This window comes from Novosphingobium sp. Chol11, assembly GCF_945870625.1.
Classification (GTDB): domain Bacteria; phylum Pseudomonadota; class Alphaproteobacteria; order Sphingomonadales; family Sphingomonadaceae; genus Novosphingobium.
Genome location: NZ_CAMBTS010000009.1, coordinates 1 through 55,715, shown reverse-complemented (window position 1 = coordinate 55,715; position 55,715 = coordinate 1). Strand labels below are relative to the sequence as shown.

The following is a 55,715-nucleotide window of genomic DNA, read 5'->3' as shown; positions in this document are numbered from 1 at the left end:
GTGAGCAATGAACCGGCGATGAGCCGAGTCATAAATGCGGTAGAGCGCGCGATTACAGGGATTTGCGGGCATGCGGCGTTCTCCCCGCGGCGCGTCTGATCGCTCTTGCCGCCCCCGCCATCGCCCGCTATAGCCCGCGTTCGCTGCTGGTATCCGGAGACGTGGGTGAGTGGCTGAAACCAACGGTTTGCTAAACCGTCGTACTGGTAAATCCGGTACCGAGGGTTCGAATCCCTCCGTCTCCGCCAGATCACGCACTTTTGCGATCTTCCCCGAACCGCCACGAACGACAAGAAGCCAGGATTAGGCTGGCTTTTCTGCGGATTTGTAGTTCACGGCGGTTCGCCGGAAATCGCCTCAAGCCAGCTCTGAAGCTATGGCTAAAACTATGGCTAGCCCAAGCTGACCCAAGCTGCTAATCATCGAAAACCATGCCCTCGCGCGCGCGTAACAAACTTTCGGCTAGGCAAGTGACCACGCTCACGGAGCCCAACGTCTATTCTGACGGCGGCGGTCTCTACCTTCGCGTTCGCGCTTCCGGGCGCTCTTGGTTTTACATCGGCACCCTCGATGGCAAGCGAATCGAACTTGGCCTCGGCTCAGCGCTCGATGTCACGCTGGCCAAGGCACGAGAGCGGGCCGGACAAATCCGCACAATGCTGATCGATGGCGTTGATCCCCGCGCTGAGCGGGCCAAGACCAAGATCAAAACCCAACCCGCCGTCACATTTGGCACCTTCGCCATGGATTTGCTCGATGACATTGAAGGCGGCTTTAAGAACCCAAAGCATCGGCAGCAGTGGCGAAACACGCTGCAGTGCTATGCGAAGCCCCTATTCGATGTGCCGATCAATGAGGTCACGACCGAGCAGATTCTCGCGATCCTGCAGCCCATCTGGCTGAGCAAGGCTGAGACTGCGTCTCGCTTGCGTGGCCGCATTGAGCGGGTTCTTGATGCAGCGAAGGCAAAGGGCCTGCGATCCGGCGAAAACCCGGCGCAAGGCCGCGGTCACCTCGATCTGCTGCTGCCAAAGCGGAGTAAGGCGGCAGTCAAGCATCATCCAGCGCTTCCTTTCACCCAGATTGCCAAGTTCATGGCGAGCTTGAAACAGCGCCCCGCAGTCGCGGCACGGGCGCTCGAGTTTACTATCCTGACGGCAGCGCGCTCCGGCGAAGTGCGGGGCATGACCTGGGCCGAGATCAACCTGGATAAGAAGCTCTGGACCGTACCCGCAGTCCGCATGAAAGCGGAAGCCCAGCACGAGGTTCCCCTCAGCGACGCAGCCATCTTGGTCTTGGTGGCTATGAAGCGAGACGGGCTCAAGCCGACAGACTTTGTGTTTCCCGCACCGCGCGGCGGGTCATTGTCCGACATGGCGCTGTCTCAGCTCCTCAAACGGATGGGCCACGCCGACATCACCGTCCACGGGTTCCGGTCGACCTTCCGGGATTGGGCAGGTGAAACAACCCAGTTTGGTCGCGAAGAAGTTGAAATGGCTCTCGCACACACGGTGGCATCATCGGTGGAGCGAGCCTACCGGCGGGGCCGAGCCTTAGAAAAGCGGCGGGAGTTGATGGCGGCTTGGGCCGCGTTTTGCGGCAGGTGACCTTATAACACTCATCCATCCAGAGGACACATTTCGCGCCATAGCACCCGCTATCTGCTCAACCAATAAATAGACGTTTATCTGAAATTGTATGCAGGCATCAGAAAAAAATTTCATCGAGACCGTTGTCATTGTCCTCCTCGTCATCATCATCGTCGTCATATTGACTGCTGCGCGGTTCAATCGCTCGACCAACTTCAGAATACTCATTTATTTCAAAATTGTCAAATACTGGCGGAAGTCGACTGGTGTCAAAAACTGATATCCCTTGGGCAATCAGTTCGGCAATCAGATCATTGGTCACGTTTACTTCGGCGTGACGCGGCCATCGCCTAACCTTCCATTCAAGCAGTAGAGGCCAAAATGGTCCATTTCCGTTTTCTCCATTTACTAGCGCCCAAGCAGAATCATAGATTTCGGGATCGACTAGTCCAGCCTCAGCGGCAGACAGGACGGCAACTGCTGACAAAGCCCCGCAGTTCAGGATCACGGCTGCGGCCGCGTCCAACGGCAAGTTGATGCCTAGCCGCAGCGCAGCATAGGTCGCCCAGCAGACTTCACTGTCGTTACCCAGCCTTCCATGTCGCGCAATTAACGCCCGAAGTACCGGAGTCCATTGCGCCACGTCCAGGTCACCCCGGGCAAGATGCCGCCACACCAACATGCGGGCGACGTAGTCGACAGTATGGCTGTAGTGTGTGACCGAGCGCATCAGGAAGGGCTCGATCGTTTTCCAATGTTCTGATGGAACCACAGAGCGATCCAAATACCGCAATGTATATTTAAGCACCCCATCGTCCGATGTTGTCGCGATCATGGAGAACACGTGTTCAAGCGCCGAACGTAGCCGTTCGGGCATCCGTCTGGTTGGTGATGCCAGAGCAAACTCGATCTTAGATGCTATGTCGGTCGGCCAGCTGTCGGAAAACTCAAAATCGTCGGAGTGAATGCGGGTCTTTGATTCGTTGATGTCGAGTTCGAACGCCCGGATTGATTCGCGGTACCGCCACAAGGCTGCCTCGACCTCGGCGTGAGTGTTTGCACCGATCCAGACATCATCGACATGCCGGATCACAGTTGTTTCTTCCGCACCTCCGCGAGAGACAAATTCTGCATCAATCGCCGCGCCAATCAATTCGGCGACATAGCGAGACGCATCCGGGCCGACGGGAATACCGATTGTCTGCCCGTCCTGCCCATGACGCAGGATCTGATCGAGCCGATTAGCATAGACGGCACTCGAATTCGCTCTCTGATCCGCCTTGGCTGCGGGCTTGCCGTGAAGGGCCCAGGGTACTGAGTGGGTGTAGATGGAATGGTAAAACCTAGAGATGTCTGTGCGCGCCACGAACCGGTATCTTGCTAGCCGGACCAGACGCTGCTCTTCGAGTTCACTATGCGAGGCGATCTCGATGGCCCTGTCTCCATCGGGATTATGTCGGGGCGCTGACAGGCTAAAAGAGCTTCTCGAGATAAATTGGTTCAGCAGAACCGCACGACTAGAAATGAACTCTGCTAAATCGTGAGCGGTGCCGGGATGCACAAAGGAAAAGACCCGACGGGTCAGCCCGCGCTTCGATGCGTTGTAGGTAGCCGCCCGGGTCGGCTTGCCGCGGCTAAAGAGCTCATTGCGACCGGCGAGATAAGTGCCGAGATCATGCGTTCTGAACGTTGGAGGTAGATTCTCCGGCAGGTAACCCTTGGTCAAAAGGTCGAGCTTCAAAGTCATCCTGCGAAGTTAGCGCGAAGGTCGGATTATCCGAAGCGATTTTCGTATCACTGATTGTACGGAAAAGACCGTTTGATTGGCGACCATGCGCAGTCTGGATAACTGTCGCGAATCACCATGCAAAAGGAGACGAGAAATACGTAAAGTACTGCTTTTCAAACCCTACTACCCCGCCAGCAAAATCGGCGCATTTTGACATTTTTTGCCAGTTCCGATAAACTAGTGGCGCACCAAACGTAGGCGTTGGTGGCAGGGCCAACGGCTCTCGCCGCAGCCAACTCCGGGTTCGGCGCAATCTCGAAATCGAGGTCCATGATGGGGACGGTGAGGGTAATCCTGACCGGGTGATCGTTCGTGCCATCGATCGGGGAAAGTTGAGCCCCGCGATGCTCGCAACCCGCTGCAAGACCGACGCTGTGCCGGAGGAGGTCCCCTTAGCGGGCCTCTCTCTGCACAAGGAGCGCGAAGAATGGATTTTGAAAATCGAGCCAAGGTCGCCCAGCGGTTGGACCCTGAATGGGCTGCACGGGTCATCCGAAACCTGCGTCAAATAGAGCTGGATTGGTATCACGCCTATGACACGCTCAGCACACGGATGATGACCGAGGCCTTCTTGGCGATTGAGAAGGTCGTGAAGGCCCCGTGGCAGATCGTCGAGAACGAGTGGTCCACGCAGGTGGTGTGCCCCGAGTGGAAAATGACGCGCGGTGTCGGCACCGGCGATATGTGGCTGCAAATTTCAGAGATCTCGGCGGACGAAGATGGCTACGAGCACACATGGCTTGCAGCCGTGACCCAGACTGCGCCCTCGATGCTCTGCGTCGAACTGACGTTTCGAAGGGGGCTTCAAGAACACGCCCAGGCAATAATCCGCGACGATAAGGCCGTCACCGCCCTCCGGAAGCTTGGGTTCGCTCGCGACGAAGACCGAAAAGCGTTGTTCATCCCGATCCATATTGAGGCCGAGGCTCTGGCCCAAGCTTTTGAAATGAATGATCTGACACCCACTGTCGCGCCATTTAGCAAGGCCATGGCGCTGGCCCTCGCTGCGAAGGTCGAGCTCGGCAAATTGCTGGAACAAATCAGGGCCGCCACCAAGAGTAAGTAAGAGCGAGGAGCGTCGCGCGGCTGTGTGCAGCCAAGACTCAATCCGGCCGCGCGGCGCTCCACAATCCACAATCACCAAAGCAAGGAATGTTGGCATGACCCGCCACGAAGAGGCCTCGCGCGCCCAGAGGACGCGCAAGATACAAGAACTGAACGACCGGCTCCGCAAGACCGGCCTTGGCGGAAAGTACATGCTGACCCGCGCGGTCGCCATGCTTGACCCCTCAGTCCTTGCCGAACTGCTCCGGCTGGTTCGGGAGTTTGACGATTTCAAGGCAGGCAACGATCCGTGGGGAGAGCACGACTTTGGCGAGGTGGTGCTGAACGGCGAGCGCTTCTTTTGGAAAATCGACGCCTATGACCTGAGCATGGAGTGGGGGTCGCCCGACCCATCGGACGAAGCCGTGACCCGCCGTATTATAACCCTCATGACCGGGATGGATTTGTAACCATCGCCCCGCGCAGGCTATCGCAAAGTGTTTACGATCACTCAATGTGAAGCGAACCCGGCCAAGAGAGACCCAACGCTTATTAAGCCTTGGTTACTCAAGATTCTCTTTTGGGAACGTACCAAGGTTCACGGAAATCTGGGTCATCAGCCTTGCGGCAGACCTCATCGATTGCTCCGCATTGGTACAAGAAACCAATCAAGTATTCCAAAGGAACCTTATGTCTGTTTGCATACTTGAGCTGTTTTGCAAATCTAGTCACGTTGGATTTCGCTATTGAGAAATCGCCCACGTACACGGCGCAAGAAAGACCCGATAAAATCCAATAGTAACTGTTACTCTTAAATTCCTTTTGGGCTGTTCGCAGGAGCCTCTGTTTTTCGAGAGACTTCAGCTTCTCTTGAGCCTCACGAAATTTTTCAATGGCTGTTTCAACATGTATGGATTTAACTTTCCGCTTATGGTCACGAACAAACTCGTAAACCATACGCTTCAACACCGAAGAGGGCTCATCGTATGGTGCCACCTTCTCCGCTGGTGATGGGTTGATGCTGACCTGAATCGCTGCGCGGACCCTATCCACAAACGCTTCCCAATCGTCTCCGAACGGATTGGGTCTTCGGTCAACAATATACCCCGGCGGCTTCTTGGCTGAAATGGGGCGCCTCGGCTTGGTGCGAGGGCGGCGGGCCTTGCGGGTTGTCTGCTGGATCAACTCCATATCACCCCCTTCGATGGTAGGTCTCACCTGTCAGAGAATGCTGCACAACGCGGTGCGCTGACGCAACTTAATTTCTTGAACAATGCATTTGTACCGCTCAGCAGCCGCCAAAATGGACTTTTGGGGGTCATTCCTGAATCCTTAAGTTGCACAGCCATGCAATCTGCAGGTCACCCTTTGGGGCCTAGCTAAGATTGCAGCCATCACGACCAAGCAATCAGGTTTGGATGTGATGGAGTACGTAAAATGCTTACTTTTGAACCTCTTTTCGTGGACACGCACACAGCGTGTCAGATGCTGGGTATAAAGCGGACCCTGCTCTTTCGGTATCTGGGCGAAGGGGCTCTCCGCCGCTGCAAGATCGGCCGCAAGACGGTCGTGCCTATGGCGGATATCAAGAGCTTTGCCGCCGCGAGGATCGCGTGATGTCGGGGCGCGGTATCAGCAAGCTCGGCCTGCCGCCGAGGCAGTATCGGGTCGACATCCATTTTCCCGATTTTGAGACGCTCGAAAGCTGCCACAGGGAGGATCACCTTCGCGCCAAGATGCTCCATAAAATGGCGGAATACTGGCACCGGGTGGCGCCTCAGGGGGGGGCGTTGTCGCAACAACTCCCCAACGATCGAGGTGTCCAAAGGCGGGGCACTGACAATCGAGACATCGAGGAGGTCCGAAAATTGGCTAGCGGTCTGTTGCGCGCCGCATCTGGAGGAGATGTTCCGGAGACGCTTTCGTCCAGCACCTATATGCGTGGTTTACGCATCAATGTCGCAGGTGCGATTTGGGAAATGATCGAAAAATGCGGCGCAGACAACGTGGCTTCTTTTACAATAGTGCCCGCCACGTGGGAAAATGATATTGAGAATTTAAAGTCAATATCTCCAGCGGACATGATAGAGAGATTACGATCAGCACTCTCTACTGCAGGTTCATCTGGAGCAAAGGGCTGGATAATTGGCTTTTTGCATGGAGAATATGAACCTATTCAGGGTGTCTGCAGGCCTCATATTCATGGCTTCGCCTGTGGCGATATGATACGGGTCATTGATCGACTTCGCATGTTTCCGAACTATCATACGTCATTGTGGTTGGATGGCGACACTCTGAATCCGGTATATCGGCGGATCAAGATCACGAGGAAGCCCTTAACCGATCTCCCCCGCGCAGTATCCTACCCGTTGCAGTCTTTTTGGCCACAGAGGGCGCTACTCATCTCGCCAGATGGCAGGCGCATTCGGGCACGCCGCAAAGGCCGGATCGAAGAGCCGTGGCATAGTGACCTCATCCGATGGCTGAATTGGTGGTATCCTGAGGCCCTCGCACTGATGATCGGGTTGAGGGTGACCAAGGACGGTCTGAAGCAGACCAAGCCGGTCAGCTAAACGAACTCATCGATCGAGGGGCTGAAAAGCGGTGTTGTGGGGCCTGTCTATGACCTCACAAGGGCAATCTGAGTGGTTGTAGTGCGTAACACTGCACCACCGCTTTCCCCCTTATTTCCCCGTCCATTCCGGGCCTATCCCCTCGCCATAGGGGCCTGCCGGAAAATTACGTAAATCACGCAAATTCGAGGTGTACCATGTCACGCATCATCAAAATTTCCGAGCCAGAACAGGAACCGCCCACGGTTATTGGCTTCATCGACCCAAAGGGCCACAAATGGGTTCTAACGGAACATAAAGGGGCATCAGCGCTCCTCCCGTATTCGGACTTTGCCATAAACCGGGGGCAAATCTGGGCTGCAATGGCGGACCAGGGACTGATCCTTGTCGCCAAGGCCGCCAAGAACAGCATCATCCAGCAGATAGATGAATTGAATGATTTCGCCGAACGCCTGATCTTTGATCGTCCGGGCTGGTACGCAGGGCAGTTCGTCAACGCTTCCGGCAAAGTCTTTGCTCCACCGAAAGCCCAGAAAGGCCTCGTCGGCTTCAGGCCCAACCCAGCCAAGTGCTCTAAGAAAGGCACGCATTTCCGCTGGCTGCAGCAGGTGGCCAGTCCGCTTGCGGGTCATCCCATCCCCAGCTTTGCCATCATGGCCTGCTTCGCCTCGCCGATGCTGGACTTGATCGGCCGTGCCGACAATTTCGGGTTTGAGCTCTCCGGCGCAGGGGGCAAGGGCAAGAGCACCACACAGCGCTTGATGGCGTCGGTTGTAGGCCCAGCCATGGAAAAGGATCGGGGCTACATCACTTCATTCTATATGACCCCTGCAGCGCTGGAAAAGTCGATGCGCGGGCATTCGGACATGCCTTTCATCATCGACGAGGCCAACCTATTCGGTTCCGGAACGGGCGGCCGCACCGACCAGCGGGCAATGCGCGACTTCAGCTTCCAGATGGGCAGCGGAATGACCAAGGGCCGTTATGATAACCCAAATCAGGAGGGCTATCGGTTCATCTTTGTGACCTCAGCCAACGAGCCTTTCCATGAGTTGCTTGGCCATGCGCATCGTGACACCGCCAACGCCGCATCAGACCGCCTGATGTCTATCACGATCCCCGAAGGAGATGCCGGGGTCTTTGGCGCTCTGCCAAGTGGATATGGGAGCTTCCGCGAGTTTACCTTGGCCCTAGAAACCGGCATGGCCGAGCAATACGGTACCGCAATGCCAAAGTTCCTTCGGGCCCTAGTTCGCGCTCGCCATAGAGGCGAGAGCAAGCTTTTGACTAATATTTGGCGCAAGATCGGCGATTTCAAGCACCATGTGGGCGTCAACGAGAACAATGGTTCGGATGTTCGCGTCGCGGAGGCCTTCGGGCTCGTTTATGCAGCTGGCTTTTATGCGCGACTGAAACGGGTCTTACCCCAAGACTTTGATTGTCTCGGCGCAGCTGTCCACTGCTATAGCAATTACCGCAGCACTGTGCCGGTCCGGCAGTCGTTGCCGGAACGCCTCCGGGCCATCGCCGGGCGCCCCGAGACCATGACCATCGATCGTCAGAGCTTGCCAACCATTAGCGATGAAGAGATGGAACAGGCCGGGGCTTTCATTCGGGCGGTCAAGGGCGAAACCCTACTTCTGATGACTGCGAGCTTCGGAATCCGGATGTTCCCGGACTGGCAAAGCGTGAGCATGACCACCGACTTTCGCAACCTGAACAAGGCCGACAAGAACGGCCGGGGACGCGGATTCCATTGTCGTATTCGGGCAAACTCAAAGGTCGATTGGTTCTATGCCTTCAGGCTAGCCCAAAACGAGGGACAGCCCTGATATCTGAATGCCATTCCATGTGGGTGCACTGCGTATTGCACCCACGTACTGGCCCGATGTCGGACTTTCTGATCGCAGCCGGCTTTCTAGCGGAAGTTTAAGATTAGAGTGACCTAGCTCTTAGCAGCCCCCACGCAACCGCCACAAAGCAAGGTTCTGAAATTTAGGCATATAAGTCTGCGCCAAACATCCTGGCCTGTGCCAAGGTGTCAGTCATTTTGTCGAATTCTTCATCTAAGCCCTCTCGCATACGGTGTGAAAGTCCTGAAGTCGGTTGACAGCCCGCTGTAAGCCGGTCCCTTATTCACGACGCGGCTAGGGGATACCAATGCCAACCTGCTCATGGATTCGAGAAAAAGACAGTGACGCATTTTATGCGGCGCTTGAAAGTGTCCCATCCCCGGGTGGCGAGCGTGCGCCTTCGTGGCAATGTCCGTTTTGCGCCGCCATTTTTCCTAAGGCCGAAAGTTTTCGACTTCATCTGGAAGGGACACATACCGGGCGCCGCCCCTTCGTAACGTTCGGCGGCGCCGAGCCAAAATCGACGGACGTTATCCGCCAGCGTATTGATAGCAAGTCTGTCGCCATTTTCGACACTACCCGTGCGTACCTCAGTCGCGATCATTCAACATTCAGCGAGATTGCCTTATCAAAGGTAGCTGGCGAATTGGCCCGCAACAGCGACGGCCGCCTCTGGATTAGGCTCAAGAATCAGTTCGATGCCAATGCTGACCCGATCCATACTGAATATGACCTCAGTTTTCGCGTCTACGATGATGACGCCAAGCTAAAGCGTGTCGACTTAGCTTTCGTGAAAACGCTTGGCAAAGATGGCGTCACCATGGACGACGTTGATGCCTTCATCCGTCAGACCGAAGATATTGCAGTGCCGGAATATAGTGCGGCCATGGCTGATTATGTCATCGGCGTGCTCGTCAAAGATGGAGATCCCGCCACGGGCATTAGAGCCGCCACGCGTGACTATGGTTCGCGCTACGAGGGGGCACTAACAGTCTTGCGCGAGTTTGCTCGACCTTTGCCTCGCCTTCTCTGCTCCCTTATCAGGTTTTCCCGAAACGACTTCGCACTGGGTCATATGGCCGCGACAGGGTTTGGCCTCCTTGACAGTGCCAATGCCCAACTTTCTCCGCTAGCCCATAAAGGCGGCAGATGGACTGCCACGAAACCTACCCCAGCCAGCGACGAGAAAAAGATGACCGTCTGCCCCGTCGATAATGGAAGCGCAGCCGTGCTCTGGCGAGCTGGGCAGCTTGCCGCAACCGCTCGTTGGAGCCGCGATTTGGAAGCACAATTGCACGCGGAAGCCGACGTACCGAATCTTGATCCCGAGGACCGGCAAAAGTTCTTTGCTCTGTGGGCCGCTACCGCCCACAGATTGGGAAAGAAAGAAAGCGCGATTTATCCCCTTCGCAATCTGGCAGGGAGCTATTGCTTCGGGCAATGGGCTGACATGCTTCTGGAGGAGATCGATCGCTGATGAATGAGCAAGAACAGCAACCAGCCAAGGCTGTCGACTCCAAAGGCAAGGATATGAAGCAGGCCAAAAAGCCGCTGCCCGCCAACCTTGCCAACTTTCTGACGAGCGAATACCCGGCTGGTCCCTATGTTGCCGCGCTAATCGATGACAATACGCGAGCGCTCGACGAGGACGAGCGGACGGATGGGGTAAAGCTGGTCAAAGCCCGACCTGAACTCCTGCCCCGCGTCGTCGAGCTTGCACGGGCGTCGATAAGCAGAACTGTATCCAACCGGGTAAAGTTGGCCATCTCCGACCTGTCCTCCAATGTCATTCGGTCGCAGGATCAAGACCTCGAGAACTGGTCACGACTTGCAGGCAGCACGGGGGAAGCCGAGCTCGGAAAATTGGCTCAACGTCTCCGCAAAGCACGCGAGGCTGGAAACAAGGACCTCTTACAACAAGCCGAGCACCTGCTCCAGCTAGGGTTAGCAGTCGTCATTGGGCGGGCAGATTTCAGTCTCATCGGCTCATTGACCGCAATCTATTCGAATCTTGTTACCTCTCGTGGCATCGGCAAATCGCTGAATGCAGGCGATCTGGCGAAACGTGCCCTGAACCGCGCGTCGATCAAGAATTTGGAAGCCTATAGCGCCATCAATGCTATTGCGTCGGAAACCTTGTCGGTCGTCCAGCGGCAGTTTGCCACTGCGAACGAGCAGCTCATCACCCTGCAAGATCGCGTGCGCGATCAACGCGACCAACTAGAACGGCAGAGTCGCGCAATCGAAGTCCTAAAGGCGGAACAGGACACGTTGGCGGATTCATTGACGGAGGCTCGGGCGCAAATTTCCGGTGTGGCTGGCGGTCGCGATGCCGACTTGAACGCGCTGCGCGCGAGATATCGCAAACTCCTGTCGGGCAATCTCTCGGAGTTTGTTACGCAAGCACATGAAGCACTGACATCGGGGCAGCCCGCACCCGAGATCGCTGAGGTGCTTCTGGACGACGCAAAGAAGGCGATTAGCAAGGAGCTGGAATGGCTGAGACAATTCTTGGTCTAGATTTCGGGACGACCAACAGCTTGGCTGCATATGTCGATGCATTGGGTGACGTCCGAAGTCTGACCAATGTTGAGGACGATCGTCCTCATCCCTCGACCGTCTGGTATCGGGCCGGGGAAGTGATTGTCGGCCGTGAAGCGCGCAATCACCTTGATGTCGAATCTGAGGCCATCACCGGAAGTTTTGTCATTTCTCCCAAGCGGTGGCTGCGCCGGGATTCCCCGATCGACGTCAATGGCTCGTTGCGTGATCCGCGCGACATCGCTGCCGAAGTGCTAAGATTTCTGCGAGAAGACGCGAATAGCCCACAACGTGGCGAGCAGGCACTTGAGCTTTCACGAGCCGTCATGACCATTCCAGTCGATCTCGATGGTGACGGGCGGAGACGGCTGCGGGAAGCCGCGCGCAAGGCTGGAATCAGTGTCGAGCAGTTCGTTCATGAACCCTTGGCTGCTCTGTATGGCTGGCTGCGAGCCCAAGCCGAGTATGCGAAAAAGCTCTCAGAACTCGAAGGGCGGCGTGTCCTTGTTTTCGACTGGGGCGGCGGCACATTAGATTTGACTCTCTGCCTCATTCGAGGTCGGAAGATGATCCAGCTTGCCAATGCAGGCGACAATGATGTCGGCGGCGATTATTTCGACGACATGATCCGCAACCGCGTGCGCGAAATTCATGCAGCCCAGCATGGCATTGAGAACATCACGCAATATGAAACGCCGGAATCTCGGACTCGCCTGTTGGCAAGTTGTGAGCGCGCCAAAATTCGGCTCTCCGAAGAAGATAGCGTTCGCATTGCGATTCCCAACTACTTGAGGCGCGATGAGGGGCGGAATCTCCTCATCACAGTTTCGCGCGATAACATGGAGAATTGGACCCGAGATCTCATAGATCGGGGCTTGTCGCGCATCGACAAGCTCCTAGACGAGCACCATTTGTCCTCTCGTGAAATCGAACTCTGCTTGCCGACGGGGGGCATGGTCAATGTCCCTGCGGTCCGCAATGGCCTTATCCAGCGGTTCGGAGGACGTGTGCCACGCTTAGAGAATGGCGACCGCATCATTGCCGAGGGTGCCGCTTGGGTCGCGCGTGACCGCTTGCGCCTCAGCCTGGCAAAGCCAATTGAGTTACTTCAGCCCGATGGTACATTTCTCGAAATCGTCGCAGAAGACCATGCACTTCCACTTGAAAACCAGGCACTTCCCATTTTGGCGTCGCAATTCTACTGCGTTGACCCGCGCGACGGCGTAGCAAATTTCCAGTTCGTGCGCCCGATGATCGTTGGATATGGCGCTCGATCGGCCCCCCGGGAAACATATACTGTCTTATCATTAAAGGTTGACCCAAACGCTTCACCATTCGTCGAGCGGCTCAAGATTTCCATCAATATCGACCATGATTACATCGTTCATGTGGACGGTCATTCATCGGGACGCAACGATCATGCGAACCGTCAAATCCATAACTTGGAGTTTGCTCTGACCTTGCCGGTGGCCGACCAAGGCGATCCCAAAAAGAAATCCAGATCGCGTAAGAACGGATCAGCCACCGACGCGGAACCAGTCATTCGGCCAAGACGCGCCAGTAGTGGGGTTCAGCTTCGATCCAATGTCGCGCAAACCTCAAGTGAGTGGCGGAGCGTGCCCGGCGATATTATTGAACAGTGGCGGTCTCACTGGTTTGATACGCGGTCTGTTGATTTCACCGAACGGCAAAAAGACGAGCGAGATTACTATAGAATCTGCTCACTTTGCAAAAAAAGTTCTTGTCAAATAAGTCTCAATGGCTGCAGCCAATGCAAAACATTGCCAAAGTTCACGAAAAATAAACAATCACCCGATCCAAGCCCTAAAATAGTCCCGGCAGCCACCAATAATATATCAGAATAAGGGGTCTCATGTTTTTGACATTTATTTCTTCAATGCACTAAAAACGGTCGTTTTCGATACAGCGGAATCTACTGTATCGAAACTTAGCTTGATCTTATTTTCGATACAGCGCACAATTTGGTACACGTTTTCGATACAGGTGCGCCATGTCACGAGTGTTTGCATATTGCCGGGTCAGCACAGCTGACCAAACCTCCGACAACCAAATCCTAGAAATCCAAGCGGCGGGCTTCCAGCTCGAACCACGACGGGTCATTGCCGAGACGGTGTCGGGCTCGACGCCCGCGATGGAGCGGCAAGGGTTCAGCAAGCTGATCGATCGGCTCGACTGGGATGACGTCCTGATCGTTACCAAGCTCGACCGACTTGGACGAAATGCCATGGACGTTCGCGCGACCGTTGAACGGCTCGCCGAGATGAATGTTCGCGTTCATTGCTTGGCGCTAGGCGGAGTGGACCTCACCAGCCCTGCGGGTCGGATGACCATGGCGGTAATTTCAGCCGTGGCCGAGTTCGAAAGGGACCTCCTGGTCGAGCGAACGCAGGCCGGCTTGGTTCGAGCAAAGGCGCAAGGCAAGAAGTTGGGGCGGCCTCCTAGCCTCACCGCGAGCCAACTAGAAACTGTCCGCCTACGGCGTAGTGAGGGTGCGTCAGTTAGAACGCTGGCGCGGGAGTTTGGGGTTAGCGCCTCAGCAATTCAACGTGCTGAGCACGGGACATAAGGCTCTAGCCGCAAACCAGCCAGGACGACATTCCTCGCACTCTAGATCGAGAATGCGCCGGGCTTCACATTTTCATGTTGGCCTTACGCTTTCGATCAACCGTGCTATCCGTTGGTTATGCAGCTAACGGACTACCACGCTCAGCTCTTCGCGTACCAAGTCACGCGTCAATCGCCGTCCGGTTCCGACGAGAACCTCTCGATGTCGCTGTTTGACGCATCGGTCGACCTCAACCCTCACCAAATCGAAGCTGCCACGTTTGCGCTCCAATCCCCGCTTTCTCAGGGCGTCATATTGGCCGACGAGGTGGGTCTCGGAAAAACCATCGAGGCTGGGATTGTCCTCTGCCAAAAGTGGGCTGAGCGGAAGCGCCGACTTATCATCATCTGCCCGGCAGCCATTCGCCAACAGTGGGCGAATGAGTTGCACGACAAGTTCAACCTTCCTGCCTTCGTTCTCGATGCCAAGACATATCGGGAATTGCGCCGCGACGGGCACGCATGGCCGCTTGAGCAAAAGGCAGTTCTTATCACCTCGTACCACTATGCTGCGCGTCTGCAGGATGAAGTCCGCGCGATCGATTGGGACCTTGTGGTCATCGACGAGGCCCATAAACTTCGCAATGCGTACCGGCCCAGCAATCGCTTGGGGCAGTCCATCAAATGGGCGACGGAAGGTCGGAAAAAACTCCTCCTGACCGCCACGCCGCTCCAGAACACGCTTCTCGAACTTTACGGCCTATCCACGTTGATCGACGAAGACCTCTTCGGCGATCAATACGCTTTCCGCGCAAAGTATATGAACGCGGGCGGAAGCATCGCGGAGCTACGCGGGCGGCTTACCGAGTTTTGCAAGCGGACGCTGCGCAGGCAGGTGATGGAGTATGTCCGCTACACCGCCCGGCACGCCCTGACTCAGCCATTCTATCCAACGAATGCTGAACAAGAACTCTACGATCTGGTGACCAAATTCCTCGAGGAGGAAGGCACGTATTCGGTCCCTGATCGCCAGCGGCACCTCACGGTCCTCGTGATGCGCAAGCTGCTGGCGTCATCATCGGTCGCAATCGCGGGCACCCTGTCAACAATGAGATCGCGGCTCGAGAGCCTTCGAAAGAACGAAGGCGAGGTCGGGAACGACCTCCTCGAAGCGCTTCTCGAAGACGAGGAATTCGAACCCGAGCTGCTGGAAGAGTGGGAGGCGGAAAGCACCGGCTCAGATGACGCACCCGCGATCCAGCCGGTCAAACTTCGCAAGGAAACGGAGGAAATCGCAGCGCTGATTGAGCGGGCTAAGGCGATCCAGACCGATAGCAAGACCTTTGCTCTCCAAACGGCACTGGATATCGGCTTCGCCAAGCAAGCTGAAATGGGCGCAAAGCGGAAGGCGCTCATCTTCACAGAGTCCCGCCGCACGCAGGACTATCTCAAGCGGTTCCTCGAAGAGAATGGCCATCGCGGCAAGATCGTCAGTTTCAGCGGAACCAATGCTGGCGATGACAATCAGGCCATCTACGAGCGCTGGATCTCGGAGAATGGGGATAGTGGCCGGTCCACCGGCTCGCGCGCCATCGACATGCGCAGCGCCTTGATCGATCACTTCCGCGACCATGCGGATATCATGATCGCGACCGAGGCAGCGGCCGAGGGCGTCAACCTTCAGTTCTGCTCCATGGTCATCAACTATGACCTGCCCTGGAACCCGCAGCGGATCGAGCAGCGGATCGGGCGGTGCCATCGCTACGGACAAACCCACGACGTGATCGTCATCAACTTTCTTAACGAGCGCAACGCGGTCGACATGCGAGTGCATGAGCTTCTGCGAGACAAGTTCAAGCTTTTCGACGGTGTCTTCGGCGCATCTGACGAGGTTCTCGGCGCTATCGAGTCGGGTGTCGATTTCGAACGCCGCATTCTGGCCATCTACGAGAAGTGCAGGACCGAGGATGAGATCAAATCCGCCTTTGATGCGCTTCAGGCGGAGCTTGAGGACCAGATCGCCTCGCGAATGGACGAGACCCGCGCGACGCTGCTGGAGCATTTCGACGAGGATGTTCACGCCCGGCTGAAGCTGCGCCTCGATGAAACCAAGGCTCAGCTCGATCGGATCAGCAGCAAATTCTGGGATGTAACCCGCCACATGCTGGACACGGCTGCGGCGTTCGATCCGGCAAGCCTGACCTTCGACCTCCACCAGCCCCCCGCCCCCGAGATTCTTCGCGGACGATACCACCTTATCTCAAAGCTGCGCGAAGACGGGCTTGAGGCAAACGCGCATGGCAGCTTCCTCTATCGGCTGTCCCATCCGCTTGGCGAGCACGTGCTGGATGCGGCCAAGGCCCTTCCGGTGCCGACCGCCGAGCTGCACTTCGATGTCACGCGCCATCTCGTGCGCAATGCCGTCATGGAGGAGATGCGCGGCCAGAATGGATGGCTGACGCTGCGCCGCCTGACGATCTCCGCGTTCGAGGACGAGGAACACCTGCTGCTGTCAGGTATGGATGATGACGGGCGCTCTCTTGATACCGAGGTCTGCGAGAGAATGTTCTCGATCGGCGCTACAGTGGTGCGCCCGATCAACGTGCCAGATGGAATCGCGGCCCGGCTTCTAGCTGGTGCCGAGCGACTGGACAAAGCGACCCTCAACAAGGCCGCCGAGACCAGCGGCAAGCACTTCGCGCAGGCCCGTGAGAAGCTTGAGCAATGGGCCGAGGACAAGATCTTCGCAGCCGAGCGGGCGCTGAAGGACACCAAGGAGCAGATCAAGGCGATGCGCCGACAAGCCCGCAACGCTGGCACGGTCGAGGAAGAGCACGAGGCCCAAAAGAAGCTTCAGGAGATGGAACGCAAACAGCGCAAGCAGCGTCAGGAAATCTTTGATGTCGAAGACGAAATCGCCGAGCGCCGGGACTCCATGATCGAGGCGTTGCAGAAGCGCATGAGGCAGCGGACAACCAGCGAGACGCTGTTCACGATCCGCTGGTCCGTCGTGTAAGGCTGGCGTCCCAAGGGAGGCCGATTCTTACATGAGCAAGTTCGACGAACTCGTCACCAAGTTGCGCGAGATATTCCAGATCGACCGGCCAGAGCTGGATTTCGGCGTCTACCGCATCCTCAATGCCCGCGCGGACGAGATCAACGAGTACCTGACGAAGCGGCTGCGCGAGCGGGTAGAGGCCGCGCTGGCTAGCGGTTCTGCCGCCAATGCCCATGCGCAGCAGCGAGAACTGGACGAGGCCATCAAGGCTGCCACGGCCCTCGGCGCAGACCCGGAAACACTACCCAAGGTGAAAGACCTGCGTGCTGCCATCGCGGCAGAATCATCGGGCGCTTCGGATCACGAGAACGCGGTATTCTCCCACCTCCTCACCTTCTTCTCGCGGTATTACGACAAGGGCGATTTCATCAGCCAGCGCCGGTACAAGGGCGATACCTATGCCATTCCCTACGCCGGGGAAGAGGTGGTGCTGCACTGGGCCAACAAGGACCAATACTACACCAAGTCTGGCGAAGCCTTCAGCAACTATGGCTTCAAGCTGGAAGACGGACGGGCGGTTCGCTTTCAGCTGATCGCTGCGGATACTGCCAAGGACAACCGCAAGGATAACGACAAGGACCGCCGCTTCGCGCTGGCCGAGGCGCGCACGGTGACCCGCACCGATGACGAAGGCGAGCTCTTCGATGAAGAGATTCTTCCAGTCGCCGAGGAGGATGGCGAGCTGGTCATCCGCTTCGAGTATCGGGCGTTCCCGGCCAAGACCACGCAGGAAAGCCTCGTCAATGCAGCGGTTCAGGCCGTGCTGGCGGATGAGGCGGTCAAGACGCGCTGGCTGGACCTGACCACCCGGGCGCCGACCGACAAGAACCCGCAGCGCACCGTGCTGGAAAAGCACCTGACAACCTACACCCAGAAGAACACGGCCGACTACTTCATCCACAAGAACCTCGGCACCTTCCTGCGCCGCGAGCTCGATTTCTACATCAAGAACGAGGTGATGAACCTCGACGATGTTCAGGATGCCACGAGCTTCGCCGCCATCGAGGCCAACCTGCGGATGATCCAGTGCCTGCGCCAGATTGCCCAAGACCTGATAACCTTCCTCGCCAGCATCGAGGATTTCCAGAAGAAGCTGTGGCTCAAGAAAAAGTTCGTGGTTGCGGCGCATTATTGCATCACGCTCGATCGCGTGCCCGAGGCGCTCTATGATCGGATCGCAGCCAACCCCGCACAGTGGGCGCAGTGGCACGATCTGGGTATGCGCGACAAACCGGCGCCGGGCACAGTCGCGGACCTAAAAGCACAGCCGTACCTGATGGTGGACACGGAACTGTTCGACGCAGCATTCCGCGCTGATCTGCTCAAAGTCATAGCTGACCTAGATGCCAGCATCGACGGCTTGCTAGTCCATGGTGACAACTTTCAGGCACTGACGCTGCTGTCAGAGCGATATCGAGAAAGGGTCAAATGCGTTTACGTCGACCCGCCTTACAACACTTCGGAGGCAACTTTCTTCTACAAAAATCAGTACAAGCATTCGTCATGGTTGACGATGATTGAAGGAAGGATTTCAAAATCAAAATCCTTTATGACACGCGACGCGATATTCCAGATAACGATCGACGATATGGAGCTTTATAGGCTCAAAGCGACTCTTGACTCCTTGTTTTCAGAGGAGAAATACATCGGAACGATTGCGATTCAAAGCAATCCTCGGGGAAGAGGAATCAATAGTTTCTTCGCTACTAGCCACGACTACGCAGTCGCCTATGCAAACGATCCTGAGATTGCTGAAATCTGCGACGAGCTACTAAGCGAAGAGCAGGGCGAAGGATACAAATATCAAGATGATATATCAGAATACCGGCTGTTACCCTTCCGCCGAAGCGGTGGGCTGTCAACTCCGGACGAAAGACCAAATTCGGAGTATCCTCTCTTTGTCGATACAGCTAAAAATCATGTTGTCGCTATTGGTGGCAAGAGGACAGCGGACTATCCTGTAGAGTATGCCGCCGATATTGGTTACAAGATAGTCAACGGCGAAATCATCGAAGTTCCATTTGATTCGCTTGTATCTGATTCCACGCTATCTTGCGTAATGCCGATAGATTCCGGTGGAGATCGGAGAGTCTGGCGCTGGTCGGACCGTCAAAAAATACTTGAACATGCAATTCTCGGTGATTTTATCGCGAAGCGTCAAGGGGGTGGAGAGTATTCCATTCAGCTGAAGGATCGGATCAAAGAAGGGCGCAAGCCAAAGACGGTGTGGGTTGATCCAAGCCTTGATGCTTCGAGCCACGGAACGAATCTGCTCAAGGAAATCCTCGGTGGCAGAAAAGCATTTGGATATCCGAAGGCACTCTACGCAACCAAAGCATCAATCTCTGCAGTGGTGAGAAAAAGCAAAACCGCTACAGTTCTTGATTACTTTGGCGGAAGTGGAACCACCGCCCACGCGGTGATGTCCCTCAATCGGGACGATCAAGGAACGCGGCGCTATATCTTGGCCGAGCAAGGCGATTATTTTGATACCGTTCTTAAGCCTCGAACCCAGAAAATCGTGTACTCAGCAGATTGGAGGGACGGCAAGCCGACGGGCAAAGAGACCGGCATCAGCCACGCCTTCAAAGTTGTGAAGATCGAAAGCTACGAGGACACACTCAACAACCTGACGCTCCAGCGCAACACTAGGCAACAGGAGCTTCTCGAACGCATGGAGACGGGCGCGCGCAACGAATATCTGATGAGCTACATGCTCGATGTGGAAGCGCGCGGATCACTGCTCTCGGTTGAAGATTTTGCCAAGCCATTCGACTATGAGCTGGATATCGCTGTCGATAGCGCCGGTGCCACTCAGCGCACCAAGGTCGATCTGCTCGAGACGTTCAACTATCTGATCGGTCTCACGGTCAAGACCATCGATATCCAGCTCACTCGCGGTTTCGCCACGGTCGAAGGCAAGCTGCCCGATGGCAAGCGCACCCTGATCCTGTGGCGCGATTGCGAGAAGCTAGACTACGACGGGCTGACCAAGCTGTGCGACCGTCTCGCCATCAACCCCGGCGACAACGAATATGACGTTGTCTACGTCAACGGCGATCACAACCTGCCCACGAAGCTGCAACTGACAGAGCAGGAGGGCGGAGAGGACAAGCCCGAGATCAACATCCGGCAGATCGAGCCGGAGTTCCTTTCCCGCATGTTCGATGTGGCGGATGCCTGATGGCACGTTCACCTGCCAAGAAACGCAGCTTCCATCAGGAGCTGGTGCTCAATCGCTGGATGCTCTCCCACTTCCGGGGGAAGAGCCTTGCCGTTCTCAAGGAACGCCTGGGTGCGGACCGGCATGAGGGGCTGGACGATGACGGTCAGACGCGGTTCTTCCACGAGCTGGTGCGCGACCTGTTCGAATATGACCGGATCACCAATACCCAGCTACGGCGCTATGATCTGAACATAGTCGGCCACTGGAAGGCCATCACCGAAAAGCGCAACCTTGCCGAAGGCGCTGTGCTGACGATGAAGTACTTCCAGTACCTCAGCCTGCTGTTCAGCGAGATCTACCTCGACTGGTATTTCAACCATCGGCAGGATCTGCTCAACGGCCTGAACACAGAGTTAGAAGCCTATCGCGCCGAGGAAGGGGCTGAACCGTTCCGCCCCTATACGGCGGATGATCTCAACAAGATCGCCTACTGGAGCGCAACCGGCAGCGGCAAGACGCTGCTGCTGCACGTCAACATCCGTCAGTATCTGCACTACTACCGTGGCGGCAACGCGGGCACAGCCTCAGGAGCCTACCCGGACAAGATCATCATCCTCACCCCCAACGAGGGTCTCTCTCGCCAGCATCTCGAAGAGCTGACGCTTTCCGGTTTCTCGTTCCACCGCCTGTTCGACAAGAACCGCGCGCCTGACTTCCCCGGCACGATCGAGGTGATCGATGTCAACAAGCTGGGCGACGAACACGGCGACAAGACAGTGGCGGTGGATTCGTTCGAGGGCGATAACCTAGTACTTGTGGATGAAGGCCATCGCGGCACCAGCAGCGGAGCCGGCGCTTGGTTGGCGCGCCGCGAGAAACTGGTCAGCAAGGGCTTTGCCTTCGAGTACAGCGCCACCTTCTCCCAAGCAGTCGGCAACGGCGCGACCGTCGATAAGGCGGAAGAGGAGTTGCTGAAAAAGAAGGCCAAGCGCGTATTCCCGGATCGCCAGTGGCGCACTCTGACGGCGGGCGAGAGGAGCCAGCTTAGCCTGAGCCTTGCCGAGCAGAAGCGCGCCCGCAGCGACGCCGTGAAGGAAACCTACGCCAAGGCCATCCTGTTCGATTACAGCTACAAGTTCTTCTACGCCGATGGCTACGGCAAGGAACACCTGATCCTCAACCTCGCGGATGACCGTGATGAGGAGACCCGCGCGCGCTATTTCACGGCCTGCCTTCTGGCGTTCTACCAGCAGCTGTTCCTGTGGGAAACGAAGCGGCAGGTGATGGCCGATTTCAACATCGAACGGCCTCTGTGGGTGTTTGTCGGTCATACGGTTGCGGGTGAAGAGAGCGACCTCATGGCGGTCCTCAGCTTCTTGGCTGGGTTCCTGAACAACAACGATCGGGCCAAAGGCTGGATCGCTGAACTGATCGCGGATCGCGCCCAACTTCTCGACACGAAGGGCCGCAGCATTTTTGCCGGGCGCTTCACGCCGCTTCTCGGACAGGATGCCGATGCCGTCTATGCTGACATCCTGCGACGGGTCTTCAACGCGGAGTCGCGCCAGCGGCTGAAGCTCATCAACCTCAAGAGCAGCAAGGGTGAGCTGGCGCTGCGTGTTGGTACGTCTGAGCCGTTCGGGCTGATCAACATCGGCGACGACAGCGGCTTCTACAGGACCGCCGACGATCTCGAAACCAAGGGCTTCGACACCGAGAGCTATGACTTCGCAGGAAGCCTCTTTCACCAGATCAACCTGCCTGACAGCCACATGTCTATGCTGGTCGGCTCTCGCAAGTTCACCGAGGGTTGGTCGAGCTGGCGCGTGTCCACGATGGGCCTGCTCAACATGGGCCGGGGCGAAGGCTCCCAGATTATCCAGCTGTTCGGCCGCGGGGTGCGCCTGAAGGGGCGGGACATGTCGCTCAAGCGGTCTTTGCCGACTGAGCGCCCTAAGGGCAGCTATCTAGAAAAGCTGGAGACGCTGAACATCTTCGGCGTTCGTGCGGACTACATGGCGACGTTCCGTGAGTATCTGATCGAGGAAGGCATCACGCCGAGCGATGAGATCATCACCTTGGATTTCAAGACGCGCAGCAACCTGCCCGTCGGGCGGAGCCTAAAAACCCTCAAGCTGCGAGACGGCTACAAGGACAACCAAGCCAAAGGCTTCAAGCGGACGTACTATCCTTGGCTTTACAAGGTGCCGAGCGACTTCGAAGGCAAGATCAAACCGCCCCACGTGTCGCTCGATTTGTATCCGCGCGTTGAAGCGATGGCATCCGATGGGAAGGGCAAGGCAGACGACGCCAATGTCCGCCATGCGGGAAAAATCGACCGCGCCATTATGGCGATGTTCGACTGGGATCGCCTGTTCCTGTCGGTCCAGCAGTACAAGCTGCAGAAGAGCTGGAGCAATTTGCGCCTGGACAAGGCACGGCTGCGCCAGTTCTGCGAGACCAGCGACGACTGGTACACGCTGTTTATGCCCGCGAGCGAACTGGCGCTGGCAGGATTTTCGACGATCCTGAAGCTACAGGACGTGCTGCTCCAGCTCCTGTGCGACTACACGGACCGGTTCTATCAGGGCCTGAAGGCAGCCTATGAGGGCAAGCATTTCGATCTGGACGAAGTGACGGAAGAGCATGGCTCCATGCTGAAGGTCTATCAGTTCGAGATCGAGAACAGCGACGCAGGCGAGAGCTACTTGACCCGTCTAAATGCGCTGCAGGCTCTCGTGACCGCCGGGAACATCGGTGAGGCGAGCAAGTGGCACTCCGCCAACATGGTCGCGATCAGCTTCGATCGTCACCTATTCTACCCCCTGCTCTGTCCGGTGAAGGACGGCAGTCTGCCCTTGAAAATGCGCCCGCTTGGGCTTGGTGCGGAGAGCGAGGTGAGGTTCGTGCAGGACCTCATGGCGTTCTACCAATCGGACGTGGGCCGCGAGGCAATCGGAAAGCGCAGTCTATACCTGCTTCGCAACGCCGACACCAAGGCCAAGGGGCTAGGCTTTGCTCTAGCGGGCAACTTTTACCCCGACTTCCTGCTTTGGCTGGTCGATGAGGAAACGGGCCACCAGAGCCTTAGTTTCCTTGATCCTAAAGGCATTCGAAACCTCGACCTCGACGATCCGAAGTTCGGGCTTTTTCAGGAGGTGAAGAAGCTTGAGGCTGAAATCGGCGACGGCACGTTGAGCCTGAATGCGTTCATCCTCTCTGAGACCGATTTTGGCGACCTGATCAATTCGCAGCGGGTGAACCGCCCCGACCTTGAAGCTCGGAACGTCTTGTTCATGGAGCGGTCTGGGGCGGCTTATCTGACTGAAATGTTTGCGAGGCTATCGTGACAGCAGGGATGCATCTGCGGAGCGATACGAGGCGGCTCTGAGTTCACTCAGGTTCGCATCAATTCGCAGACAGCCGCTCGCTGAACTATGGCTACAACTATGGCAATTCGCCCGTTTCTCAATTTTTCCTTTTATATTCAACTGCGATTGCATCCCTCCGTCTCCGCCAGACATGTTGGATACGCTGGGGATCCCGGCATCGTTGGCTTTGTGCCGCCAAGTGGATCGCCGGTCATCGGCTGAGGCCATATAGGCGGGCCAACGCCTGGATTATCCGCTTTTTGGCATGATTGTGCGCAATGCCTTGGTGCCCACCTTGGCTTCGCCGCTTGACGCGATCCTTGAAGACTGTTCAGATTTGCTTTCGCTGGAGTCTTGATTCGCCGCCCACTTGCAGAGACGGAGCTCGCCCATGTCCGTGGTTTTGACTGTAAACCGCCGCAAACGGACGGTGGAAGCCGATGCCGACAAACCACTGCTGTGGGTGCTGCGCGAGGATCTCGACATGCCTGGCACCAAATTTGGCTGCGGCGCGGGCCTGTGCGGGGCGTGTACGGTCCTGCTCGATGGTCAGGCGGTGCGCTCGTGCCAGACCCCGATTGCCGAGGCCGCCGGTAAGCAGATCACCACGATCGAAGGCGTGACGGCGCTCCCCATCGGCAAGAAAGTGGTCGATGCGTGGATCAAGATCGACGTTCCGCAGTGCGGCTATTGCCAGGCGGGGCAGATCATGTCGGCGACAGCGTTGCTGACCGCCACCCCCAAACCCAGCGCCGATGACATTCTTGGCGGGATGAACGGCAATATCTGCCGCTGCGCGACTTATGTGCGGATCGAACAGGCCATCCGCGAAGCCGCCGGTCTGGAGACGAAAGCATGAGCGCGCCGTTGACGGCGCAGCCGGCCATGAGCCGCCGCTCGTTCATCGCCGCATCGCTGGCAAGCGGGGCTGCGATTACGTTCGAGGCGCAGATCGCGCTGGCCGCCGGGCCGGGCATCCCTGAGGCCGCCGTGCTCAATGCGTTCATCAGGATCGCGGCGGACAATACCGTGATCATTGGCGCGAAGAACCCCGAGATCGGACAAGGCATCAAGACCATGCTGCCGATGCTGCTGGCAGACGAGCTCGACGTGGCGTGGGAGCAGGTGCAGATCGAGCAGACCGATGCGAATGACAAGATCTATGGCCCGCAAGTCGCCGGCGGCAGCAACGCCACGCCGGTGAACTGGCTCCCGGCGCGGCAGGCAGGAGCAGCCGCACGCGCCATGCTGGTGGGCGCGGCGGCGGCGCAGTGGGGGGTTGATGCCGCCAGCCTGAAAACCTCGGCCGGGCGGGTGATCGATAGCGCGGGCGGGCGCAGCGCGACATATGCCTCGCTCGCCAAGGCCGCCGCTGCGCAGCCCGCGCCCGAACTGGCGAAGGTCGCGCTGAAAAAACCCGATCAGTTCCATATCATTGGCACGCCGAGAAAAGGGGTGGATACGCCCAAGATCGTACGCGGCGAGCCCTTGTTTGGCATCGACACCCGGCTACCCGGCTTGCTTCACGCAGCCATCGTCAAATGCCCCTTGATCGGCGGAACGCTGGCCAGCCATGATGATGCCGCAGTCAAGGCGTCGCCCGGTGTAATGGCGGTCGTGCCGATCAGCAGCGGCCAGTGCGCGGCGGGCAAGCAGGACGCTGTGGCCATTGTCGGCACTTCGTGGTGGGCCGTGCAGAAGCTGCGCGAAAAGCTTGTGGTCCAGTGGGACACCGCCGCGCAGCAAGGCTTCTCGACCGAGCTTTATGCCAAGAAAGCCGCTGAGGCGCTGGGCAAGGCGGCAGAAGCCACGCTGTTCAAGGCGGGTGACGCCGATGCGGCGCTGTCGCGCGCGGCCAAAGTGATTACCGCCGACTACAGCTATCCCTTCCTCGCCCATGCCACGCTGGAACCGCAGAATTGCACCGCGCTGTGGCACGCGGGCGGCACTTTAGAGTTCTGGGCCCCATCGCAAAACCCGGCTGCCGGGCGCAAGGATGTGGCCGCCATGATGGGGATCGCGCCCGATGCCATCACCATCCATATGACGCGCATCGGCGGCGGATTCGGACGGCGGCTGATGAACGATTACATGGTGATGGCCGCGCAAGCGGCAAAAGCGCTGCCCGGCCGCCCGGTCAAGCTGCTGTTCGACCGGACGGACGATCTGCGCAATGACTATTACCGGCCCGCCGGATGGCACCGCTTCACCGCGGGGCTTGACGCCGCCGGTGCGCTGGTGGCGTTCAAGGATCACTTTGTGACCTTTGGCGCGGGTGGCAAGCCCTTGCGCGCGGCGGACATGCCCGCCTCTGAATTTCCCGCCTCGGTCGTGCCCGACACCCATCTCACGCAGTCGTTCCTCACCACCAACCTCACTACCGGGTGGCTGCGCGCGCCAACTTCGAACGCCATGGCGTTTGTCTATCAAGGCTTCATGGATGAAGTGGCAGAGGCCGCCGGGACCGACTTGCCCGCGCTGATGCTGCGCACGCTGGGCGCGCCGCGCGATCTGCCCACCGAGCGGCCGACCGTGGTGTTCAGCACGGCCCGCGCCCGCGCGGTGATCGAACGCGTCGTGGCGTTGGCCGGGTGGACAGGACAGCCTTCTGCAGTGCCTGGCAAGGGGCGCGGCTTCGGCTTTTATTTCAGCCACCGGGGCTACTTTGCCGAAGTGGTCGATGTCACGGTGGCCGACGGGGTGGTCAAAGTCGACAAAGTCTGGATCGCGGGCGATATCGGTTCGCAGATCATCAATCCTTTGAATGCCGAGCATCAGGCGCAGGGCGCGGCGATTGACGGGCTGGCGCAGGCGCTGGTCTGGCAGCCGGTGGTACAGAAAGCGGGCGCTGTGCAGACGGTGACGTTCAGCGATTTCCCCTTGCTGCGCATGGATGCCAAGCCGGCAGAGATCGCGATCAGCTGGGTGAAGAGCGACTATCCGCCGACAGGGCTTGGCGAGCCTACCCTGCCGCCGGTCATTCCGGCGGTGGCGAACGCCATTCGCGCGGCCACCGGTAAACGGCTCAGGGCTTTGCCGCTGCAATTGTCCTGATCAGCGATTCTGGATGCCGACCCATTGTTTCTGGCAATTGGGAATACGTAAAATGAAGCTAGACAGAAACTGAACGTTTGTACAGAATTCAGGCTTGCCAAGGGGCACATCGGGGAAATTTTTCGGGGGCTTTACGCAGATGGACGATCCAGTCGCGGCAACAGTACCATTCTCGCCGATTGGCCAATGCGATGCCTCGCCCGCGGCCGCAAGTCCACCGCCTGCTGGCAAGGCGCTGCGCCACCTTACCCGGGCACTGCTGTTTGGCGCGGTCAGCTTGTTTTCGGCAACGACCGTTATCGGCCAAGCCAATTTTTCGGCAGAAGAAGCCGTTGAAAAAGAAGAAGGTATCCCCGTTACTGACGGGCTGACCCGCGAGAAATGCGGCACGTGCCACACGGCAGACGCCAAAGGCAACCTTTCGCGCATCTCATGGGTGCGCACGACCCCCGAAGGCTGGGATTCGGCGATCAAGCGGATGGTTCGCCTGAACGGTGCCGTGCTCTCTCCCAATGAGGCCCGCCATATCGTGCGTTATCTCGCCGATACCCATGGGCTTGCACCGGAAGAGGCCAAGCCGATCCAGTATCTGGTCGAAAAGCGACTAATCGACGAAACCAATATCCCAAGCGAATCGGTGCGCACGAGTTGCGCCGCCTGCCACGCATTCGCCCAGCCGCTTTCGTGGCGCAGGTCTTCGGCGGAGTGGAAGAACCTGCAGGACTTCCACGTCGCGCTCTATTCGCAGGCCGATGCCCAGTATCGCCGCCCCGCCACCGATCGCCCGGGCGCGGTATTCGGCACGACGGAGCCCATCGTGAACAAGCCCGGCACTATTCCGGTCATGGCCGGGCAGGTGGCGCTGGAATACTTGCGCAAGAACGCTCCGCTCAAAACGCCGGAATGGACCGCCTGGGAAGCGCGCAAGCAGGCCCCGCGCCTCGCCGGCAAATGGCTCGCCAGCGCATGGCTGCCGGGCAAGGGCCTGTTTTACGGCACCTTCACCGTCGCCCCGGGCGCGGCGGAGGGCGAGTTCAAGACCGAGACGGCCTTGCGGAGCCTTGCCGATGGCGATGTGCTGAATGCGCCGGGCGGCGGCCTTGTCTATGGCGGTTATGCCTGGCGCGGCCGCGCGGTGCCTGCCGGTGCGCCCGCCGGGCCGGGTGCATTCAACCAGCCGCTGCGCAGCACGATGCTGTTCAACCCGGATCGCAAGAGCGCCTCAGGCCGTTGGTTTTGGGGGGACTATCAGGAATTCGGCTACGACGTGACGCTGACCCGCGCCGATGGCAGCCCGGTGATCGGCGCGATCTGGCCCGCCGCGATCAAGGGCGGCGCCAAGGCGCAGACCATGCACATTTATGGCGATGCCTTCCCCGCCGGGCTGACGGCCAAGGATATCGATCTGGGCGCGGGCGTTACCGTGACCAAGCTGGTTTCGGCTTCGCCCGGAGAAGTCGTTGTCACCGTCGATGCAGCGGCCGATGTGAAACCTTCGGTGCATGATGTCTCAGTCGCGTCGGCGGTTCTGGTCGGCGCTCTGCCGGTCTACCAGAAGATCGAGTATCTGAAGGTCACGCCGGAAACGAGCGTTTCGCGGCTTGGTTCGGGCAAACGCACGCCGGGCTATGCCCAGTTCGAAGCATGGGGTTTCGATGCTGGCGCAGACGGCAAGGCCCATACCGCCGACGACGTGAAAGTGGGCGTGGTTCCAGCCGATTTCACCGTCGACGAGTTTCAGGCCACCTATTATGACGACGATAAGGACTTTGTCGGCAAGCTGAGCCCGGCGGGCTTCTTCACCCCCGCAAGCGACGGGCCGAACCCGGAGCGCAGCGGGAACCGTAACAATTACGGCGATATCTGGGTGGTTGCGACCGCCAAGACCGAAAAGGATGCAACCGGCCAGCCCTTGACCGCACGTTCCTATCTTGTCGTGACCATTCCTGCCTACAAGCGGTGGGACAACCCCGGGGTGTCGCAATGAACATCATGACGTCCACTGGGCTCACGCACCGCTATCGCAGCGGCGAAATCCATGAGTTTCGGGCGCAGGGCGCGGAGTTTATCTATCTGGTAACGGCGGGCGCGATCTTTGCCGCCGATGCCATGACGCGCAAAGTCCTCGATCTGCTCTGCCAGCATGGCGAACTGGACCATGATGATCTGGTGCGCGCGCTGGTGGACGATGGCGTTTCGGCGACGGATGCAGAAGAACTAGTGCGCGAACTGCGCTTGGCGCGCGCCATCGAGCCAACGCAGGTGGTCCGCGCGCTCATGCCAGCGGCCCCGCCTGCGGATTATCCGCTCCAGGCGCTGGTGCTCAACGTCACCAACCAGTGCAATCTGGCCTGCACCTATTGCTACGAGTTCGGCGCCGACAAGATCGCCACCCCGGCTGGCAAGCCCAAATACATGTCGCTGGAAACCGCCAAGTCGTCGGTCGATTTCCTGCTTAGCAGCGCCAAAATGCGCGAGGCAGTGCACATCACCTTCTTCGGCGGCGAAACGCTGATGAACTTTCGCCTGCTGCGGGATGTGGTGCTTTACGCCGATGAGGCCGCCGCCGCCGTAGGCAAGCGGATCACTTACAGCCTCACGACCAACGCCACGTTGCTGACCGACGAGATCATCGCGTTCCTGTCAGACCACGCAATCGGCGTCACCGTGTCGATGGACGGCCCGCCCGAACTGCAAGATGCACGCCGCGTCTACAAGAACGGTAAGGGCAGCTATGCCGTGATGGAGCCGCGGCTGCGCAAGCTCATCGCCGGGCACAGGACCCGCGCCGTGACCGCGCGCGTGACGCTGAGCGCCGGGGTGACCGACGTGCAACGGATCTATCGCCACCTCAAGCATGACATTGGCTTCCACGAAGTCGGCTTTGCGCCCGTCACCACTTCGGGCGAAGAGCGCGACTATGCATTGGACGGCGATGCCATGACCGGGGTGCTCGCCGATTTCGAGGCGCTGGCCGATGAATGGCTGGAATACGCGCTGCAAGGCAAAGTCCATGGGTTTACCAATGTGTCCGAAACGATCTCCGAATTGATCGCGGGCACCAACAAGTCGCACCCGTGCGGTGCCGGTCTGGGGCTGCTGGGCGTTAGCCCGTCGGGCGATCTTTCGCCCTGCCACCGCTTCACCGATGCCGACACGCATACGCTTGGCCATATCGACACGGGTCTCGACCAGACCAAGCGCGAGGCCTTTCTGACCAAGGGCCATGTCGCCTCGAAGTATGAATGCAGCACTTGTTGGGCGCGGCCGATGTGCGCCGGGGGCTGCCACCACGAAGCCTTCGTTCGCTATGGCGACACTGGCCATGCCAACTTGCATTACTGCGACTGGATTCGCCAGTGGACCGACCGCTGCTTGCAGATCTACGGCGTGCTGGCGCAGCGCAATCCGGAATTTCTCACCCGTTTCGCCGAACGAAAGGGCTTGTCATGAAGCACTTGAAACCGATTAACGCCAAAGCATTCAAGATCGAAGCCGATGTGGCATCGATGGACGAGGATGTCGTCGCACTGCAGCAGGCACCCCGGCCGCACGTGCCGCTGGGCTGCTCGCTTTCGTTCTCGCCCGGCTGGGAAGTGGACGCCACCGGCGGCACCGCTGGTCTGTGCCAGCCCGCCGAACGCGACATCTACGATTGCTATGTCACCTGCTTCTGGCCTGTACAGATGGCCGACCATGTCAACTATTCGCCGGATTGGGCAAGCAACTGCGCGGCCGCGACCAAGGACTGGCGCAGCCTCGACATCGTGTTCCCGTAATTCCCTGCCCCCGCCCGGATTGCTGACTGAGAAGGGACTTTTGCATGATCTCGCTTGCCCGGAAGACCGCGCTAGGATCCGCAGCGCTTGCCCTTGCCGTCGGCATGCCCGTCATGGCTGGCACCTTGATGCTGGGCACGTATCCCGACAAGCTGTTCACGGTTGATGAGGCCACGGGCAAGATCGGCGAGAAGATCCAATTGCCGGGCGGCCTCCCCGTGTCCTTGCGGGTCACACCCGATCAGGCGAAGATCTTCGCCACCACGATCACCAACAGCAGCGTGATCGTGATGGATGCGAAGTCGCACGCCATCCTCACGCAGTTTGATCTTAACACGCCCACCGAACGCTACCGCTTCAATGGCGGCGCTCCCGACCCGACCGGGCGCTATTTCTACACCACCATGATGCGCATGGACAAGCTGATCGACCGCTGGAAGGTCAGCAAGCAGATGTACGCGGTGATCGACATCAAGCTGCAAAAGGTCGTCCGCACCGCTGACCTGGAGCCCGAAGATGATGCTATGAGCGGCGGCTTTCGCGCGCCGATGATGGTCTCGCCCGATGGAAAATCGCTCTATATCTTCAAGGAAAAAGTGCTGGTGGTCGATACCGCCAAGCTCAAGGTTGCCGATCGCATCGATGTGCAGAAGCCTGATGCCACGGGATATGAGAACGTGGCGTTCGGCGGCGGTGTCGAAGGGTTTCAGATGACCAATGGCAACCAGCTTGTCTCGCTGTTCACCGCCGCCGATCCTTATGTGCACAACAAGGTGTTCGGGCTCGGCAAGTTCGATCTCAACACGCGCAAGTTCAAGTTTACGCCGATGGGGCCAATCACCACTGGCATGTCGGGGCTGGAAATTACGCCCGACGGCAAGACCGGCTATACCGTGGTAACCAACGGGACCACCGGCAACAAACGCTGCGAGTTCTGGAAATTCGACATGACCAGTCTCAAGCTGAAGGATAAGGTCGAGTTCGGCTGCCGCTCGCGCTTCCAGCTCGGCATGTCGGGCGATGGCACGAAGCTCTACATCTACGGCGCAAGCTACGATATCGAAGTCTATGACGCGCAAACCATGAAGCTGGAAAAGACCTGGGACCTCGGTGCCGACGCAACCATGGCCGGAATGCTGGTCCTGAAGTGAGACGAGGCCCATGACCGCCGCGCGGCGGTCATCCGTGCATCTCGCCGGACACGGGGTTGGAATTGCGGCGGCGCAGGCCGTGCTGACCGAAAACGGCATTGGTTTCTCGGCAGCACCGGGCCCTGAACGCGGCGCGGCGCCCATGGTCATGTTGGGCGAGCAGGCGCTGCATTTGCTGGATGGTTTGTTCGGCGCGGGCTGCGTGGCCGGATCGCACCGGATCACCCGGCGCAGTGTGTTGTGGAACGAGCCCGAGCCTGTGGCCATCCCGCATCAGGCCGTGGCGATGCCTGGCCACGAGCTTTTGTCCGCCCTGCCGCTTGCGGAGGGCGTTCTCCCAATCGAAACGCCGCAATTCACGCTGCACGCGCGCCCGCCTGAGCTTGGTATCCGCCAGTTCGGCCAGCGCGAGGCCGCAGTAGCACCGGTCGTGCTGGCGGCCAGTGCTGATCCCTCGGCGGTTCTGGTCGAGGCTGTCGCGGCGGGCTGGCTGTTCATGATCCCGCTGGGCGGGCCAGACGGCTGGCTCCTCGCGGTGGGCGATGCGCTGGATGCGCTGCTCGACCAAAGCCGCCTCATTGCGCCGGCAATCGGCGCGGTAGGGGCGGTCGCGGCGCGCTTCGAAACAGCCCCGCGCGTGCTGGAGCATCTGGTGGGAGACGATTGGCTGGGCGTAGGAAGCGGGGCCCTCGCGCTCGATCCCCTCTGCGGCGACGGCACCGCCACGGCGGCGCGTGGCGGCATTCTGGCCGGCGCAGTGGCAAGTGCGATTGCGGAAGGTGAGGCTCCGGCACCCTTTTTGCGCCACTATCGCGCGATGTGCATTGCCGCGCTGCGCCGCCATCTCGCTGCATGCCTGCCGTTCTATCAGCGCGGCGGTTCGGGCCCATGGTGGCAGGAGCAGGCCGAGGCAACGGCGGCGGGCTATGCCTGGTGCACCGGCATGCTGGCCTCGGAGCCGGAACCGGCCTTTGTGCTGACCGGAAGCCGATTGGCCAAACGCACCGTGGCGGCATGAACAACCCGCAGACGCCCAATGGCGCGCACCTGTCACCCCCGGTCGCTCAGTGGCGCACCTATCGCCGCCTGACGCCATACCTCATGCCCTATCGCGGGCGGCTCATACTTGTGCTCACGCTCAGCCTCATGGCGACTGCGGTCACGCTGGCGCAGCCCTACCTTTCCAAGCTGATGATCGATGAGGCGCTGCTCGGGCACAATCTGGCGGCCTTGTGGTGGATAGCGGCGGCGACGATCGGCGTGACGCTGGGCGGCTATGCGCTCAATATCGCCTCCAGCTATCGCTATGTGAAAATCTCGGCGGCGATGCTTTTCGATATCCGCGTGGACTTGCTGCGCCATTTGCAGACGCTGTCCCCGCGCTTTTATGCGCGCTTCCGGCTGGGCGATCTGATGAGCCGGATCAACAGCGATGTCAGCGATGTGCAGCGCGCCGCCGCCGACACTTTGCTGGCGGCGCTGGGCAATGTGCTGTTCCTGATCGGCAGCGTGGTCCTGATGGTCTGGCTCGATTGGCGGCTGTTTCTTCTCGGCACTGTGCTCGTGCCCATTGCGGTGCTTGTGTTTGTGCGGCTGCAGCGCAAGCTGGTCGATATCACCCGCGACATGCGCGAGCGTGGCGCGGATCTGGGCAGCCTGCTGGTCGATACGGTGATGGGGATGCGGGTGGTCACCGCGCTGAGCGCCGAGCGGCATGAACTGGCCCGGTTTGCCGATGCCAATGGCCGGTTTGTCGAGGCCATGTTGCGCATGCAGGTGGCCTCCTTCCTGACCGGCGCCCTGCCCGGTGCGCTGCTGGCGATCTCGACCGCCGCAGTCACGCTTTATGGCGGCTGGCGGGTGTTTTCGGGCGAACTCACGATCGGCACGCTCGTGGCCTTCATGGCCTATCACGCGCGGCTTTTCGGGCCGGTGCAGGCCTTGCTGGGGCTATCCTCGGGACTTGCATCAACCCGTGTTTCGCTGGGGCGGATTTTCGAGCTGTTCGACACGGTGCCTGATGTGATCCAGCGCGCCGAGCCCTTGCCGCTGGGTCCGGTGCGCCGCGCGATCCGCTTTGAAGGCGTGCATTTCCGCCATGACCGCGACGCGGTGCTGGACGGTGTCGATCTCACGATCCCGGCAGGCACGCATTGCGCGGTTCTTGGCGAAAGCGGGGCGGGCAAATCGACCCTGGCGGACTTGCTGGTAAGGCTGCAGGACCCGCAGAGCGGCCGCATCACCATCGACGGGGCGGATATCCGCGATGTCGCGCTTGCCGATCTGCGCCGAGAGGTTTTGCTGGTCGATCAGGCCCCGTTCCTGTTCAACACCTCGATCGCCGCCAATATCGCCTTCGCGCTGGATAGCGCAACCACCGCCGAGGTTCAGGCCGCAGCTGAAGCTGCAGGACTTGGTCCCTTGCTGGAGCGCCTGCCGCAAGGATTGCAGACGCCGGTGGGCGAACGCGGGCTCTCGCTCTCTGCGGGCGAGCGCCAACGCATCGCGATTGCCCGCGCGTTGCTGCGCCGGCCTTCGGTGCTGGTGCTGGATGAACCGACCGCGGCGCTCGATGCGGCGACGGAGCGGCGGGTCGCCGAAGGCTTGCGCGAGGCGCTGCCTGAGGCGACGCTGATCATCATCACGCACCGCCCTGCGCTAACCGAAGGCGCTGATCTGGTGGTGACGCTGACAGACGGAAAGGCAAACCTGCGTGTCTGAACGGTTGCGCATTGCGGTGATCGACAGCGGGGTGCACCCCGGCCATCCGCATATCATAGCCAGTCACCTCCTGCCGGGCGTGTCAGTGCTCGCCGATGGCACGATGGAGCAAGACGAAACCGCAACGCTCGACCGAGTGGGCCATGGCACAGCGGTGACCGCCGCGATCCAGGAACTGGCGCCCGATGCGCTGATCCTGCCGATCCGGGTGTTCCGCGAGGGTCTGCGCGCCTCGCCCCGCGCGCTGATCGCAGCGATGGATTGGGCCAGCGCACAAGGCGCCGATTTCTGCAACCTCAGCCTTGGCACCACCAACCCGGCTCACGCCGATCACTTTGCCGCAGCATTGGCGCGCAGCACTGCGCGCGTCGTCGCGCCGCGAACCGCCGCAGATGGTGCACCATGCTGGCCGGGCATGCTGGCCGATGTCATTGCAGTAGGGCTCGACTGGGATGTTGCACGCGGCTCGGTCCGGCTGAGCGCGGACGGGCTCTATTATGCCTCAGGCTATCCCCGCCCGATTGATGGGGTGCCACAGCAGCGCAATCTCCACGGCATCAGCTTTGCCACCGCGCAAGTGACCGGGCTTGCTGCCGCTGGGCTGATCGAGGTCAACCGAGATTCCGGCGCTGATCCTTAAAGCGGCGCAACAATTGCAATGATTGCACCTAGGCGGCGCCGGGCGGGGCTGTCTGCGCGCGCTCATGCAGGCCACAAAAGTGTGAGTTGCCGCGCCGGTCCCATTAGGCCAGCCTTGGCATTCGCAGCAAAGGCGCGCGCATATCCATGTCCGATCCTTACACTTATGTCGTGATCGTCAGCGCGCTGGCGCTGCTGGCTTATTACTTCACGCTGCTCATGGCGGGGCTGGCGCGGGTGCGGTTCAAGATCGAGCCTCCCTCGCATAGCGGGCCGCCCGAGTATGAGCGCTATGTGCGCGCGCATCAGAATACGCTGGAACATCTGGTGCTGTTTCTGCCCGGCCTGTGGCTCTTTGCCTATGTCGTCAGCCCGCTGTGGGCAGCCGGGATCGGCGCGATCTGGCCGTTCATGCGGGTTCTTTATGCGCGGGGCTATCACCTGGCGGCGGAAAAGCGGCTGATCCCGCTCTATATCTCGATGCCGCCAATCTATATTTTTGTGCTCGGCTCGCTGATTGGCGGCATCGGGCGACTTGTGAACGGAGGGTGAGGCGATGCAGGCCGATTATGATCTGGTGATCCGCGGCGGCACGATTGCCGACGGCAGCGGGGGCGAACTGATCGAGGGCGATATCGCCATCGCGGGCGGGCGGATCGCCGCCATCGGCGCGTTCAGCGGGCGCGGCGCAGAGGAAATCGACGCGCAGGGCCGCGTCGTCACCCCCGGCTTCGTCGACGTCCACACACATTATGACGGCCAGTGCATCTGGGCCGAGGAACTCTCGCCCTCGTCCGCGCATGGCGTGACCACGGCGGTGATGGGCAATTGCGGGGTAGGCTTCGCGCCTTGCCGCAAGGCCGATCACCAGATGCTGATCAATGTCATGGAAGGGGTGGAGGACATTCCCGGCGTGGTGATGACCGAGGGGCTGTCGTGGGACTGGGAGACATTCCCGGAATATCTCGACAAGGTCGCCGCAGGAAAGCGCGACATCGATGTGGCCGCCTACCTCCCGCATTCACCGCTTCGGGTCTATGCCATGGGTGCGCGCGGCGCGGCACGCGAACTGGCCACGGCCGATGATCTTGCGCTCATGCGCCGCCTGACTGCCGAGGCGATGCGCGCCGGAGCGATCGGCTTTGCCACTTCGCGCCTGTCGATCCACAAGACCGCCGATGGTGCGGCGATCCCGACGTTCGACACCGATATTGCCGAGCTGGAGGCGATCACGCGCGGCATGGCCGATGCGGGCGCGGGGACGTTTCAAGTCGTGCTCGATGCGTTTGTCGGGTGGGACAAGGAATACCCCGTGATCGAGCGGGTGATCGCCGCCAGCGGCCGCCCGGCGACGTTCACGCTGGCTTCGGGCAACGACGCGCCGCCGCGCTGGCGGCGGGTGCTGGAAAAGCTGGAGGCGACCAATGCGGCGGGCGGCATCGCCCATGCGCAAGTGATGCCGCGCCCGATCGGATTGATCGCAGGGCTGGAACTGACGGTGCACCCCTTCGTGCTGTGCCCGAGCTGGGCCAAGATCGCGCACCTTTCGATTGACGAGCAAGTCGCCGCGATGCGCGATCCCGACTTGCGCGCCGCGCTCCTGACCGAGGATTTCGCCCCCGGCCATCCGTTCAACGAACTCGCGCGCAACTGGCGCTGGCTGTTCCCGCTCGACAATCCGCCCGACTATGCCCCGCCGGCGCATATGAGCATGGCCGGGCAAGCCGCCGCGCGCGGCTGCACGCCGCAGGAGATCGCCTACGAGCGGCTGCTTGAGACGAATGGCCGGGGCCTCTTCCTCGCCGCGCTGGGCAATTACGAGAATGCGTCGCTGGAGAGCGCGCACGAGATGCTGCGCCATCCTTATTGCGTTCCCGGCCTCGGCGATGGCGGCGCGCATTACGGGGCGATTTGCGATGCCAGCTACTCGACTTACCTGCTGACCCAGTTCGTGAGGGGCGCGGGGCCGCTGCGGCTGGAACTGGCCGAAGCCGTCCACATGCTGAGCCAGAAGGCGGCGCGCGCGGTTGGCCTCAATGATCGCGGGCTGCTCGTGCCCGGTGCTCGGGCCGATCTCAATGTGATCGACCTCGATGGCCTCATGCTCCATTTGCCCGAAGTGGTGCGCGATCTGCCTGCCGGCGGGCGCCGCCTGCACCAGCGCGCCACTGGCTACGAGGCGACCATCGTCGCGGGCGAGATCATCGGCCGGTTTGACCAGTCAACCGGCGCGCGGCCAGGCAAGCTGGTGCGCGGGGCAGGGTATGGACCGAACTAGAACGTCGAGGTGCCGATGCCGCCGTCGACGACCAGCGACTGGCCGGTCATGTAGCTGGCCTGCGCGCTGCAGAACATCGCCACCAACGCGCCCAGGTCCTCGGCGTCGCCGAAGCGCCCGGCGGGCAGGCGCACTGCTTTGACGAAAGCGGCGACTTCCTCGTCATAGGTGCGCCCGTTGGCCTCGGCGCGGGGGCCCAGCACGTCCTCGATACCGGGCGTATGATGCATCCCCGGCAGCACCGAGTTGATCGTCACATTGTGCGGCGCGAGTTCCTTGGAGATCGCATGGCAATAATTGGCCAGCGCGGCGCGGGGCGGACCGGAGAGCACGCGCATCGCGGCGGGATACTTGGCCGCCCCGGTGCTGATATTGAGGATCCGGCCCCAGCGCCGCGCCACCATCGGCCCGGTCACGGCCTTGATGTAGTCGATCGGACTGAGCAGCGCGGTGGCCACGGCGCGTTCGAACGCCTCGCGCGAAACCTCACGGAAATCGCCAGTAAACGGCGGCGGGGCGCACGTGGCGACGAAGATGTCGGGATCGGGACAGACGGCGAGGATAGCCGCGCGGCCTTCGTCGCTGGCATGATCGGCGATGATGGCATGGACCTTGGCGCCGGTTTCGGCGGCAATGGCGGCGCAAGTCGCCTCCAGCCGTTCGGCCCCGCGCGCGGAGATGAACACGTCCACACCCTCGCGCGCCAACGCCAGAGCGGCCCCGCGCCCCATGCCCGCACTACCGCCATTAACCAGCGCCTTGCGCCCCGCAATTCCCAGATCCATTGCTACATCCTCACCGGTACTTGTCTGCCGTGTGATGAGGCAGATGCCCCTCGGCGGAATTTCTCTATCAATCCTTGCGCGCCTTGAGCCAAACCTTGCCCGCTTTCTGAATGCTGAGCAGCGCGGCGAACGGCGAAATGCCGATACTGGCCTTGCCGGTGCGCGCGATCGCGTCGATTTGGGCGTAGTACCAATAGGTGATGGCAAAGCCCTCCACCGCGCGCATCATCTTGAGCCCGCCGAGGAACGAGAGCCACGGCGGCAGGAGCTTGAGCTTGCTCTCCCAGCGGTCGAGTTCGTCTGCACCCGCGAGCAGCTTGGCCGGGCCTGCGGTATCGACACAGAGCGGGCGGCCGAGGCCGATCATGTCTGCCCCGCCCGTTTCCAGCGCCATGTTCATCGCGCGGCGGCTGCGAAAACCGCCGGTGACGAGGAGCGGCATGGAGAGCGAGGCGCGCATGGTTTTGGCGAAATCGACGAAATAGGCCTCGCGCGCCATGGTAGAAGCCTTTGAGGTCGAGGCCGTCTGCGGCGGCGCTTCGGGGGCTTCCATGCCCTGAATGTCCATCATCGCGGGCTGTTCATAAGAGCCGCCGGAGATTTCGAGCAGATCGACCCCCGCTGCCTGCAGCCAGCCCGCCACGATCACGCTGTCTTCGAAGGCGAAGCCGCCTTTCTGGAAATCGGCCGAATTGAGCTTCACGCCGATGGGGAATTCCGGCCCCACCCCCGCGCGCACCCGCGCGACAACGGCCATGAGCATGCGCGCCCGGTTTTCAAGGCTGCCGCCCCATTGGTCGCTGCGCAAGTTGGCACGCGGGCTGAGGAACTGCGAAAGCAGATAGCCGTGCGCGGCGTGGATCTGCACGCCGGTATAGCCGGTGTCCCTCGCCACTTCGGCGGCAAACCCGAAACGTTCGATGAGGTCCAGAATCTCCGCCTCGGTGAGCGCCACTGGCATGCCGAACTGCTTGCCGGGCAAGCCGACCGCGATGGCCGACGGCGCTTTGGGATGCGGGTTGACCGTGACCTGTGTCTGGCGGCCGGCGTGGCTGATCTGCATCCAGATGTGGCCGCCCGCATTGCTCGATCCGGCGCGCCTGCCGGCGCTCGCCATCGCGCGCAGGCCTGCCAGCGCAGCCTCATCCTGCGGGCCCTGAATGATGACATTGCCGGGGCGCTCCAGATGGTCACGGTCGATCTGGACATTGCCGGTGATCAGCAGGCCTGCGCCGCCATCGGACCAGAGCCCGTAAAGCCGCTCAAGATCCGGCGTAGCGCGGCCTTGCGGATCGGCCAGCCCCTCGGTCATCGCCGCCTTGGCGAGGCGATTGGGCAGGACAGCGCCGCAAGGGAGAACGAGTCTGTCGGCGATCGTGGGCGCAGTCATCGGCGGGCTTTCCGGAATCGGTCTTGATTTAAGACCCTATTAAGCCCGCTGCGCGGCGCGCTGGCAAGCGCGCACCAATTCCCGCTTGCTGCCATCGCCGCTCTCTGCAAATTCTCAGGCGCAGAAACGGGCGGTGAGGTATTGATGAAGCGGCATATTGCGGCCGATGTTCTGGTGATCGGCGGCGGCACCGCTGGTTTCGGCGCGGCGCTCGGCGCGGCTAGTGCGGGCGCGCGCGTGCGGCTGATCGAGGGGACCAGCAAGATCGGCGGCGTCATGGCGTTCTGCCCCGGCATGCCGTGGGGCGGCGGCTATCCCACCGGGCGCAGCATCGGCGGCGTGTTCGGCGCGCTCACCGACCAGCTTTGCGCCGCGCAGCCGCCGCTGGCCGAAGTGCGGCACTCGACGCTCGAAAATTTCGGGTTCGAAGTGGTCTACGATCATGAGGCAGCGGTCTTCGCGATGTTCCAGATGCTCGAGGAAGCGGGCGTCGAGGTGCATCTGAACACTTTTGCCGGTGCGCCGCAGATCGAAGACGGGCACATCCGCCGCGTGGCCGGCACCGACCGGACCGGGCCGCTGACGTTCGAGACGGGCATGGTCATCGACTGTTCAGGCGACGGCGATCTCTCGGCCAAGGCCGGGGTGCCGTTCACAGTGGGCGACGGGCGCGGCAATATGATGGGCGTCACGCTCTCGTTCTCGATGCTGAACGCGCCGTGGAATGAGGTGTTCGCCCGGGGCGATCCCTATTTCACCAAGGAAGCCGAAGCGGGGATTGCCGAGGGGCGGCTGCATCCTGATCTCGCCAAGCTTTATCTGATGCGCGGGTTTCACCGCGATACGGTGTTCTGCAACTCGGTGCATATCCGCGGTGTGGACGGTACCGATCCGCAGGGCGTGGCGCGGGCGACGCAGGAAGGGCGGCGGCGCTGCCACCAGCTCGCGCGCTTTCTGATCGAGCGCGTGCCGGGCTTTGCCCACGCGCGCATGAATGCGCTTGGGCCCACCGTGGGCGTGCGCGAAACGCGCAAGCTGGAGGCCGTCCACCGCATCCAGGCGGGGGATCTGGCGGCGGGCGCCAAACCGGCGGACGGGATCGTGGCTTGTGACAATCCGATCGATGACGTGATGCGTGGCGATGCCGCGATGACCCACGATGCGATCGTGGCCAAGGGGGACTACTATACGCTGCCGTTCCGCGCCATGGTGCCGCGCGCGATCGCCAATCTGCTGTTCGCCGGGCGGCTGGTCTGCGCCGATCCGGCAGCTTTCGCCTCGGTGCGCGGCATGCCGCAATGCATGGCGATGGGCGAGGCGGCGGGCATCGCGGCGGCCATGGCTTTGGCACAGGGCAAGCCAGTGCAGGCACTCGATCCGGCAGCGGTAGTCGCGGCGTTGGCCGAAAGGGGTGTGCGCGGCATTGGCGGGGATGCACTCGAGAACCATGCGGTCACGCTGGCGGTTTAAAGCCTGATCACTCCGGCATCAACAGCGCGCACAGATCGGCATGGGGCATAGGGCGCGGCGCAACCGTGTCGCCCAGTTCGAGCGCGGCGCGCTGCGCGGAGTGCCAATGGGGCCAGAGCGGGAGCCCGGCACCATTGGGATTGCCCGAGCGGGCGAAATTGACCCAATAGCGCTGCATCGCCTCGCTCACCCTGCGATCCGCCGCGTCCCCCGGCAGCCAGGCATCCGCCGTATCGAAGACATAAGGAATCTCGGCCCCGTGATACGCGCCGAGCCCGTGCCCGCCGGGCCGCACCCGCGCAAAGCGATAGACATACGCGCGCTGCCCCGCCGCCGCAGCTTGCGCGGCAAGCCGGGCCGAGGGGCAGTGGAACGCCTTTCCGGCCCCGACCAGTTCGAGGCGACGTGCCGGATCCTCGGCCTTGCTCTGCGTCAAGGCCCTGATCCGCGCGGCCTGCGGCGGTGCAAAGTCCGCCAGTTCGGCGGCCAGTTCGGTTGTTTGCGCGGCCTCGCCTTGCGGCAAGTACATAAGGTTCTCGTCGGCATTGCTCCCGATCAGCGCGGGCACCGGCAGGTGCAGCGGCATTCGGGCAACCGGTGCATAAAAATGCCCAGCGAGCTTTTTTTCCTGCAGCGCGACAAGGCTTTGCCACGGCATGGCGCGCAGGCTGCTGGCGGTTTCGTCTTCGGCGAACAGGCCAAGCGAAAAGCGCGCGGCTTCGGCGGGGCTCAGCACCGCCGCCGGGGCGAGGTAGCCGCTCTGGAGGATAAGCTGCGCGAACCGCCCTTGCGCTTCGGGCATCGCAGCAAGTGCTGCAATATCGGTGCCACCAGCCGATTCGCCAAACAGCGTGATGCGCGCGGGATCGCCGCCAAACTGCGCAATGTTGGCCTTGACCCAGCGCAGCGCCGCCACTTGATCGAGCAGCCCTTGCTGCCCGCTGGCGTCCTTGCCCAGCGCGGGGTGCGCGAAAAAGCCGAGCAGGCCGAGCCGGTAATTGAGCGAGACGACCGCCACGCCCTGCTGCGCGAGCTGGGTGCCGTGATAGTTCGGCTCGTGCCCATAGCCATTCTCGTTCGAGCCGCCGTGAATCCAGACCATGACCGGACGGCGCTTACTCGGCGCTAACGGACGAGGAGCGGCGGTCCAGACGTTGAGATAGAGGCAATCCTCGCCCACCCGTTCGGGGCCAGCGATCAGCTTTGGCGCAGCGCCCATCGCCTTGGCGACATTGCGATACCACCGCGTGTTGCCATCGCTTTGCGGGCAGGCCGGGCCAAAGCGCGTCGCATGGATGCGGCCGCGGCGTGGCGGCATAGGCTGCGGCGCTTGCCAGCGCAGCGCCCCCACCGGCGCGCGGGCATAGGCTATGCCGCGAAACGAGGCGACGCCCTTGCCCTCGGCAGTGCCGACCAGAACCTGCGGGCCCACTCGGACAACCGGCGCGGCAAGAGCAGGGCCATGCGCCGCTAGTAGCGCCGCCGCCAGCAGCCAAGCGAATGCGCGCCGTGCATGTGACAATGCGGCGATCACTGCCGGTCCTTGCGCGGTCATCTCTTTGCCCATGGCTGCAAACCTTACCTGCGGGTTGTTCACAATCAAGTCGGTTAGATGCGGTTGCGCAATACTGCAGCGAGTGCGATCTCACTGGGCAACGCCACCCTGCTAGAGACTGCAATCGCCCGTGCAGACTGCCATCATCTCTGCCGCTGCCAGCGGCATCGGCCTTGCGATTGCGCGGGGGCTGAACGCCGATGGCTGGCGGGTTTATGTCTGCGATTCGGACGAGGCCGCGCTCGCCGCGCTGGCGCAGGCGGGCCCAGGGCTCACAGCCTTTCCTTGCGATGTGAGCGATGCCGGGGCGGTCGATGGCTTCTACCGCGCGGTGGAGAAGGATCTGGCCCGCGCGGGGCCTGGAGGGATCGACCTGCTGGTCAACAACGCGGGCGTTTCCGGCCCCACGGCGCGTTTTGAGGAGCAACCTGTCGCGGACTGGCAGCGGACCATCGACGTCAACATCAACGGCATGTTCCTGATGACGCGGGCGGCTATTCCCTTGCTCCGCGCCAAAGCCCCCGGTTCCTCAATCATCACGATGAGTTCCAATGCCGGGCTGCTTGGCTGTCCGCTGCGGGGGCCTTATGTGGCCAGCAAATGGGCGCTGATCGGCCTGACCAAAACTCTGGCAATGGAGCTGGGCCCCGAGGGCATCCGCGCCAATGCGCTTTGCCCCGCGAGTGTCGAGGGGCCGCGCATCGACCGGGTGATCGCGGCGGATGCGCAGGCGCGCGGGCTTTCGGTGGCCGAGGTAGAATCCGAATACAAGCGCCAGTCTTCGCTCAGGGCCTTTGCCACCAACGACGATATCGTGGGCATGGTGCGCTTCCTCGCCTCACCCGCCGGGCAGCGCATTTCAGGCCAGGCGATTGCCATCGACGGCCATACCGAGAGCCTGTCGCTCGATATGGACAGCCAAGGCGCGGCAGGAGTTTTTCGCAAAGCGCCATGATCAGGCACATTTCGCGGTTTTCTTGCCGCACATTCGCACTAAGCAGGGCGTCTGGCCGGGAGGATATGCCATGAATTTCGAAACCTTTATCACCTGCGCCGTGACGGGATCGGGCGCTACTGCAGACAAACATCCTGCCTTGCCGATCACGCCCGTGCAGATCGCCGATGCCGCCATCGAGGCCGCGCGGGCCGGCGCGGCGATTGCCCATATCCATGTGCGCGATCCCGAAACCGGCAAGGGCAGCCGCGATGTGGCGCTCTACCGCGAAGTGGTCGAGCGCGTGCGCGCCAGCGACACCGACGTCGTGATCAATCTCACCGCCGGGATGGGCGGCGATATCGTGTTCGGCGCGGGCGAGCACCCGCTGCCGCTCGATCCGGCGGGCACCGACATGGTCGGCCCGATGGAGCGGTTGATCCATGTGCAAGAGCTGTTGCCCGAGATCTGCACGCTCGATTGTGGGACGATGAACTTCGCCGAAGCCGACTATGTAATGACCAACACGCCCGGCATGCTGTGCACCATGGCTGCCGAAGTGCAGCGGCTCGGCGTGCGGCCCGAGCTCGAAGTGTTCGACACCGGGCATCTCGTTTATGTCAAAGAACTGATCCGCGACGGGCTTCTCGATGATCCGGTCATGATCCAGCTGTGCCTGGGCATCCCTTATGGCGCGCCCGATGATCCGCTGACGACGATGGCGATGGTCCACCAGTTGCCGCCGGGCGCGGTATTCAGTGGCTTTTCGATCGGGCGCAATCAGCTGCCGTTTGTCGCCATGGCGGCGCTGGCTGGGGGCAATGCGCGCGTAGGGCTGGAGGACAACCTCTATCTAGGGCGCGGACAGTTTGCCAGCAACGGCCAGCTGGTCGAGCGCGCGGTGCAGATCCTGACGGGCATGGGCGCGCGCATCATGACCCCTGCGGACGTGCGCACCAAACTCAAGCTGATCAAGCGCTAGGAGCGGGACGCACATGGCACACGAAATCCGGAAAGTCGGCATTGTCGGCGGCGGGGTGATCGGCGCGGGCTGGGCGGCGCGCTTTGTGCTCAACGGGATTGATCTCGCGATTTACGACCCCGATCCCGAGATCGAGCGCAAGACCATGGCGGTGCTGGCCAATGCGCGCCGCGCGCTGTCCCGCCTGTTCGGCCAGGCGCTTCCCGCCGAAGGCACGGTGACGTTTGCGGCAAGCATTGCCGAGGCGGTGCAGGATGCCGATTTCATTCAGGAAAGCCTGCCTGAGCGCGAGGACCTGAAAGTGCGCCTGCTCGCCGAAATCGACGCAGCGATGCCCGGCCATGCGGTGATCGGCTCGTCTACTTCTGGCCTGCTGCCGACCAAGCTGCAGGCAAGCATGGCGCGGCCCGATCGGCTGGTGGTCGGCCACCCGTTCAATCCGGTCTATCTGCTGCCGCTGGTCGAAGTCTGCGGCGGCGACCTGACCAGCCAAGCGACGAAGGACATCGCCGCCGCCGTCTATACGCGGATCGGCATGAAAGTGCTCCATGTCCGCAAGGAGATCGACGGCTTCATCGCCGACCGTCTGCTCGAAGCCGTGTGGCGCGAGGCGCTATGGCTGATCAACGACGGGATTGCGACGGCCTCCGAAATCGACGATGCCATCCGCTTTGGCGCGGGGATGCGCTGGTCGTTCATGGGCACCTTCCTTGTCTACCGGCTGGCGGGCGGCGAGGACGGCATGCGCCATTTCCTCCACCAGTTCGGCCCATCGATGGAATGGCCCTGGACCAAGCTGATCGGCCCGAAGCTGACCGACGAACTGATCGAGACGATCACTCACCAATCCGACGAGCAGGCAGACGGCGTCGATTTGCGCACGTTTGAAAAGCTGCGCGACGATTGCCTTGTCGATCTGACCCACGCGCTGGAGCGCAACAATTTCGCCGCAGGCGCGGTGGCGCGGGCGCACCGCGCGCGGCTGGGCGGCGCAGCCGCGGCGAATGGGCCCGCGCTGGGCGATGGCCGGTTGCTGACCATATCCACCCCGGTTGAGCCCGAATGGATCGACTATAACGAACACCTCACCGAATGGGCCTATCTCAAACTGTTTGGTGACGCGACCGATGTTGTCCTCACAAGGATTGGTGCAGGGCCGGATTATGTCGCTGCGGGCCATTCGTGGTACACGGTCGAGACGCACTTGCGCCACTTGGGTCAGGCCCGGCTGGGCGAACCGGTCGAAGTGCGTACGCGCGTGCTGGCGGCGGATGGCAAGCGGCTGCACCTGTTCCACGAGATGGTCAGCGCCGCGCAGAATGCGGTGATCGCGACTGCCGAGCACATGCTGGTTCATGTCGATGCCCAGGCCGAGAAATCAGCCCCGGCCCCTCAAGCCATGCAGGACATGGCGAAGGCGCTCGTGGCGGGACAAGCGCATTTGCCGCCGCCTCAGGGTATCGGCCGACAGATCAGTATGCCGGGTTGATCCGGTCGGGGGACGTTCTGGGGAGAATGATGCCACGTGGCCTTGGTTGAAACCCGCTCGATCGACTATGTTCCGCCGGCTGAGCGGCGCGGCAAGGTGCGGCACCTCTGGCCAGTCTGGTTTACAGGCGACGCGCATCTGGCGACCTTGGCCACCGGCGCGATCAGCGTGGCCGCCGGGCTCGACTTGTTCTGGTCAGGCATAGCCGTGATCGGCGGCTGCGTGCTCGGCACAGTGCTGATGGCGCTGCATTGCACGCAAGGGCCGCACCTCGGTCTGCCGCAGATGATCCAGTCGCGCCCCCAGTTCGGCTACCTCGGTGCCCTGCTGGTGTGGGTTGTCGCACTGGTCACCTACATCGGCTTCAACGCGCTCAACCAATCGCTCGCGGCGAGCACGGTCAAAGAATTGACCGGCCTGCCCGAAGGCCCGACCATCGTGGTCTTTGCGGGTCTGGCCATCGCCGTGGCGGTGATCGGTTACGATCTGATCCACACGGCGCAGCGCGTGGTGGCCTATCTCATGCTGGCGGCGCTGTTAGTGTACACGGCGGGTGCCTTCGTGATCACCGATTTCGGCGTATTGCTCCGCCCAGGCGTGTTCAAGCCGACCTTGTTCCTCGTCCAGTTTTTTGCTGCTGCGACCTATCAGCTCAGCTGGTCGATCTATGTGTCGGATTATTCGCGCTACCTGCCGCGCACGGTGGGGATCTGGCCAGCGTTTTTCTGGACATTCTGGGGCGCGTTCATCGGCGGCGCCTGGATGATGCTGGTCGGCGCGTTCGCCGCCGCAGCCTTCACCGACCCGGACATTGTCGTGGCGCTGCGCCGCAGTGCCGACGCGATGTTCAGCGGGTTTGGCGTGATCATGCTCACCACCAGCTTCTTCGGGCTGATCACGATCACCGCGCTCAATTTTTATGGCGCGTCGCTCACCTTGCTCAGCGTTGTCGATAGCCTGACCCCTATCAAGCTGGGCGCCGCAGCGCGCCTCGGCGCGTTGGCGACGGTTTTTTCGGCATCGCTCGCGCTGTCCTTGGCCGTTGGCGGCAATGTTCTCCATGGCTTCGAGGCGTTTCTGGGTGTGCTGGTCTACCTCTTCACGCCGTGGACCGCGATCAACCTCGCGGACTTCTTTTTCGCACGCAAAGGGCGCTATTCGATCCGCGCGATGTTCATGGCCGATGGACTTTATGGACGGTGGAACTGGCGGGGGCTTGCGGCCTATGCCATCGGCTTCATCGCGATGATCCCGTTCTTCAAGACCGCACTTTATGTCGGGCCGGTCGCCGCGATGCTGGGCCGGGCGGATATCTCGATGCTGATCGGCCTGCCGGTATCGGCCGCTGTCTACCTGTGGCTGTGCCGCAGCCTCGATCTCGCCGCAGAGCTGGCGCAGATCCCCGGGCTTGACCGCAACCTCGAAACGGAGCCGGTCCGATGATCCTGCGCTGGCTCATGCTCATCGCACTGGTGCTTGCCGTCCCGGCATCGGCAAAGCCGATCGCTTTTCCCGATCGGTTCGATCCGATCGGCACCCCGCTGCAAAGCCTGCAATCTCGCGAAGGCCGCACGGTGCACTTCACCGACACCGGCGAACCGGGCTGGCGGCCCATGCTGTTTATCGGCGGCGTCGGCACGAGCGCCCGCGCGCCCGAGCTGGTCGCGTTTCTCGATACCCTGCGCCGAAGGCTCAAAGTGCGGATCATCGCGGTCGAGCGCAATGGCCTGGGCGATACTGCCTATGATCCGGCATGGACCTTTGCCGACTACACCGGCGAAGTGCGGCAAGTGCTGGACCGCCTCGGCGTAAAGCGCTTCGCCCTCGTCGCGATCTCGGGCGGCGGGGCCTATGCTGGGCATATCGTCGCCGCCATGCCGGAGCGGGTCGACTCGTGGCACATGCTGGCCGCGATTGCCTCAGCGCCGGCGAGCACTCCTGTCTGCACCAGCGATCAGGCGGCGCTGGAGGCCGGTCTTGGCCGCCAAGTCGGCGCGCCGCGCGTGTTCTGGGCGATGTCCCCTGCTGGGGTCGTCGCCAAAGTTCCCGGCTTTGCCGACCGCGCGGCAGACGAGGGCGCGCATGCCTATTTCATCGCGGGGCAGCGCGGCGATGCGCGCGGCGTCGCGCGCGAATATCGCCGGTTCTGCGATGCGCCCGCGCCGGTCGCCGCGTTCCCGGCCCCGGCATACTTCTACTATGGCGAGGCCGATCCATTGGTGCCTCCCAGCCAAGGCGAATACTGGGCGAGCAAGGTCGCGGGCAAAGTCGCCTTCCGCCGCTATCCGGGCGAGGGCCACGATGTGCAGTACCGCCACTGGGACCAGCTCTTGCTCGATGTGGCGGGCCACGGCGACCACACGCTGGTCTGCGAGCGCGGCCGCGCGCGGCTGGTGGCGGGGCTGGTCAATCCGGCGCAACTGTCGAAGACCGCGACGCTCGGCGTCTGCGCGTGGCTAAACGGCGATGATGTTGGGCATTAGAATTTCGGATGGCTGCGGCGGACTGCTCTGCCAAGGTGCAGGCGCGATCGCAGACCGCTAGCAAGGATCGGACATGACGCCGCAGAACACCATGGATGAAGCCGGGCACGGCCTGCGCACACCGCTCGAAGGCGTGGCCGCGCACCCGATCCAGCCGGGCGAGCCAATCGCCGCGCCCTTGCACCTGATCAGCCCGACCGTGCCGCGCGATTGGGTCGATTACAACGGGCACATGAGCGAATCCTGCTATCTGCTGGTGTTCGGCGACCAGTCCGACGCGTTCTTCCGCCTGATCGGGATCGACGATGCAACCCGCGCGGGCGGCCATTCGCTGTTCACCGTGCAGACCATGATGTTCAATCTGGCCGAAGCGCATCTCGGCGACCGGCTCGATCTTTCGCTGCAATTGCTCGATGCCGACGAAAAGCGGCTGCATATCTTCCACGCCATGCACAATGCCGAAACCGGGGCGCTGCTGGCAACGGGCGAGCAGATGCTGGTCCATGTCGACATGGCAGCGGGCCGCAGCGTGCCGATGTCGCTCGATCTCCATGCGCGCGTGCAGGCCGTGCTCGCCGCGCACGCGCACTTGCCCCGCCCTGCGCAGGCGGGGCGCAACATTGCCATTCAACGAAAGCCTGCGTGATGCATTTCGAACTTTCTTCCGAACAGCAGATGCTGGTCGAAACCGTGCGGCGCTTTGTCCAGACCGAGCTCTATCCGCATGAGAAGCTGGTTGAGGATACCGACAGCGTGCCGGACGAACTGGCCGCCGAAATCCGCGCCAAGTCGCAAGCGCTCGGGCTCTATGCGGTGAACATGCCGGCACAGCTGGGCGGCGGGGGCCTGGGCACTTTCGACACCACCTTGATGGAGCGCGAACTGGGCCGCGCCAGCTATGGCCTCCAGATGATGATCGCGCGGCCGAGCAATATCCTGCGCGGTTGCGCGGGCAGCCAGATCGAGGAATACCTGCTCCCCACGATCCGCGGCGAGCGGCATGATTGCCTTGCCATGACCGAGCCCGATGCCGGTTCGGATGTGCGCTCGATGCGCACTTTCGCCCGCCGCGACGGGGATGATTTCGTCATCAACGGCACCAAGCATTTCATCAGCCACGCCGATGTCGCCGATTTCGTGATCCTCTGCGCCGCCACTGGCGAGAGCGGCGGCAAGAAAACGATCAGCTGTTTCCTCGTCGATTTTGGCACGCCCGGCCTCACCCGGCGGCGCGGGCCAAAATGCGTTTCGCACCGGGGATATCATCAGTGCGAGCTGATTTTCGAAGATTGCCGGGTGCCCGCCTCCAGCCTCTTGGGTGAGCTCGACAAGGGCTTTGAATTGATGGGGCAATGGCTCGGCTCGACCCGCCTGCAAGTCGCCACCACCTCGGTCGGGCGCGGGCAGCGCGTGCTGGAGATGGCGACGCAGTGGGCCGCGACGCGCAAGCAGTTCGGGCAGACCATCGGCAAGTTTCAAGGCACCGGTTTCAAGCTGGCTGACATGAAGACCGAGCTTGAAGCGGCCGAGCTCCTCACCTTGCGCGCCGCGTGGAAGGACGACCAAGGCACGATGACCGATACCGATGCGGCGATGGCCAAGCTGTTCGCCTCCGAAGCGCTGGCCCGCGTGACCGACAACGCGCTGCAGATTTTCGGCGGAATGGGGCTGATGGATGGGCTTCCCATCGAGCGCTTCTGGCGCGATGCGCGCGTCGAGCGTATCTGGGACGGCACCAGCGAGATCCAGCGCCACATCATCAGCCGCGCGCTGCTGCGACCGCTGGAAGGATGAGCGCAGATCGACTGGCGCGCCTGCTGCGCCCGCGCAGTCTGGCGATTGTCGGCGGCAAGGCGGCCGAGGAAGCGGTGCGCCAGTGCCGCGCTTTGGGCTTTGCCGGCCCGATCTGGCCGGTGAATCCGAAGCGCTCGGAAATGGGCGGCCTGCCCTGCTTTCCCGCTTTGGCCGCGCTGCCCTCTGCGCCCGATGCGGTGTTTATCGCCGCGCCGGCCCCCGCCACCATCGCGCTGGCGGGCGAACTTGCCGGAGCAGGCGGCGCGATCTGCTATGCGGCAGACTTTGCTGAAAGCGGCGAGGAGGGGCAGGCCCGTCAAGCGGACTTGCTCGCTGCTGCCGAGGGCGTGCCGCTGATCGGCCCCAATTGCTATGGCATGCTCAATCTGTTCGACCGGGCGGCGCTGTGGCCCGATCAGCACGGCTGCCTGCCCATCGATGCCGGACCCAAAGGTGCGCGCGGTGTCGCAATTGTGAGCCAGAGCGGCAATCTGGCGCTCAATTTCACGATGCAAACACGCGGGCTGCCGATTGGTTATGTGATTTCGGTCGGCAATTGCGCCGATGTCACCCCGGCAGACTTGATCGAGGCGCTCATTCAGGACGAACGGGTGAGCGCCATCGGCCTGCATCTGGAAGGGCTGGGATCGGTTTCGCGCTTTTCGGAGGCGTGCCTCGCCGCGCGCACAGCGGGCGTGCCGCTGGTCGCGCTGAAGACCGGCGCCTCGGCCAAAGGCGCGGCGCTCACGCTCTCGCACACCAGTTCGCTCGCGGGGGCCGACGCGCTATGCGATGCGCTTTTTGCGCGGTACGGCGTGGCGCGCGCGCATGATCCCGCCAGCTTCCTTGAAACGCTGAAGCTGCTCCATGTGAGCGGTCCCTTGCGGGGCACGCGGATCACTAGCGCCAGCTGCTCGGGCGGCGAAGCCTCGCTCACGGCTGATCTCGCCGAGCGCGCGGGGCTTGAAACACCGGACTTTCCCCCAGCGGTGCAGGCCGAATTGGAGGCGGTGCTGGGCCCGCGCGTAAATGTCGCCAATCCGCTCGATTATCACACCTATATCTGGGGCGATTTGGCCGCGCAAACCGCGTGCTTTGCGGGCCTGCTGGCGGCGGATTTCGAAGCCTCGTTGCTGATCCTCGATTTCCCCCGCGCGGATCGCTGCACCGCTGAGGATTGGGACGTGACCATTGCGGCTTATCTCGCGGCGGTGCGAGCAAGTCCGGCGGCGGCGGGCACGGTGCGGATCGTGGCGAGCGCGCTGGCCGAGAATATGCCCGAAGCGCTTGCTACGCAGTTGATCGCAAAAGGCATCGTGCCCGCAAGCGGGCTGGCCGAGGCGCTGCGGGCCGTGGCTGCTGCGGCGTTGATCGGTGCGGCATGGGCCCGCCCTGCGCCGTCTGCCCTGCCCGAGGTTAGGCCCGGCGTGCCCAGCGAAATCGCCACCTGGGACGAAGTGCGCAACAAGGCCGCGCTGTCGGCAGGCGGCGTGCCCGTGCCGCGCGGGGCACTGGTAACGCTGGCCGAACTGGAGGCGCTGTGCGGTGATGAGGTCGCCCTCCTGCCCGCGCCCTTTCCGCTGGTGCTCAAGGCGGTTGGCGCCGATCTGGCCCACAAGACCGAACTTGGCGGTGTGGCGCTCGGTCTTTCCAGCCGCGCCGAGGTGCTAGTCGCCGCAGAGCGGATGGCCGGGCTTGGCGGCGCATTCCTGATCGAGGAGATGGTGGGCGGCACGGTCGCCGAGCTGATCGTCGGGATCGGCCGCGATCCGCAATTCGGCCTGTTCATGACGCTGGGCGCAGGCGGCATTTTTGTCGAGCTGCTGCGCCAAACGCAGCAGGTGCTGCTGCCCGCCAGCCGCGCGGAGATCGAAAGCGCGCTGGCGCGGCTTGCGGTCCATGCGGTGCTCAAAGGATATCGGGGCCGCGCGGGGTGCGATATGCTTGCGCTGATCGATGCGATTGAAGCGGTCGCGGCCTTCGCCATGGCGCATGACAGCCGGCTGGAAGAACTCGACGTCAATCCGCTGCTGGCCTTGCCGCAAGGCGCGGTCGCGGTCGATGCGCTGATCCGGATGAGGGAGCCCCTGCCATGAGCAATGCCATGAATGCCGTCACGCTCGAACGCCGCGATGGCATTCTGATCATCACGCTGAACCGGCCCAAGGCCAATGCCATCGACGTGGCGACCAGCCTCGAACTGTATGCCGCGTTCAAGACGCTTGACGGTGATCCGGCGCTGCGTGTCGGGATCATCACCGGCACCGGGCGGTTCTTTTCGGCGGGCTGGGATCTCAATTCCGCCAATGAAGGCGAAGCGGTCGATGCCGATCATGGCCCCGGCGGCTTTGCCGGCCTCACCGAGTATTTCAGCCTGACCAAGCCGGTGATCGCAGCGGTGAACGGGCTTGCGGTGGGCGGCGGGTTCGAACTGGCATTAGCGGCGGACCTGATCGTGGCGAGCACTGCCGCGCGCTTCTGGCTGCCCGAAGCGCAGATCGGCATGCTGCCCGATTCGGGCGGGCTGCTTCGGTTGCCGAGGGCGATCCCGGCGCGGCTGGCGCGCGAAATGATCCTGACCGGGCGGCGGATGGAGGCCAATGAGGCGCTGGCGCTCAATCTTGTCAGCCGCGTGGTGGAACCAGATTCCTTGCTGGAAAGCGCGCTGGACCTTGCCGAAACCATTGCGCGCTCGGCCCCGCTGGCGATTGCGGCGGCGCGCGATATTCTGCGCCAGACCGAGGGGTTGGAGGTGGAACAGGGCTATAAGCTGATGCGCAGCGGTGCGATCCCGTCTTACCGTACAATGCTGGATTCCGAGGACGCGCTGGAGGGCCCGCGCGCCTTTGCCGAAGGCCGCGCGCCGGAGTGGAAGGGGCGCTAAGCCGCCTCCCAATCGACGGGCTCGACTTTGGGCAGAATACCGATCCAGCCGATCAGGCCAAGGATGTTGACCAGCCCCGCCAGCAGGAAGGCCGTGCCATACGCGCCGCCGCTGGCATCAATCAGCACCCCGGCAAACAGCACCCCGATAATCCCCGGCATGTTGCCCATCATGTTTTGCACCCCCACCCAGCGCGCTGCGGCAGCGGGGCCGCCCATGATCTGCGGGATCATGAAGTAGGCGGGCGAGGAAAACCCGAGGAATATCTCGTAGACGAAAAGCAGCGCAATGCAGGCCCCGATCGGCAAGACCGGCATCGCCAGCATGCAGCCCAGCCCCGCGATATGCGCAGCGGCCAGTGGCACCTTGAGGGTGAACGAAGCGGACCAGCCGCGCAGGATCGCCTTATCAAAGGCCCAGCCCGCCAACAGCGCAGCCAGCGCATTGACGAGATAGGCGCTCGATACCACCGTCGCCATGTGCTCCTTTGAGAAACCGCGCTGCATTTCGAGGTACATGGGCAGGTAGCCGAGGATGAAATACCAGTTCCAATTGCCCGCAAAGTGGCCGAGCGCAGCCCCCCACAAAGCGCGCCGGCCAAGGATCTGGCGCATCGTCACCGGCTTCTGCCCATCGTTTTCAACCGGTTTCGCGTCGATGATCTGCACCCGGCTCCACGGCACGAGCCAGAGCAGCGAAACCGCGCCGAACAGCACGAATGTCGCGCGCCAACCCCACTGGGCCATCAGCAGCCCTCCCAGCAGCGTGCCCGCCGCCGGGCCGACCAGATAGCCGAATCCGATCACCCCGTTGGCCAGCCCCATTTGCGCGCGCGGGACATTGCTGGCGATGATCTTGGAGGTGGTGGTGAAGGCCACGCTCTCACCCATGCCGAGCATCATGCGCAGCACGAACAGCCCCATGAAGCCTTCCACAAAGCCCGTCAGCAGCGTGGAAACCGACCACAGCAGCGCGCCGATGAAAAGGACACGCTTGCCGCCGATCCGGTCTGACAGCGCCCCGGAAGGAAGCTGGCAGAACGCATAGGCAAAGTAGAACCCGGCAGCGAGCGCGCCATAGGCGGTGGCGGACAGATCGAGATCGGCGCGGATCTGCGTTGCGCCTGTCGCCAGATTGCCGCGGTCGACATAGTTGATGAACAGGCTGAGCGCCATCAGACCGACAAGCACCAGCGGAGCGGTGGTGCGCGCGGCGCGGGCCTCAGTCGGCATAGTCGGGCTCTTGCCGTCCCAGCATCCGCTTCAGCGCCGCGAAGTGCAGCTCGATCCGGTCCAGCCCCTCGACTTTGGCCGACGCCGCGTATTGCTCCGCCGTGCGGCGCAGCACGGGTTCGGGCACGATGCGCAGCGCTTGCCCGCTCGACCCGGCGAGGATCTGGATCATCGCTGCGCGTTCGAAGAAATAAAGCGTGTTGAACGCATCGGCCACGCTCGTGCCGGTGACGACTACCCCGTGGTTGCGCAGCAGCAGCACCGTCTTGCTGCCAAGGGCCCGGGCCATGCGCGCGCCCTCGCCGCTATCGAGTGCAAAGCCGGCATAGTCGCAAAGCGCGACCAGACCGTCAAAACCGATCGCGTTCTGGCTGGCCATCAACAGCGCCGGGTCCTCCAGCATGCTCAGCGCCGTTGCATAGGGCATATGAGTGTGGAGCACGCAGCGCACATCGGGCCGGGCGGCGTGCAGCGGCGCATGGATATGGAACGCGGTGTCCTCGACCGGCCCCTCGCCGGACAGAACATTGCCGGCAAAATCGACGATCAGAAAATCGCGCGCGCGCACTTCGGACCAGTGCAGCCCGAACGGCGCGAGCAGAAACCGGTCGGCATAACCGGGCACGAGCAGCGTGAAGTGGTTGTCGATGCCTTCGTGATAGCCGAAGTGCACCGCCAACCGGTGCGCTGCGGCCAGATCGATACGCGCCTGCCGCTCGGCTTGCTGCGCCATCTGCCCGAAGCCCGCCAGATCGGCCATATCCGTGACAATCCTTCTTCCTAAGCCGCTTTGCCGCAAGGCCATCAGCCCATCACCATAGGCCGCGCCGCGCGCGGATCAAGCAGGGCCCTGACGATTGCCCAATGCCATCGCCGACCATAGAGCAAAGCCTGACGGGCGGCGCTTCTGGAGGAAAACCCACGCCCTCTTTCTCATGATTATTCCGCGCAAACCCAATTGAACGCGCCTAAGTCACTGAAAAAATGGTGCACCCGACAGGATTCGAACCTGTGACCTCTGCCTTCGGAGTGCAGGGATAGCCGATAAGCCGGGACATAGCCGGACACACAAAGCCCCGGGAAACATAGCTTTCTAGTCCCCTCTTGTCCTCAATCGTCCGGTACTGTATTCCGTACGCATTCAGTACGGAATGAAAAGGGCGATTGGCGATGGCACTGGACCTCAGCAAAGTGAAAGATCGAAATGATCTAAAGGCGGAGCGCGAGCCGCACTGGCAGCGGCTCCACGCCGGGTGCTTCATTGGCTATCGTCCCTCAAAGCGTGGCAGCACCGGCACTTGGATTGCGCGGGCCTATGACGAGGATGCGGGCAAATACCGCCTCAAGGCACTTGGTGACTTTGGGAGCCTCCCCGGCAATGAGAGGTTCACCGCTGCCTGTCCGTCGTCAGAACATTTGGCACAACTCGCGGCGTAAATTAGCGGAGTGCGGGCCTCGTCTGGGGTTGGGTTTTAGGCGGCGAGCTTGCGGTGTTGCAAGCGCCGATGCTCGATGGTTTGTCGCTTGATCCTTTCACGTTGTTTGA

General features: G+C 61.5%; 42 protein-coding genes and 1 tRNA gene. 36 read left to right on the top strand and 7 right to left on the bottom strand.

The genetic code is table 11. The annotated features are described in order from the left end of the window. The first annotated feature begins 155 nt into the window (after positions 1–155). Both Q0O40_RS03040 and Q0O40_RS03035 read left to right on the top strand, forming a co-directional pair. Positions 156–248, top strand: a tRNA-Ser gene (locus Q0O40_RS03040). A gap of 183 nt (positions 249–431) precedes the next feature. Next, a complete protein-coding gene (locus Q0O40_RS03035; protein ID WP_295526010.1) occupies positions 432–1,607 on the top strand; it encodes a site-specific integrase in 1,176 nt (391 codons plus the stop codon). A gap of 100 nt (positions 1,608–1,707) precedes the next feature. Here Q0O40_RS03035 and Q0O40_RS03030 read toward each other — a convergent pair whose 3' ends face one another. Further along, positions 1,708–3,336, bottom strand: coding sequence for an RNA-directed DNA polymerase (locus tag Q0O40_RS03030; protein WP_295526008.1), 1,629 nt, complete (start codon positions 3,334–3,336; stop codon positions 1,708–1,710). 469 nt (positions 3,337–3,805) lie between these two features. Here Q0O40_RS03030 and Q0O40_RS03025 point away from each other — a divergent pair, with 469 nt between their 5' ends. Both Q0O40_RS03025 and Q0O40_RS03020 read left to right on the top strand, forming a co-directional pair. Next, on the top strand, positions 3,806–4,444 hold the full coding sequence (locus Q0O40_RS03025; RefSeq protein ID WP_295526005.1) for a hypothetical protein: 639 nt from the start codon (positions 3,806–3,808) through the stop codon (positions 4,442–4,444). A 94-nt stretch (positions 4,445–4,538) separates the two neighbouring features. Next, the gene (locus Q0O40_RS03020) at positions 4,539–4,892 is read left to right on the top strand and encodes a DUF3768 domain-containing protein (protein WP_295526003.1); all 354 of its coding nucleotides are present in this window, start codon (positions 4,539–4,541) and stop codon (positions 4,890–4,892) included. 97 nt (positions 4,893–4,989) lie between these two features. On the opposite strand, the gene Q0O40_RS03015 is transcribed toward Q0O40_RS03020, so the two are convergent. Continuing rightward, the gene (locus Q0O40_RS03015; RefSeq protein WP_295526001.1) at positions 4,990–5,613 is read right to left on the bottom strand and encodes a hypothetical protein; all 624 of its coding nucleotides are present in this window, start codon (positions 5,611–5,613) and stop codon (positions 4,990–4,992) included. Between the two features lie 294 nt (positions 5,614–5,907). Here Q0O40_RS03015 and Q0O40_RS03010 point away from each other — a divergent pair, with 294 nt between their 5' ends. The 21 genes from Q0O40_RS03010 (at position 5,908) to Q0O40_RS02910 (ending at position 37,171) form a co-directional block, all read left to right on the top strand. After that, complete coding sequence (locus Q0O40_RS03010; RefSeq protein WP_295525998.1) at positions 5,908–6,039, top strand: hypothetical protein; 132 nt, start codon at positions 5,908–5,910, stop codon at positions 6,037–6,039. Continuing rightward, a complete protein-coding gene (locus Q0O40_RS03005; protein WP_295525996.1) occupies positions 6,039–6,995 on the top strand; it encodes a hypothetical protein in 957 nt (318 codons plus the stop codon). Before Q0O40_RS03010 ends, Q0O40_RS03005 begins: the two co-directional genes overlap by 1 nt. A 197-nt stretch (positions 6,996–7,192) precedes the next feature. Next, entirely contained in the window at positions 7,193–8,827 is a 1,635-nt protein-coding gene (locus tag Q0O40_RS03000; protein WP_295525994.1) for a DUF927 domain-containing protein, read from the top strand. A gap of 328 nt (positions 8,828–9,155) precedes the next feature. Further along, positions 9,156–10,325, top strand: a complete 1,170-nt coding sequence (locus Q0O40_RS02995) for a hypothetical protein (RefSeq protein WP_295525991.1) — start codon at positions 9,156–9,158, stop codon at positions 10,323–10,325. Beyond that, positions 10,325–11,368: a hypothetical protein gene (locus tag Q0O40_RS02990; RefSeq protein ID WP_295525989.1), complete on the top strand. Its 1,044-nt coding sequence runs from the start codon at positions 10,325–10,327 to the stop codon at positions 11,366–11,368. The genes Q0O40_RS02995 and Q0O40_RS02990 overlap by 1 nt, the downstream gene beginning before the upstream one ends. Further along, complete coding sequence (locus Q0O40_RS02985) at positions 11,344–13,254, top strand: Hsp70 family protein (RefSeq protein WP_295525987.1); 1,911 nt, start codon at positions 11,344–11,346, stop codon at positions 13,252–13,254. Before Q0O40_RS02990 ends, Q0O40_RS02985 begins: the two co-directional genes overlap by 25 nt. Positions 13,255–13,400: 146 nt before the next feature. Beyond that, entirely contained in the window at positions 13,401–13,976 is a 576-nt protein-coding gene (locus Q0O40_RS02980) for a recombinase family protein (RefSeq protein WP_295525986.1), read from the top strand. A 201-nt stretch (positions 13,977–14,177) separates the two neighbouring features. Then, complete coding sequence (locus Q0O40_RS02975) at positions 14,178–16,970, top strand: SNF2-related protein (protein WP_295525984.1); 2,793 nt, start codon at positions 14,178–14,180, stop codon at positions 16,968–16,970. A 31-nt stretch (positions 16,971–17,001) separates the two neighbouring features. Continuing rightward, positions 17,002–20,196, top strand: coding sequence for a DNA methyltransferase (locus tag Q0O40_RS02970; RefSeq protein WP_295525982.1), 3,195 nt, complete (start codon positions 17,002–17,004; stop codon positions 20,194–20,196). Continuing rightward, the gene (locus tag Q0O40_RS02965) at positions 20,196–23,528 is read left to right on the top strand and encodes a DEAD/DEAH box helicase family protein (protein ID WP_295525980.1); all 3,333 of its coding nucleotides are present in this window, start codon (positions 20,196–20,198) and stop codon (positions 23,526–23,528) included. Before Q0O40_RS02970 ends, Q0O40_RS02965 begins: the two co-directional genes overlap by 1 nt. Positions 23,529–23,940: 412 nt before the next feature. Continuing rightward, positions 23,941–24,408, top strand: a complete 468-nt coding sequence (locus Q0O40_RS02960) for a (2Fe-2S)-binding protein (RefSeq protein ID WP_295525977.1) — start codon at positions 23,941–23,943, stop codon at positions 24,406–24,408. Next, complete coding sequence (locus tag Q0O40_RS02955; protein ID WP_295525975.1) at positions 24,405–26,603, top strand: molybdopterin cofactor-binding domain-containing protein; 2,199 nt, start codon at positions 24,405–24,407, stop codon at positions 26,601–26,603. Before Q0O40_RS02960 ends, Q0O40_RS02955 begins: the two co-directional genes overlap by 4 nt. Before the next feature lie 139 nt (positions 26,604–26,742). Next, complete coding sequence (gene peaA, locus Q0O40_RS02950) at positions 26,743–28,590, top strand: quinohemoprotein amine dehydrogenase subunit alpha (RefSeq protein WP_295525972.1); 1,848 nt, start codon at positions 26,743–26,745, stop codon at positions 28,588–28,590. Continuing rightward, complete coding sequence (gene peaB, locus Q0O40_RS02945) at positions 28,587–30,056, top strand: quinohemoprotein amine dehydrogenase maturation protein (protein WP_295525970.1); 1,470 nt, start codon at positions 28,587–28,589, stop codon at positions 30,054–30,056. Before peaA ends, peaB begins: the two co-directional genes overlap by 4 nt. After that, positions 30,053–30,382 carry a quinohemoprotein amine dehydrogenase subunit gamma gene (gene qhpC / locus Q0O40_RS02940; protein WP_295525968.1) on the top strand — a complete coding sequence of 110 codons (330 nt, stop codon included), beginning with the start codon at positions 30,053–30,055 and terminating at the stop codon, positions 30,380–30,382. The genes peaB and qhpC overlap by 4 nt, the downstream gene beginning before the upstream one ends. 44 nt (positions 30,383–30,426) lie before the next feature. After that, positions 30,427–31,533 carry a hypothetical protein gene (locus Q0O40_RS02935; protein WP_295525966.1) on the top strand — a complete coding sequence of 369 codons (1,107 nt, stop codon included), beginning with the start codon at positions 30,427–30,429 and terminating at the stop codon, positions 31,531–31,533. Between the two features lie 10 nt (positions 31,534–31,543). Then, positions 31,544–32,551 carry a hypothetical protein gene (locus Q0O40_RS02930; protein WP_295525964.1) on the top strand — a complete coding sequence of 336 codons (1,008 nt, stop codon included), beginning with the start codon at positions 31,544–31,546 and terminating at the stop codon, positions 32,549–32,551. Further along, positions 32,548–34,254, top strand: a complete 1,707-nt coding sequence (locus Q0O40_RS02925; protein ID WP_295525962.1) for an ABC transporter ATP-binding protein — start codon at positions 32,548–32,550, stop codon at positions 34,252–34,254. Before Q0O40_RS02930 ends, Q0O40_RS02925 begins: the two co-directional genes overlap by 4 nt. After that, the gene (locus Q0O40_RS02920) at positions 34,247–34,894 is read left to right on the top strand and encodes a S8/S53 family peptidase (protein ID WP_295525959.1); all 648 of its coding nucleotides are present in this window, start codon (positions 34,247–34,249) and stop codon (positions 34,892–34,894) included. Before Q0O40_RS02925 ends, Q0O40_RS02920 begins: the two co-directional genes overlap by 8 nt. Before the next feature lie 146 nt (positions 34,895–35,040). Further along, complete coding sequence (locus tag Q0O40_RS02915; RefSeq protein WP_295525957.1) at positions 35,041–35,445, top strand: MAPEG family protein; 405 nt, start codon at positions 35,041–35,043, stop codon at positions 35,443–35,445. A 4-nt stretch (positions 35,446–35,449) separates the two neighbouring features. Beyond that, positions 35,450–37,171 (top strand): amidohydrolase family protein, encoded by a 1,722-nt coding sequence (locus Q0O40_RS02910; protein ID WP_295525954.1) that lies wholly within the window; start codon positions 35,450–35,452, stop codon positions 37,169–37,171. On the opposite strand, the gene Q0O40_RS02905 is transcribed toward Q0O40_RS02910, so the two are convergent. Continuing rightward, positions 37,168–37,956 (bottom strand): SDR family oxidoreductase, encoded by a 789-nt coding sequence (locus Q0O40_RS02905; RefSeq protein ID WP_295525951.1) that lies wholly within the window; start codon positions 37,954–37,956, stop codon positions 37,168–37,170. The genes Q0O40_RS02910 and Q0O40_RS02905 overlap by 4 nt on opposite strands. Before the next feature lie 67 nt (positions 37,957–38,023). Then, complete coding sequence (locus Q0O40_RS02900; RefSeq protein WP_295525948.1) at positions 38,024–39,346, bottom strand: NADH:flavin oxidoreductase/NADH oxidase family protein; 1,323 nt, start codon at positions 39,344–39,346, stop codon at positions 38,024–38,026. Positions 39,347–39,490: 144 nt separating this feature from the next. Here Q0O40_RS02900 and Q0O40_RS02895 point away from each other — a divergent pair, with 144 nt between their 5' ends. Beyond that, positions 39,491–40,816, top strand: a complete 1,326-nt coding sequence (locus Q0O40_RS02895; protein ID WP_295525945.1) for an FAD-dependent oxidoreductase — start codon at positions 39,491–39,493, stop codon at positions 40,814–40,816. A gap of 7 nt (positions 40,817–40,823) precedes the next feature. Here Q0O40_RS02895 and Q0O40_RS02890 read toward each other — a convergent pair whose 3' ends face one another. Beyond that, a complete protein-coding gene (locus tag Q0O40_RS02890; protein ID WP_295525942.1) occupies positions 40,824–42,383 on the bottom strand; it encodes a carboxylesterase family protein in 1,560 nt (519 codons plus the stop codon). Positions 42,384–42,501: 118 nt separating this feature from the next. Here Q0O40_RS02890 and Q0O40_RS02885 point away from each other — a divergent pair, with 118 nt between their 5' ends. From Q0O40_RS02885 to Q0O40_RS02845, 9 genes are all read left to right on the top strand, one after another. After that, positions 42,502–43,326 (top strand): SDR family oxidoreductase, encoded by an 825-nt coding sequence (locus Q0O40_RS02885; RefSeq protein ID WP_295525939.1) that lies wholly within the window; start codon positions 42,502–42,504, stop codon positions 43,324–43,326. A 70-nt stretch (positions 43,327–43,396) separates the two neighbouring features. Continuing rightward, entirely contained in the window at positions 43,397–44,287 is an 891-nt protein-coding gene (locus Q0O40_RS02880; protein WP_295525936.1) for a 3-keto-5-aminohexanoate cleavage protein, read from the top strand. 13 nt (positions 44,288–44,300) lie between these two features. After that, on the top strand, positions 44,301–45,776 hold the full coding sequence (locus Q0O40_RS02875) for a carnitine 3-dehydrogenase (RefSeq protein ID WP_295525935.1): 1,476 nt from the start codon (positions 44,301–44,303) through the stop codon (positions 45,774–45,776). Between the two features lie 36 nt (positions 45,777–45,812). Further along, entirely contained in the window at positions 45,813–47,219 is a 1,407-nt protein-coding gene (locus Q0O40_RS02870; RefSeq protein ID WP_295525933.1) for a cytosine permease, read from the top strand. After that, a complete protein-coding gene (locus tag Q0O40_RS02865) occupies positions 47,216–48,259 on the top strand; it encodes an alpha/beta hydrolase (protein WP_295525930.1) in 1,044 nt (347 codons plus the stop codon). Before Q0O40_RS02870 ends, Q0O40_RS02865 begins: the two co-directional genes overlap by 4 nt. A 73-nt stretch (positions 48,260–48,332) precedes the next feature. Continuing rightward, the gene (locus tag Q0O40_RS02860) at positions 48,333–48,905 is read left to right on the top strand and encodes a thioesterase family protein (RefSeq protein ID WP_295525926.1); all 573 of its coding nucleotides are present in this window, start codon (positions 48,333–48,335) and stop codon (positions 48,903–48,905) included. Next, positions 48,905–50,053, top strand: coding sequence for an acyl-CoA dehydrogenase family protein (locus Q0O40_RS02855; protein WP_295526012.1), 1,149 nt, complete (start codon positions 48,905–48,907; stop codon positions 50,051–50,053). Before Q0O40_RS02860 ends, Q0O40_RS02855 begins: the two co-directional genes overlap by 1 nt. Further along, positions 50,050–52,149: an acetate--CoA ligase family protein gene (locus Q0O40_RS02850; protein WP_295525923.1), complete on the top strand. Its 2,100-nt coding sequence runs from the start codon at positions 50,050–50,052 to the stop codon at positions 52,147–52,149. Before Q0O40_RS02855 ends, Q0O40_RS02850 begins: the two co-directional genes overlap by 4 nt. After that, positions 52,146–52,937, top strand: a complete 792-nt coding sequence (locus Q0O40_RS02845; RefSeq protein WP_295525921.1) for an enoyl-CoA hydratase-related protein — start codon at positions 52,146–52,148, stop codon at positions 52,935–52,937. Before Q0O40_RS02850 ends, Q0O40_RS02845 begins: the two co-directional genes overlap by 4 nt. Here Q0O40_RS02845 and Q0O40_RS02840 read toward each other — a convergent pair. Further along, positions 52,934–54,169, bottom strand: a complete 1,236-nt coding sequence (locus tag Q0O40_RS02840) for an MFS transporter (protein ID WP_295525920.1) — start codon at positions 54,167–54,169, stop codon at positions 52,934–52,936. The genes Q0O40_RS02845 and Q0O40_RS02840 overlap by 4 nt on opposite strands. After that, positions 54,159–54,929, bottom strand: coding sequence for an aldolase (locus Q0O40_RS02835; protein WP_295525918.1), 771 nt, complete (start codon positions 54,927–54,929; stop codon positions 54,159–54,161). The genes Q0O40_RS02840 and Q0O40_RS02835 overlap by 11 nt, the downstream gene beginning before the upstream one ends. 410 nt (positions 54,930–55,339) lie before the next feature. On the opposite strand from Q0O40_RS02835, the gene Q0O40_RS02830 reads away from it, so the two are divergent. Next, a complete protein-coding gene (locus Q0O40_RS02830) occupies positions 55,340–55,606 on the top strand; it encodes a hypothetical protein (RefSeq protein ID WP_295525916.1) in 267 nt (88 codons plus the stop codon). The last annotated feature ends 109 nt before the right edge of the window (positions 55,607–55,715 follow it).

Bases quoted from the DNA above. Each gene is read 5' to 3' on its own strand.
- Q0O40_RS03035 (WP_295526010.1), top strand. From the start codon at position 432: ATGCCCTCGCGCGCGCGTAACAAACTTTCGGCTAGGCAAGTGACCACG.
- Q0O40_RS03030 (WP_295526008.1), bottom strand. From the start codon at position 3,336: ATGACTTTGAAGCTCGACCTTTTGACCAAGGGTTACCTGCCGGAGAAT.
- Q0O40_RS03025 (WP_295526005.1), top strand. From the start codon at position 3,806: ATGGATTTTGAAAATCGAGCCAAGGTCGCCCAGCGGTTGGACCCTGAA.
- Q0O40_RS03020 (WP_295526003.1), top strand. From the start codon at position 4,539: ATGACCCGCCACGAAGAGGCCTCGCGCGCCCAGAGGACGCGCAAGATA.
- Q0O40_RS03015 (WP_295526001.1), bottom strand. From the start codon at position 5,613: ATGGAGTTGATCCAGCAGACAACCCGCAAGGCCCGCCGCCCTCGCACC.
- Q0O40_RS03010 (WP_295525998.1), top strand. From the start codon at position 5,908: ATGCTGGGTATAAAGCGGACCCTGCTCTTTCGGTATCTGGGCGAAGGG.
- Q0O40_RS03005 (WP_295525996.1), top strand. From the start codon at position 6,039: ATGTCGGGGCGCGGTATCAGCAAGCTCGGCCTGCCGCCGAGGCAGTAT.
- Q0O40_RS03000 (WP_295525994.1), top strand. From the start codon at position 7,193: ATGTCACGCATCATCAAAATTTCCGAGCCAGAACAGGAACCGCCCACG.
- Q0O40_RS02995 (WP_295525991.1), top strand. From the start codon at position 9,156: ATGCCAACCTGCTCATGGATTCGAGAAAAAGACAGTGACGCATTTTAT.
- Q0O40_RS02990 (WP_295525989.1), top strand. From the start codon at position 10,325: ATGAATGAGCAAGAACAGCAACCAGCCAAGGCTGTCGACTCCAAAGGC.
- Q0O40_RS02985 (WP_295525987.1), top strand. From the start codon at position 11,344: ATGGCTGAGACAATTCTTGGTCTAGATTTCGGGACGACCAACAGCTTG.
- Q0O40_RS02980 (WP_295525986.1), top strand. From the start codon at position 13,401: ATGTCACGAGTGTTTGCATATTGCCGGGTCAGCACAGCTGACCAAACC.
- Q0O40_RS02975 (WP_295525984.1), top strand. From the start codon at position 14,178: ATGTCGCTGTTTGACGCATCGGTCGACCTCAACCCTCACCAAATCGAA.
- Q0O40_RS02970 (WP_295525982.1), top strand. From the start codon at position 17,002: ATGAGCAAGTTCGACGAACTCGTCACCAAGTTGCGCGAGATATTCCAG.
- Q0O40_RS02965 (WP_295525980.1), top strand. From the start codon at position 20,196: ATGGCACGTTCACCTGCCAAGAAACGCAGCTTCCATCAGGAGCTGGTG.
- Q0O40_RS02960 (WP_295525977.1), top strand. From the start codon at position 23,941: ATGTCCGTGGTTTTGACTGTAAACCGCCGCAAACGGACGGTGGAAGCC.
- Q0O40_RS02955 (WP_295525975.1), top strand. From the start codon at position 24,405: ATGAGCGCGCCGTTGACGGCGCAGCCGGCCATGAGCCGCCGCTCGTTC.
- peaA (WP_295525972.1), top strand. From the start codon at position 26,743: ATGGACGATCCAGTCGCGGCAACAGTACCATTCTCGCCGATTGGCCAA.
- peaB (WP_295525970.1), top strand. From the start codon at position 28,587: ATGAACATCATGACGTCCACTGGGCTCACGCACCGCTATCGCAGCGGC.
- qhpC (WP_295525968.1), top strand. From the start codon at position 30,053: ATGAAGCACTTGAAACCGATTAACGCCAAAGCATTCAAGATCGAAGCC.
- Q0O40_RS02935 (WP_295525966.1), top strand. From the start codon at position 30,427: ATGATCTCGCTTGCCCGGAAGACCGCGCTAGGATCCGCAGCGCTTGCC.
- Q0O40_RS02930 (WP_295525964.1), top strand. From the start codon at position 31,544: ATGACCGCCGCGCGGCGGTCATCCGTGCATCTCGCCGGACACGGGGTT.
- Q0O40_RS02925 (WP_295525962.1), top strand. From the start codon at position 32,548: ATGAACAACCCGCAGACGCCCAATGGCGCGCACCTGTCACCCCCGGTC.
- Q0O40_RS02915 (WP_295525957.1), top strand. From the start codon at position 35,041: ATGTCCGATCCTTACACTTATGTCGTGATCGTCAGCGCGCTGGCGCTG.
- Q0O40_RS02910 (WP_295525954.1), top strand. From the start codon at position 35,450: ATGCAGGCCGATTATGATCTGGTGATCCGCGGCGGCACGATTGCCGAC.
- Q0O40_RS02905 (WP_295525951.1), bottom strand. From the start codon at position 37,956: ATGGATCTGGGAATTGCGGGGCGCAAGGCGCTGGTTAATGGCGGTAGT.
- Q0O40_RS02900 (WP_295525948.1), bottom strand. From the start codon at position 39,346: ATGACTGCGCCCACGATCGCCGACAGACTCGTTCTCCCTTGCGGCGCT.
- Q0O40_RS02895 (WP_295525945.1), top strand. From the start codon at position 39,491: ATGAAGCGGCATATTGCGGCCGATGTTCTGGTGATCGGCGGCGGCACC.
- Q0O40_RS02890 (WP_295525942.1), bottom strand. From the start codon at position 42,383: ATGGGCAAAGAGATGACCGCGCAAGGACCGGCAGTGATCGCCGCATTG.
- Q0O40_RS02880 (WP_295525936.1), top strand. From the start codon at position 43,397: ATGAATTTCGAAACCTTTATCACCTGCGCCGTGACGGGATCGGGCGCT.
- Q0O40_RS02875 (WP_295525935.1), top strand. From the start codon at position 44,301: ATGGCACACGAAATCCGGAAAGTCGGCATTGTCGGCGGCGGGGTGATC.
- Q0O40_RS02865 (WP_295525930.1), top strand. From the start codon at position 47,216: ATGATCCTGCGCTGGCTCATGCTCATCGCACTGGTGCTTGCCGTCCCG.
- Q0O40_RS02860 (WP_295525926.1), top strand. From the start codon at position 48,333: ATGACGCCGCAGAACACCATGGATGAAGCCGGGCACGGCCTGCGCACA.
- Q0O40_RS02855 (WP_295526012.1), top strand. From the start codon at position 48,905: ATGCATTTCGAACTTTCTTCCGAACAGCAGATGCTGGTCGAAACCGTG.
- Q0O40_RS02850 (WP_295525923.1), top strand. From the start codon at position 50,050: ATGAGCGCAGATCGACTGGCGCGCCTGCTGCGCCCGCGCAGTCTGGCG.
- Q0O40_RS02845 (WP_295525921.1), top strand. From the start codon at position 52,146: ATGAGCAATGCCATGAATGCCGTCACGCTCGAACGCCGCGATGGCATT.
- Q0O40_RS02840 (WP_295525920.1), bottom strand. From the start codon at position 54,169: ATGCCGACTGAGGCCCGCGCCGCGCGCACCACCGCTCCGCTGGTGCTT.
- Q0O40_RS02835 (WP_295525918.1), bottom strand. From the start codon at position 54,929: ATGGCCGATCTGGCGGGCTTCGGGCAGATGGCGCAGCAAGCCGAGCGG.
- Q0O40_RS02830 (WP_295525916.1), top strand. From the start codon at position 55,340: ATGGCACTGGACCTCAGCAAAGTGAAAGATCGAAATGATCTAAAGGCG.